General features: G+C 71.0%; 56 protein-coding genes, 1 tRNA gene, 1 pseudogene and 1 riboswitch (2 of these 59 running past the window's edge). Of the genes and pseudogenes, 34 read left to right on the forward strand and 24 right to left on the reverse strand.

Annotation, left to right across the window (positions count from 1 at the left end):
• Nucleotides 1–458 carry the 5' end (the start) of a lipopolysaccharide assembly protein LapB gene (locus tag C3492_RS02905; RefSeq protein ID WP_258055458.1) on the reverse strand. It extends 1,009 nt beyond the left edge of the window, so 458 of the gene's 1,467 nt are visible here — the first part of the coding sequence; it begins with the start codon at nt 456–458; the stop codon falls past the left edge of the window.
• Between the two features lie 92 nt (nt 459–550).
• Between C3492_RS02905 and C3492_RS02910 the strand changes: the two genes are divergently transcribed.
• Nucleotides 551–1,957: an FAD-binding oxidoreductase gene (locus tag C3492_RS02910; RefSeq protein WP_103810122.1), complete on the forward strand. Its 1,407-nt coding sequence runs from the start codon at nt 551–553 to the stop codon at nt 1,955–1,957.
• An 8-nt stretch (nt 1,958–1,965) separates the two neighbouring features.
• Here the strand turns inward: C3492_RS02910 and C3492_RS02915 are convergent, their stop codons facing one another.
• Nucleotides 1,966–2,379, reverse strand: coding sequence for an SsgA family sporulation/cell division regulator (locus tag C3492_RS02915; protein WP_103810123.1), 414 nt, complete (start codon nt 2,377–2,379; stop codon nt 1,966–1,968).
• A gap of 235 nt (nt 2,380–2,614) precedes the next feature.
• Here C3492_RS02915 and C3492_RS02920 point away from each other — a divergent pair, with 235 nt between their 5' ends.
• Both C3492_RS02920 and C3492_RS02925 read left to right on the forward strand, forming a co-directional pair.
• Nucleotides 2,615–4,174 (forward strand): RDD family protein, encoded by a 1,560-nt coding sequence (locus tag C3492_RS02920; RefSeq protein ID WP_103810124.1) that lies wholly within the window; start codon nt 2,615–2,617, stop codon nt 4,172–4,174.
• Nucleotides 4,175–4,238: 64 nt separating this feature from the next.
• Nucleotides 4,239–4,915 (forward strand): annotated as a pseudogene (locus tag C3492_RS02925) (RDD family protein).
• 93 nt (nt 4,916–5,008) lie between these two features.
• Here C3492_RS02925 and C3492_RS02930 read toward each other — a convergent pair.
• A complete protein-coding gene (locus C3492_RS02930; RefSeq protein ID WP_181140169.1) occupies nt 5,009–5,245 on the reverse strand; it encodes a hypothetical protein in 237 nt (78 codons plus the stop codon).
• 360 nt (nt 5,246–5,605) lie between these two features.
• Here C3492_RS02930 and C3492_RS02935 point away from each other — a divergent pair, with 360 nt between their 5' ends.
• Together C3492_RS02935 and C3492_RS02940 are read left to right on the forward strand one after the other, a co-directional pair.
• Nucleotides 5,606–7,963, forward strand: coding sequence for an immune inhibitor A domain-containing protein (locus C3492_RS02935; protein ID WP_103810126.1), 2,358 nt, complete (start codon nt 5,606–5,608; stop codon nt 7,961–7,963).
• A gap of 121 nt (nt 7,964–8,084) precedes the next feature.
• Entirely contained in the window at nt 8,085–8,405 is a 321-nt protein-coding gene (locus tag C3492_RS02940; RefSeq protein WP_103810127.1) for a hypothetical protein, read from the forward strand.
• A gap of 78 nt (nt 8,406–8,483) precedes the next feature.
• On the opposite strand, the gene C3492_RS02945 is transcribed toward C3492_RS02940, so the two are convergent.
• Nucleotides 8,484–9,077 carry an isochorismatase family protein gene (locus C3492_RS02945; RefSeq protein WP_103810128.1) on the reverse strand — a complete coding sequence of 198 codons (594 nt, stop codon included), beginning with the start codon at nt 9,075–9,077 and terminating at the stop codon, nt 8,484–8,486.
• Nucleotides 9,078–9,114: 37 nt separating this feature from the next.
• Entirely contained in the window at nt 9,115–10,518 is a 1,404-nt protein-coding gene (locus C3492_RS02950; protein WP_103810129.1) for a nicotinate phosphoribosyltransferase, read from the reverse strand.
• A gap of 57 nt (nt 10,519–10,575) precedes the next feature.
• Between C3492_RS02950 and clpS the strand changes: the two genes are divergently transcribed.
• The 8 genes from clpS to C3492_RS02990 all read left to right on the forward strand — a co-directional run bounded on the left by clpS (nt 10,576) and on the right by C3492_RS02990 (nt 15,931).
• The gene (gene clpS / locus C3492_RS02955; RefSeq protein ID WP_103810130.1) at nt 10,576–10,893 is read left to right on the forward strand and encodes an ATP-dependent Clp protease adapter ClpS; all 318 of its coding nucleotides are present in this window, start codon (nt 10,576–10,578) and stop codon (nt 10,891–10,893) included.
• Between the two features lie 10 nt (nt 10,894–10,903).
• Nucleotides 10,904–11,509 (forward strand): DUF2017 domain-containing protein, encoded by a 606-nt coding sequence (locus tag C3492_RS02960; protein ID WP_103810131.1) that lies wholly within the window; start codon nt 10,904–10,906, stop codon nt 11,507–11,509.
• Nucleotides 11,510–11,838: 329 nt separating this feature from the next.
• On the forward strand, nt 11,839–13,257 hold the full coding sequence (locus tag C3492_RS02965) for an amino acid permease (RefSeq protein ID WP_103810132.1): 1,419 nt from the start codon (nt 11,839–11,841) through the stop codon (nt 13,255–13,257).
• A gap of 212 nt (nt 13,258–13,469) precedes the next feature.
• Complete coding sequence (locus tag C3492_RS02970; RefSeq protein ID WP_103810133.1) at nt 13,470–13,892, forward strand: Mov34/MPN/PAD-1 family protein; 423 nt, start codon at nt 13,470–13,472, stop codon at nt 13,890–13,892.
• A gap of 79 nt (nt 13,893–13,971) precedes the next feature.
• Entirely contained in the window at nt 13,972–14,067 is a 96-nt protein-coding gene (locus tag C3492_RS46780; RefSeq protein WP_309550412.1) for a putative leader peptide, read from the forward strand.
• A gap of 88 nt (nt 14,068–14,155) precedes the next feature.
• Nucleotides 14,156–14,434: a MoaD/ThiS family protein gene (locus C3492_RS02980; protein ID WP_103810134.1), complete on the forward strand. Its 279-nt coding sequence runs from the start codon at nt 14,156–14,158 to the stop codon at nt 14,432–14,434.
• A 17-nt stretch (nt 14,435–14,451) separates the two neighbouring features.
• Nucleotides 14,452–15,402, forward strand: a complete 951-nt coding sequence (locus C3492_RS02985) for a PLP-dependent cysteine synthase family protein (RefSeq protein WP_103810135.1) — start codon at nt 14,452–14,454, stop codon at nt 15,400–15,402.
• A gap of 67 nt (nt 15,403–15,469) precedes the next feature.
• Nucleotides 15,470–15,931 carry a hypothetical protein gene (locus C3492_RS02990; protein WP_103810136.1) on the forward strand — a complete coding sequence of 154 codons (462 nt, stop codon included), beginning with the start codon at nt 15,470–15,472 and terminating at the stop codon, nt 15,929–15,931.
• A gap of 8 nt (nt 15,932–15,939) precedes the next feature.
• Here the strand turns inward: C3492_RS02990 and C3492_RS02995 are convergent, their stop codons facing one another.
• Nucleotides 15,940–16,398: a type II toxin-antitoxin system PemK/MazF family toxin gene (locus C3492_RS02995; RefSeq protein ID WP_103810137.1), complete on the reverse strand. Its 459-nt coding sequence runs from the start codon at nt 16,396–16,398 to the stop codon at nt 15,940–15,942.
• A 238-nt stretch (nt 16,399–16,636) separates the two neighbouring features.
• Between C3492_RS02995 and C3492_RS03000 the strand changes: the two genes are divergently transcribed.
• Nucleotides 16,637–17,389 carry an MBL fold metallo-hydrolase gene (locus C3492_RS03000; RefSeq protein WP_103810138.1) on the forward strand — a complete coding sequence of 251 codons (753 nt, stop codon included), beginning with the start codon at nt 16,637–16,639 and terminating at the stop codon, nt 17,387–17,389.
• Between the two features lie 64 nt (nt 17,390–17,453).
• Here C3492_RS03000 and C3492_RS03005 read toward each other — a convergent pair whose 3' ends face one another.
• Complete coding sequence (locus C3492_RS03005; RefSeq protein ID WP_103810139.1) at nt 17,454–18,719, reverse strand: PTS transporter subunit EIIC; 1,266 nt, start codon at nt 18,717–18,719, stop codon at nt 17,454–17,456.
• A 155-nt stretch (nt 18,720–18,874) separates the two neighbouring features.
• A complete protein-coding gene (locus C3492_RS03010; RefSeq protein ID WP_103810140.1) occupies nt 18,875–20,161 on the reverse strand; it encodes a PTS transporter subunit EIIC in 1,287 nt (428 codons plus the stop codon).
• Nucleotides 20,162–20,316: 155 nt separating this feature from the next.
• Here C3492_RS03010 and C3492_RS03015 point away from each other — a divergent pair, with 155 nt between their 5' ends.
• The 3 genes from C3492_RS03015 (at nt 20,317) to C3492_RS03025 (ending at nt 21,871) form a co-directional block, all read left to right on the forward strand.
• Nucleotides 20,317–20,550 carry a glucose PTS transporter subunit EIIB gene (locus tag C3492_RS03015; protein WP_014672981.1) on the forward strand — a complete coding sequence of 78 codons (234 nt, stop codon included), beginning with the start codon at nt 20,317–20,319 and terminating at the stop codon, nt 20,548–20,550.
• Nucleotides 20,551–20,628: 78 nt separating this feature from the next.
• Nucleotides 20,629–21,363 (forward strand): ribonuclease PH, encoded by a 735-nt coding sequence (gene rph, locus C3492_RS03020; RefSeq protein WP_103810141.1) that lies wholly within the window; start codon nt 20,629–20,631, stop codon nt 21,361–21,363.
• 115 nt (nt 21,364–21,478) lie between these two features.
• Nucleotides 21,479–21,871 (forward strand): hypothetical protein, encoded by a 393-nt coding sequence (locus tag C3492_RS03025; protein ID WP_014672979.1) that lies wholly within the window; start codon nt 21,479–21,481, stop codon nt 21,869–21,871.
• 63 nt (nt 21,872–21,934) lie between these two features.
• Here the strand turns inward: C3492_RS03025 and C3492_RS03030 are convergent, their stop codons facing one another.
• The 4 genes from C3492_RS03030 to C3492_RS03045 are packed head-to-tail and all read right to left on the reverse strand — an operon-like array spanning nt 21,935 to nt 25,191.
• Entirely contained in the window at nt 21,935–22,585 is a 651-nt protein-coding gene (locus C3492_RS03030; RefSeq protein ID WP_103810142.1) for a DUF1707 domain-containing protein, read from the reverse strand.
• A gap of 9 nt (nt 22,586–22,594) precedes the next feature.
• Complete coding sequence (locus tag C3492_RS03035) at nt 22,595–23,557, reverse strand: ATP-binding cassette domain-containing protein (protein WP_103810143.1); 963 nt, start codon at nt 23,555–23,557, stop codon at nt 22,595–22,597.
• Between the two features lies 1 nt (nt 23,558).
• Nucleotides 23,559–24,398, reverse strand: coding sequence for an ABC transporter permease (locus C3492_RS03040; protein WP_258055460.1), 840 nt, complete (start codon nt 24,396–24,398; stop codon nt 23,559–23,561).
• Entirely contained in the window at nt 24,391–25,191 is an 801-nt protein-coding gene (locus tag C3492_RS03045; protein ID WP_103810144.1) for an ABC-2 family transporter protein, read from the reverse strand. Before C3492_RS03045 ends, C3492_RS03040 begins: the two co-directional genes overlap by 8 nt.
• A gap of 1,421 nt (nt 25,192–26,612) precedes the next feature.
• On the opposite strand from C3492_RS03045, the gene C3492_RS03050 reads away from it, so the two are divergent.
• The gene (locus C3492_RS03050; RefSeq protein ID WP_103810417.1) at nt 26,613–29,405 is read left to right on the forward strand and encodes a transglycosylase domain-containing protein; all 2,793 of its coding nucleotides are present in this window, start codon (nt 26,613–26,615) and stop codon (nt 29,403–29,405) included.
• Between the two features lie 42 nt (nt 29,406–29,447).
• Here the strand turns inward: C3492_RS03050 and C3492_RS03055 are convergent, their stop codons facing one another.
• From C3492_RS03055 to C3492_RS03065, 3 genes are all read right to left on the reverse strand, one after another.
• A complete protein-coding gene (locus tag C3492_RS03055; RefSeq protein WP_103810145.1) occupies nt 29,448–29,768 on the reverse strand; it encodes a multidrug efflux SMR transporter in 321 nt (106 codons plus the stop codon).
• A 44-nt stretch (nt 29,769–29,812) separates the two neighbouring features.
• Nucleotides 29,813–29,883: riboswitch (guanidine-III (ykkC-III) riboswitch) on the reverse strand.
• Between the two features lie 66 nt (nt 29,884–29,949).
• Nucleotides 29,950–30,309: a co-chaperone GroES gene (locus C3492_RS03060; RefSeq protein ID WP_014672972.1), complete on the reverse strand. Its 360-nt coding sequence runs from the start codon at nt 30,307–30,309 to the stop codon at nt 29,950–29,952.
• 22 nt (nt 30,310–30,331) lie between these two features.
• Nucleotides 30,332–30,661, reverse strand: a complete 330-nt coding sequence (locus C3492_RS03065; RefSeq protein ID WP_103810146.1) for a DUF3618 domain-containing protein — start codon at nt 30,659–30,661, stop codon at nt 30,332–30,334.
• A 93-nt stretch (nt 30,662–30,754) separates the two neighbouring features.
• Between C3492_RS03065 and bcp the strand changes: the two genes are divergently transcribed.
• The 4 genes from bcp (at nt 30,755) to C3492_RS03085 (ending at nt 32,776) form a co-directional block, all read left to right on the forward strand.
• Nucleotides 30,755–31,222: a thioredoxin-dependent thiol peroxidase gene (bcp, locus tag C3492_RS03070; protein WP_103810147.1), complete on the forward strand. Its 468-nt coding sequence runs from the start codon at nt 30,755–30,757 to the stop codon at nt 31,220–31,222.
• 137 nt (nt 31,223–31,359) lie between these two features.
• Nucleotides 31,360–32,022, forward strand: a complete 663-nt coding sequence (locus C3492_RS03075) for an HNH endonuclease signature motif containing protein (RefSeq protein WP_103810148.1) — start codon at nt 31,360–31,362, stop codon at nt 32,020–32,022.
• Nucleotides 32,019–32,693, forward strand: a complete 675-nt coding sequence (locus tag C3492_RS03080; protein ID WP_103810149.1) for an HNH endonuclease — start codon at nt 32,019–32,021, stop codon at nt 32,691–32,693. The genes C3492_RS03075 and C3492_RS03080 overlap by 4 nt, the downstream gene beginning before the upstream one ends.
• A tRNA-Leu gene (locus C3492_RS03085) sits at nt 32,693–32,776 on the forward strand. The genes C3492_RS03080 and C3492_RS03085 overlap by 1 nt, the downstream gene beginning before the upstream one ends.
• A gap of 48 nt (nt 32,777–32,824) precedes the next feature.
• Here C3492_RS03085 and rdgB read toward each other — a convergent pair.
• Both rdgB and C3492_RS03095 read right to left on the reverse strand, forming a co-directional pair.
• Nucleotides 32,825–33,427 carry an RdgB/HAM1 family non-canonical purine NTP pyrophosphatase gene (gene rdgB / locus C3492_RS03090; protein WP_103810150.1) on the reverse strand — a complete coding sequence of 201 codons (603 nt, stop codon included), beginning with the start codon at nt 33,425–33,427 and terminating at the stop codon, nt 32,825–32,827.
• Between the two features lie 26 nt (nt 33,428–33,453).
• Nucleotides 33,454–34,788, reverse strand: a complete 1,335-nt coding sequence (locus tag C3492_RS03095) for an SGNH/GDSL hydrolase family protein (protein WP_103810151.1) — start codon at nt 34,786–34,788, stop codon at nt 33,454–33,456.
• A gap of 195 nt (nt 34,789–34,983) precedes the next feature.
• On the opposite strand from C3492_RS03095, the gene C3492_RS03100 reads away from it, so the two are divergent.
• Together C3492_RS03100 and C3492_RS03105 are read left to right on the forward strand one after the other, a co-directional pair.
• Nucleotides 34,984–36,297, forward strand: a complete 1,314-nt coding sequence (locus C3492_RS03100) for a DUF445 domain-containing protein (protein ID WP_258055461.1) — start codon at nt 34,984–34,986, stop codon at nt 36,295–36,297.
• Between the two features lie 63 nt (nt 36,298–36,360).
• Entirely contained in the window at nt 36,361–37,959 is a 1,599-nt protein-coding gene (locus C3492_RS03105; protein ID WP_258055462.1) for an MFS transporter, read from the forward strand.
• A gap of 3 nt (nt 37,960–37,962) precedes the next feature.
• Here the strand turns inward: C3492_RS03105 and C3492_RS03110 are convergent, their stop codons facing one another.
• Nucleotides 37,963–38,439, reverse strand: a complete 477-nt coding sequence (locus tag C3492_RS03110) for a hypothetical protein (protein WP_103810153.1) — start codon at nt 38,437–38,439, stop codon at nt 37,963–37,965.
• Between the two features lie 209 nt (nt 38,440–38,648).
• On the opposite strand from C3492_RS03110, the gene C3492_RS03115 reads away from it, so the two are divergent.
• Nucleotides 38,649–39,599, forward strand: a complete 951-nt coding sequence (locus C3492_RS03115) for a GlxA family transcriptional regulator (protein WP_103810154.1) — start codon at nt 38,649–38,651, stop codon at nt 39,597–39,599.
• A 10-nt stretch (nt 39,600–39,609) separates the two neighbouring features.
• On the opposite strand, the gene C3492_RS03120 is transcribed toward C3492_RS03115, so the two are convergent.
• Nucleotides 39,610–39,915, reverse strand: a complete 306-nt coding sequence (locus tag C3492_RS03120; protein WP_103810155.1) for a hypothetical protein — start codon at nt 39,913–39,915, stop codon at nt 39,610–39,612.
• A 214-nt stretch (nt 39,916–40,129) separates the two neighbouring features.
• On the opposite strand from C3492_RS03120, the gene C3492_RS03125 reads away from it, so the two are divergent.
• Both C3492_RS03125 and C3492_RS03130 read left to right on the forward strand, forming a co-directional pair.
• Nucleotides 40,130–40,555 carry an Hsp20/alpha crystallin family protein gene (locus C3492_RS03125; protein WP_181140170.1) on the forward strand — a complete coding sequence of 142 codons (426 nt, stop codon included), beginning with the start codon at nt 40,130–40,132 and terminating at the stop codon, nt 40,553–40,555.
• Between the two features lie 354 nt (nt 40,556–40,909).
• The gene (locus C3492_RS03130) at nt 40,910–41,389 is read left to right on the forward strand and encodes a DUF2267 domain-containing protein (protein ID WP_103810157.1); all 480 of its coding nucleotides are present in this window, start codon (nt 40,910–40,912) and stop codon (nt 41,387–41,389) included.
• An 80-nt stretch (nt 41,390–41,469) separates the two neighbouring features.
• Here C3492_RS03130 and C3492_RS03135 read toward each other — a convergent pair whose 3' ends face one another.
• Nucleotides 41,470–44,613, reverse strand: coding sequence for a DUF3427 domain-containing protein (locus tag C3492_RS03135; RefSeq protein WP_181140171.1), 3,144 nt, complete (start codon nt 44,611–44,613; stop codon nt 41,470–41,472).
• A gap of 122 nt (nt 44,614–44,735) precedes the next feature.
• Here C3492_RS03135 and C3492_RS03140 point away from each other — a divergent pair, with 122 nt between their 5' ends.
• The gene (locus C3492_RS03140; RefSeq protein ID WP_181140172.1) at nt 44,736–45,773 is read left to right on the forward strand and encodes a YDG/SRA domain-containing protein; all 1,038 of its coding nucleotides are present in this window, start codon (nt 44,736–44,738) and stop codon (nt 45,771–45,773) included.
• On the opposite strand, the gene C3492_RS03145 is transcribed toward C3492_RS03140, so the two are convergent.
• Nucleotides 45,770–46,786, reverse strand: a complete 1,017-nt coding sequence (locus tag C3492_RS03145) for a hypothetical protein (protein ID WP_103810159.1) — start codon at nt 46,784–46,786, stop codon at nt 45,770–45,772. The two genes, C3492_RS03140 and C3492_RS03145, sit on opposite strands and share 4 nt — an antisense overlap.
• Before the next feature lie 124 nt (nt 46,787–46,910).
• Here C3492_RS03145 and C3492_RS03150 point away from each other — a divergent pair, with 124 nt between their 5' ends.
• Together C3492_RS03150 and C3492_RS03155 are read left to right on the forward strand one after the other, a co-directional pair.
• Nucleotides 46,911–47,936 carry a permease gene (locus C3492_RS03150; protein WP_103810160.1) on the forward strand — a complete coding sequence of 342 codons (1,026 nt, stop codon included), beginning with the start codon at nt 46,911–46,913 and terminating at the stop codon, nt 47,934–47,936.
• A gap of 32 nt (nt 47,937–47,968) precedes the next feature.
• A complete protein-coding gene (locus C3492_RS03155; RefSeq protein WP_103810161.1) occupies nt 47,969–48,685 on the forward strand; it encodes a TIGR03943 family putative permease subunit in 717 nt (238 codons plus the stop codon).
• A 207-nt stretch (nt 48,686–48,892) separates the two neighbouring features.
• On the opposite strand, the gene C3492_RS03160 is transcribed toward C3492_RS03155, so the two are convergent.
• Nucleotides 48,893–50,284, reverse strand: coding sequence for an MFS transporter (locus tag C3492_RS03160; protein WP_103810162.1), 1,392 nt, complete (start codon nt 50,282–50,284; stop codon nt 48,893–48,895).
• Nucleotides 50,285–50,415: 131 nt separating this feature from the next.
• On the opposite strand from C3492_RS03160, the gene C3492_RS03165 reads away from it, so the two are divergent.
• The 4 genes from C3492_RS03165 to C3492_RS03180 all read left to right on the forward strand — a co-directional run bounded on the left by C3492_RS03165 (nt 50,416) and on the right by C3492_RS03180 (nt 53,203).
• Nucleotides 50,416–50,955 (forward strand): helix-turn-helix domain-containing protein, encoded by a 540-nt coding sequence (locus tag C3492_RS03165; protein WP_258055463.1) that lies wholly within the window; start codon nt 50,416–50,418, stop codon nt 50,953–50,955.
• 44 nt (nt 50,956–50,999) lie between these two features.
• Entirely contained in the window at nt 51,000–51,323 is a 324-nt protein-coding gene (locus tag C3492_RS03170; protein WP_103810164.1) for a DUF6412 domain-containing protein, read from the forward strand.
• Nucleotides 51,324–51,488: 165 nt separating this feature from the next.
• Nucleotides 51,489–52,199 (forward strand): membrane protein insertase YidC, encoded by a 711-nt coding sequence (gene yidC / locus C3492_RS03175; RefSeq protein WP_103810165.1) that lies wholly within the window; start codon nt 51,489–51,491, stop codon nt 52,197–52,199.
• Nucleotides 52,200–52,345: 146 nt separating this feature from the next.
• Nucleotides 52,346–53,203, forward strand: a complete 858-nt coding sequence (locus C3492_RS03180; RefSeq protein ID WP_103810419.1) for a fumarylacetoacetate hydrolase family protein — start codon at nt 52,346–52,348, stop codon at nt 53,201–53,203.
• Nucleotides 53,204–53,774: 571 nt separating this feature from the next.
• Here C3492_RS03180 and C3492_RS03190 read toward each other — a convergent pair.
• Both C3492_RS03190 and C3492_RS03195 read right to left on the reverse strand, forming a co-directional pair.
• Nucleotides 53,775–54,641 (reverse strand): LLM class F420-dependent oxidoreductase, encoded by an 867-nt coding sequence (locus C3492_RS03190; protein WP_103810167.1) that lies wholly within the window; start codon nt 54,639–54,641, stop codon nt 53,775–53,777.
• A 94-nt stretch (nt 54,642–54,735) separates the two neighbouring features.
• A protein-coding gene (locus C3492_RS03195) for a heme-degrading domain-containing protein (protein WP_103810168.1) crosses the window boundary here: on the reverse strand, nt 54,736–54,966 show its end. It continues 279 nt past the right edge of the window; only the last 231 of its 510 coding nucleotides appear in the window; the start codon falls outside the window, past its right edge; its stop codon occupies nt 54,736–54,738.

Here is a 54,966-nt window from a genome sequence, read left to right on the forward strand (position 1 = left end):
GCGGCCAGGCCGTCCAGCGCCTCGGTGTTCCGGCCGCCCCGCACCTTCAACGACTCCCGCAGTGCCTGCTCGGCCTTCGGGTAGTCCGCAGCGTCACCCGCCCGCCGCCCCCGCTCCACGTAGGCCGACCCCAGCACCGCCCACGCCCGGGCGTCCCGCGGCCGGGCCCGCACCGACTGCTCCTGCCGCCCGATGAGCGCCGTCAGCCCGGGCAGCGCGGCCGGCACGCCGTAGGTCACCGTCGTCAGCGCCGGCACCTGTGTCCGTGGCCGCGCCTGCGGACCGGCGGCGGGCGGCACGGCCGGCCCGTGCCGCCGCTCGTGCGGCAGCAGCATCAGCACCGTGCCCGCCACGACACCGCCCGCCAGCGAGGCGACCAGCACCCGCCGCAGCGCCCGCCGGCGCGGCGCCGGCGGCTCCGGGACCAGGGACGTACCCACGCACTGTCGGTTGTCCATGGCGCTCACTGTGCGTCAATACGACGAGCACATCCGCGTGGCCCCGGAGCGGCACGGGCGGGGTTCACACCGATGGCCGCGAGTGACACGCTGTGATCATGAGCCGTATCGAAGCACCGCGCGACGAGCACACCGGTAACCTCGCCGACCGGCTCCTGGCCGGCCTGCCGCCCGAGGCCGTCCTGACCGACTCCGACGTCACGGCCTCCTACGCCCACGACATGGCGAGCTTCTGCCCGGCGGGCAGTCCCGCCGTCGTCGCCCTCCCCCGCACCGTCGAGCAGGTCCAGCACGTCATGCGCACGGCCACCGAGCTGCGCGTCCCCGTCGTCCCGCAGGGCGCCCGCACCGGCCTGTCCGGCGGCGCCAACGCCACCGAGGGCTGCATCGTGCTGTCCCTCACCAAGATGGACCGCATCCTGGAGATCAGTCCCGTCGACCGGATCGCCGTGGTCGAACCGGGCGTGGTCAACGCGACCCTGTCCCGCGCGGTCGAGGAACACGGCCTGTACTACCCGCCGGACCCGTCCAGCTGGGAGATGTGCACCATCGGCGGCAACATCGGCACGGCCTCCGGCGGCCTGTGCTGCGTCAAGTACGGCGTGACCGCCGAATACGTCCTCGGCCTGGACGTCGTCCTGGCCGACGGCCGTCTGATGTCCACCGGCCGGCGTACGGCGAAGGGCGTCGCGGGTTACGACCTGACCCGGCTGTTCGTCGGCTCCGAGGGATCCCTCGGCATCGTCGTCCGGGCGGTGCTCGGGCTGCGGCCCAAGCCGCCCCGGCAGCTCGTGCTGGCCGCCGAGTTCGCCTCCGCGGCGGCCGCCTGCGACGCCATCTGCCGGATCATGGAGGGCGGTCACGTGCCGTCCCTCCTCGAACTCATGGACCGTACGACGGTCAAGGCGGTCAACGACCTCGCCCACATGGGGCTGCCCGAGACCACCGAGGCACTGCTGCTGGCCGCGTTCGACACCCCGGACCCGGCGGCGGACCTGGCCGCGCTCGGCGCCCTGTGCGAGGCCGCCGGCGCCACCCAGGTCGTCCCGGCCGAGGACGCGGCCGAGTCCGAGCTGCTGTTGCAGGCCCGGCGGCTCTCGCTGACCGCGCTGGAGGCGGTCAAGGGCACGACGATGATCGACGACGTGTGCGTGCCCCGCTCGCGGCTCGGCGCCATGCTGGAGGGCGTGGAGCGGATCGCCGCCGAGTACGACCTCACGATCGGGGTCTGCGCGCACGCCGGCGACGGCAACACGCACCCCACGGTCTGCTTCGACGCCCGCGACCCCGAGGAGTCCCGCCGGGCCCGCGAGTCCTTCGACGAGATCATGGCCCTCGGGCTGGAGCTGGGCGGCACCATCACCGGAGAACACGGCGTCGGCGTCCTGAAGAAGGAGTGGCTGGCCCGGGAGATCGGCCCGGTCGGGGTGGAGATGCAGCGGGCGGTGAAGCAGGTCTTCGACCCGCTGGGCATCCTCAACCCGGGCAAACTCTTCTGACGCCGGGCTCACTGGGCGAGCAGGTGGTCGAGCGCGTCGTCGATGCCGAGCTGCCCGCCCTCCGTGCCCGGCGGCACCGCCCGCAGCGTCCGCTCCAGCCAGGCCGACACCTGCCGGACCGGCGCCTCCAGCAGCGCGTCGCCGTCCGGTGAACTCAGCGCCATCAGCACGGCACTGCGCCCGTCCGTCTTCGTCGGCCACACCCGCACGTCGCCGTGGCCGCACGGCCGGAACACCCCTTCCACCAGCAGGTCGCGGGCGAACGTCCAGTCGACGGGGTGCGCCGAGTCGATGTGGAAGGTGATGTGGACGGCGTAGGGGTCGTCGGAGCGGTATGCGAGCCGGGCGGGCACCGGGACGCTCCGCTCCGGTGACAGGATGAGCCTCAGCTCCAGTTCGCGCTCCACCACGGTGTGCTGCATGACCTGCGTCTCCTCTCGCGTCGGGGCCGCCGGGACGGGCCCGCACCGGGAGAGAGGGGGCAGGGGCCGGACCATTACGCCGGTTCGCAGAAATTCTTTTCGCAAGCCCCGGGGGAGTGGGTCACGGCGTTGCCCGGAAAGGGGTGGGTCCGGCGGGACTGGCGGTGGGGGATGCCCGGGTCTGATAGATGTGGAGGCCCCCATCACACCCCCGAGCAGATACGGGACGACGGACATGAGCGCCCCAACCCCGGCCCCAGGCGACGACCGGCCCCGCGAGGGCTACTACCCGGACCCGTCCATCCCCGGTTACGTCCGGTACTGGAACGGCGCCTCCTGGGTGCCCGGCACGAGCCGCCCGGCGCCGAAGAACGGCGAACCGCTCACCCCGCCCCCCGGCGCCCGCCCGGCGCCCCCGTCCGTGGAGGAAACGGGTCCGCACTTCTTCGACGAGGACCCGCCGGACGGGGAGCAGCAGGGCGGCGCGGGCGAGCGGGACCGGCAGGGCGGTCAGCCCGCGCAGGGCGCGCAGGGCGCGCAGTGGGGCCGGCCGGGCGCGCCGGGGCAGTCGGGTGCGCCGGGGCAGCCTGCTCAGCCAGGCCGGCCGGGTCAGCCCGGTGCACCCTGGGGTGCCGACCCCCGGGTGCCCGCCGAAGCCTCCCCCGACCCCGACGGCCGTGCCACCAGCCGGACCGACGGCACCGCGACGATCCCGCCGACGGAGGACGACCCCCACGACCCCGGCACCTTCATCTTCCGCCGGCCGATCCCCGGCCCGGCGGCGGCCGACCGCACCGACGACGGCACGATGACCTTCCGTCCGGTCCCGTCGGCCCCGTCCGCCCCTTCGGCCCCGCAAGCCCCGTCCGGCCCCGACAGCGGCCCGGCCGGCTTCGGCGCGCAAGGCCCGGTCGGCGCGCCCGCGAACTCGGGCTTCGGCGCCGGGAAGGCCGCCGCGGCCCGCGCCGCCGCAGCACAGACACCCCCGGCGGCCCAGGGACCGCAGTCACCGTCGATCCCGCAGCCGTCACCGGGAGCGCAGGCACCGCAGTCACCGTCGATCCCGCAGCCGGCCCCCGCGCCCCAGCCTTCCCCTGCCGCCCCCGCCCCCGTGGCCCCGTCGGTGCCGCACCAGGCGGGTCCCGGCCAGGCCGGTGCCCCCGTCACCCCGCTGACGAGCGGTCCCGGTGGCGGGCAGGCGTCCTGGGCGCAGCAGGTGCACCAGCTCGCCGGGGGCGGGGACGAGCAGCCCGTGGCGCCGTGGAAGCCGCCGGTGGAGGACCTCTTCCAGGCCGCCGCGCGCCGACAGGCCGCCGCCCGCCCCGCCGGACTCGGCAAGCGGCTCGCCGCGCGGCTGATCGACCTGCTGGTCATCGGCGCCGTGACGGCCGCGGCGGCGGTCCCGCTCGGCATCCGGGCCGTGGACCACGTCCAGGAGAAGATCGACGCGGCCCGGCTCTCGGGCCGCGAGGTCACGGTCTGGCTGCTCGACGGCACGACCGGCACCAGCCTCGGCATCGTCCTCGCCGTCCTGCTCCTGGCCGGTGTCCTGTACGAGGCGCTCCCCACAGCCAAGTGGGGCCGCACCCTCGGCAAGAAGCTGTGCGGTCTTGAGGTCCGGGACATCGAGGCGCACGAGCCCCCCGCGTTCGGCGCGGCACTGCGCCGCTGGCTGGTCCTGAGCGTGCCGGGCCTGCTGGTCGTCGGGATCGTGGGCGTGCTGTGGTGCCTGTTCGACCGGCCCTGGCACCAGTGCTGGCACGACAAGGCGGCCCACACCTTCGTGGCCGGCTGACGCGCGTACTCCGTCCGGCCGTCTGCCGGATGCGGAGCCGGGATCTTCGGGTTCCACTCGGGCCATGAGCAGCGAACCGCCCCCCGGCTCCGGAGAGCAGCCCCCCGAGGACGACCCCTTCAGGAAGCGGCCCCCGTCGGACCAGGGCCCGGGCTCGCCGTACGACGCCCCGTACGGCGGCGCCCAGCCCCCTCCCCCGGCGGTGGCGGCCCTTACGGCGGTGGCCCCTACGGCGGCGGTCCCGGCGGCGGCCCCTACGGCCCCGGCGGCTACCCGGCCGACCCGCTGGCCGGCATGCCCCCGCTCGCCGACAGCGGCAAGCGGACGCTCGCGCGCATCATCGACATGATCCTGGTCGGCATCGTCGTGCTGTTGCTCACCTGGGCGTTCGGGGTGAGCGCGTACACGTTCGACAGCGAGCGCACGGAGGTCGGCAGGTCCCTCGCGCAGTCCTTCATCGCGGCCGTGCTCTACATCGCGTACGACACCTTCATGATGACCAGGTCGGGGCAGACCCTCGGCAAGAAGTGGCTCGGCCTGCGGGTGGCCAACCTGGAGAACGGCGCCACGCCCTCCGTGCAGACCATGCTGATCCGCTCCCTGGTGCTGTGGGTGCCGTTCGCCTTCTGCTGCGCCTGCATCTGGACGGCCGTCTCGGGTGGTTGGAGCTTCTTCGACAAGCCGTACAAACAGGGCCTGCACGACAAGGCGGCCAAGACGGTGGTGGTCAGCACCGGTTGAGCCGCCCGTCAGGGGTGCTCGCACGGCAGTGGCGGTACCGGGACGTCCGGAACCGCCACTGTCGCAGCTCTGCGGCGCTGTGTCCCCGTCCGCTCAGAGGGTCGTGGGGATACGTTCCTCCTCCGCGACGGGCTCGGTGGGCGCCCGCTCCGCGCGCGTCCCGGGGACGGGGACCGTCAGGGCGACCAGCAGGCCCAGCGCGAGTGCCGCGAGGGCGATGATGGCGACCCCGAGGCCCGAACTCGTCTGGGACAGCAGCAGCATGGCGAGCGTCGAGAAGATCACGGTGCAGGAACCGTAGGCGAGCTGTGCGGCGGTCGGACGAGGCATGGCAATCGTGTCCTCGGCAGTCTTCGGAAGTAGGGGGTGCCACTCTGTTGGCCTGCATGCCCGAGCGGGACGCCCGGTAAGCGTGACCTAACCCACGGTACCGGTGCACAGGGGGCGCATGGAGTCACCGTCCCGGCCAAACGGGCGTTCCCCTGCGCCCGTTGGCGGGGTGACACGCGTCCGTAAAGCGAACGTCACCTCCGCATAGTGCACTTGTCCTGCTCAAGTCAAGGTCTGTTTTTTCAGCTAAACCTCTAGTCAAATGTCGTCACTTGACTACACGCGTTGATCGTGCGCGCACGGATTCCTCCAAGACCCGGAACCCTCTGTCCGTGTGCGCGGCGCGGGGGAGGAACTCAAGTGACCAGCAGATCCTGGACGTTCAGAGCGGCCGCCATCGGCGTGACGCTCGCGGCGGCCTCCGCCACGTTCGCCACCTTCGCCGTCGCGGAGGCGGGCACCCAGGCCCAGAACGCGGCGGCCAACCGGCACGACCCGGCGCCGGTGAAGCAGCGCGCGCACGACCTGGACGGCCCCCTGAGCAAGACCCAGGAGGCGCAGCGCAAGGAGGCCCTGAACCAGCTCATATCGGGCAAGGCCACCGCGAAGGAGCGCAACGGCTCCAAGGTCGTCGAGCTCAAGAGCCGCAAGGGCCGGAGCAAGTACGTCGAACTGAGCCGCGAGAAGACCGACAAGATCTTCACGATCCTGGTGGAGTTCGGCGACAAGACCGACCCCAAGTTCGGCGGCACCCCGGGCCCGCTGCACAACAAGATCGCCGCGCCGGACCGCAAGAAGGACAACTCCACGGCCTGGCAGAAGGACTACGACCAGAAGCACTACCAGGACCTCTACTTCGGCACCGGCAAGAAGACCGAGTCGCTGAAGAAGTACTACGAGAAGCAGTCCTCGGGCCGCTACTCGGTCTCCGGTGAGGTCACCGACTGGGTCAAGGTCCCGTACAACGAGGCCCGTTACGGCAACAACGCCTGCGGCGACACCAACTGCCCGAGCGTGTGGAACGTCGTCAGCGACGGCCTGAACGCCTGGGTCGCCCAGCAGAAGAAGGCCGGCCGCACCGACGCCGACATCAAGACGGACCTCGCCAAGTACGACCAGTGGGACCGCTACGACTTCGACGGCGACGGCAACTTCAACGAGCCGGACGGCTACGTCGACCACTTCCAGATCGTGCACGCCGGTGAGGACGAGTCCGCCGGCGGCGGCGCCGAGGGCGAGAACGCGATCTGGGCCCACCGCTGGTACGCCTTCGGCACCGACGCCGGCGCCACCGGCCCCGAGAACAACAAGCTCGGCGGCACGCAGGTCGGCGACACCGGGATCTGGGTGGGCGACTACACCATCCAGCCGGAGAACGGCGGCCTCGGCGTCTTCGCCCACGAGTACGGCCACGACCTCGGCCTGCCGGACGAGTACGACACCGCCGGCGGCGACAACTCCACCGGTTTCTGGACGCTGATGTCCTCCGGCTCCTGGCTCGGCACCGGCAAGGAGTCCATCGGCGACCTGCCGGGCGACATGAACGCCTGGGACAAGCTCCAGCTGGGCTGGCTGAACTACGACACCGCCAAGGCCGGCAAGCAGTCCACGCACAAGCTGGGCGTCGCCGAGTACAACACCTGGGACAAGCAGGCCCTCGTGGTGACCCTGCCGGACAAGGCGGTCAAGACCACCATCACCGAGCCGGCGCAGGGTGCCACCCAGTGGTGGAGCGGCAGCGGCAACAACCTCAAGAACACGCTGACCCGTTCCGTGGACCTGACCGGCAAGTCCTCGGCGAGCCTCACCCTGGACGGCTGGTGGGCCACCGAGGCCGGCTACGACTACGTCTACACCGAGGTCTCGACCGACGGCGGCGCCAACTGGACCGCCCTGGACGGCACGGCCGACGGCCAGGCCCTGCCGAAGGACGCCAGCGGCAAGCCGGCGCTGAGCGGTTTCTCGCAGACGTACAAGAAGCTGGCGTTCCCCCTCGACGCCTACGCGGGCAAGAAGATCGACCTGCGCTTCCGCTACGCCACCGACGGCGGTGTCGCGGAGAACGGCTTCGCGGCCGACGAGATCGCCGTGACCGCCGACGGCACCCCGCTGTTCTCGGACAACGCCGAGACCGCGGACGCTGGTTGGACCGCGGACGGCTTCTCCCGCATCGGCGCGTCCTTCACCAAGGACTACAAGCAGTACTACATCGCCGAGAACCGGCAGTACGTGTCGTACGACAAGACGCTGAAGACCGGCCCGTACAACTTCGGCTTCGCGTCGCGCCCGGACTGGGTGGAGCACTACCCGTACCAGAACGGCCTGCTGATCTGGAAGTGGGACACCTCCCAGGCGGACAACAACACGAACGCCGCGAGCGGCCACCCGGGCACCGGTCTGATCCTGCCGATCGACTCGCACCCGAAGGCGCTGAAGTGGACCGACGGCACGCTGCTGCGCAACCGCATCCAGGCGTACGACTCGCCGTTCAGCCTCTACGCCACGGACGGCATCACGCTGCACAAGGCCGACGTCGCGCTGAAGATCAAGGGCTCGAAGGGTGTCCGGGTCTTCAACGACCACACCAGCACCTACTACGACCCGTCGAACCCGACGGGCGGGGTGAAGGTCACTGACACCAACACCAAGATCACGATCGTCAAGGAGGCCAAGGACGGCTCCACGATCCAGCTCAAGGTCGGTCCCGCGGTGAAGTAGTCCACATCACCGCAGGTCAGAGGCGTATCGGCGGCAACCCCTTGGCGGGTTGCCGCCGGTCGTGTTTAGGTGCGTCCTGTGGACCGCTTATTGACACCGACCGGAACGGGGATGTGACCGCATGGCCGCTGGAGGCTTCTGCAAGCTGCCGAACGGCACGGTGGTGGTGGCGCTGAACCTGCCGTACGGCTCCGCCGGGGTGCGGGTTCTCGTGCACGCCCAGAACCGGGCCCGGGCCCTGACCAGGCTCCGGAACCTGGGCCTGCGGGCGATCTACCTCCGGGGGAACGCCGAGCCTCCGACGCCGGACGAGATCACGGCGGTCCTGCACCACCCCGACGGCCTGATATGGCGCACGGCCCCGGCTGACAACGGTGTCATGGTGAACGAGCTGTGGCACCCGATCCGGGCGCTGCTGCGCGGTCCGGCGGTGGTGCGGTGAGGGGAGCGGCGGTGCGTCACCGGGTGCGGCCGCGTGGTGGCCGGTCGCACAGTTCCCCGCGCGCCTCCGGGCGCTCTCCTAGCCGCTCACCACGGGCTTGCCGGTGAGTTCCACGCCCGCGTCCCGGAGCTCCTCCAGGGCCCGCTCGGTGGTCTCACCCGCCACCCCGGCGGTCAGGTCCAGGAGGACCTGCGTGCGGAAGCCCTCTCTCGCGGCGTCCAGGGCCGTGGCCCGTACGCAGTGGTCCGTGGCGATGCCGACCACGTCCACCTCGGTGATCTCCCGGGCGCGCAGCCAGTCGGCGAGGGGGACGCCGTTCTCGTCGGTGCCCTCGAAGCCGCTGTACGCGGCCGCGTACGCACCCTTGTCGAACACGGCGTCCACCGCGCCGGAGGCGACGGCCGGGGCGAAGTTCGGGTGGAAGCCCACGCCCTCCGTGCCCGCGACGCAGTGCGCGGGCCAGGAGCGGACGTAGTCGGGGTTGTCCGCGAAGTGGCCGCCGGGCGCGATGTGGTGGTCGCGGGTGGCCACCACATGCCGGTACCCGGTGCCCGCCGCCTGGCCGATCAGCTCGGTGATGGCGGCGGCCACGTCGGCACCGCCGGCCACCGCGAGGCTGCCTCCTTCGCAGAAGTCGTTCTGCACGTCTACGACGATCAAGGCGCGGCGCATGGTGGGTGTCCTTCGACTGAGAGTGAAGTATCTGAGCCTAGAGAATTCCGGGCTCCTGCGGGAGGGGGCGTCCAGGGGCGGACGGGGTCCCGCTCTGGCTACCCGAGCGCCCGTGGACGTACTCCGTCGGAATGACGGGTTCCCCCCTGGACAGCTGGACAGCGGAGAGCGGCAGATTCGCGCGGGCCGCGATGTGGCGGTCCCTGGTCACGTCCAGCGGCTCCCGGGCGACCACCTCGCCGCCCTTGACCAGCTGCACCAGGAGCTGCCGGTCGGCCAGCTCCGCCGGGACCGGCCCGGTGCCGACGACCTCGGCCTCCGCGACCCCCTCCGCGTCCAGCCGCCGAGCCGCCCACTTGCGGCCCCCGATGGACGTCTTGCCGCCGCTGGACTTCTTCGCGACCGGCAGCAGCGGGGCCTTCGGGTCGGCGGACTCGGCGCGGGCGACCAGCTTGTAGACCATGGAGGAGGTCGGGTGCCCGGAGCCGGTCACCAGCTGGGTGCCGACGCCGTACGCGTCCACCGGCGCGGCGGCCAGCGAGGCGATGGCGTACTCGTCCAGGTCGGAGGTCACGATGATCTTCGTGCCGGTCGCGCCCAGCTCGTCCAGTTGCTGCCGCACCCGGTGGGCCACCAGCAGCAGGTCGCCGGAGTCGATGCGGACCGCGCCCAGCTCGGGGCCGGCCACCTCCACCGCCGTACGGACGGCCTCGGCGACGTCGTAGGTGTCCACCAGGAGGGTCGTGCCGCGGCCGAGGGTGTCGACCTGGGCCTGGAAGGCGTCGCGCTCGCGGTCGTGGAGCAGCGTGAAGGCGTGGGCGGAGGTGCCGACGGTCGGGATGCCGTAGCGGAAGCCGGCGGCCAGGTCGGAGGTGGTCGCGAAGCCGCCGACGTAGGCGGCGCGGGCGGCGGCCACCGCGGCCAGCTCGTGGGTGCGGCGGGCGCCCATCTCGATCAGCGGGCGGCCACCGGCGGCGGAGGCCATCCGGGAGGCGGCGGCGGCGATGGCGGAGTCGTGGTTGAGGATGGACAGGATCACGGTCTCCAGCAGCACGCACTCGGCGAAGCTGCCCTCGACGCGCATGATCGGTGAGCCGGGGAAGTACACCTCGCCCTCGGGGTAGCCCCAGATGTCCCCGCTGAAGCGGTAGTCGGCGAGCCACCGCAGGGTCTCCTCGTCGACGATGTCCCGCTCGCGCAGGAAGCCGAGGACGCCGGTGTCGAAGCGGAAGTTCTCCACCGCGTCCAGGACGCGGCCGGTGCCGGCCACCACGCCGTAGCGGCGCCCGTTCGGCAGCCGCCGGGTGAAGACCTCGAAGACGCTCCGCCGTTCGGCCGTACCGGCCTTCAGGGCGGCGCGCAGCATCGTCAGCTCGTACTGGTCCGTGAAGAGCGCTGTCGAGGGAACGTCCACCGGCAGCCCAAGGTCCGCTGTGTTCATGACGAGGAATCGTACTCCCTTTTCGTCGGTGTGACGATTTATGGAGGCCGTGGCAGCATGGGCTGTGTGACGTCACCCGCGCCCGTAGAGATCGAACGCACCGAGTCGGCGGAGGAGGTCTTCGCCGTACCCGAGCCCGACGTCCCCTGGGTCACGATCGTCCACAACGACCCGGTCAACCTCATGAGCTATGTGACGTACGTCTTCCAGACGTATTTCGGCTACACCAAGGACAAGGCCACCAAGCTCATGCTCGACGTCCACCACAAGGGCCGGGCGGTCGTCTCCAGCGGGTCCCGCGAGGAGATGGAGCGCGACGTGCAGGCGATGCACGGCTACGGTCTGTGGGCCACCCTCCAGCAGGACCGGAAGTAAACGCACCCAGATGCCCGGACACTTCGAACCGCTCCCCGGCGGCGGCGCGGCCGTCGCTCTCGACGACGTCGAGATCTCCATCATCCGGTCGCTGGCCGTCCAGCTCCTGGAGCTCATCGGTCCCGGACCCGGCGCCGACGCCCCGGACGACCCCCTCGCCGAGCTGTTCGCGGAGGGGCCGAGCGAGCCGCCGGCCGACCCGGTGCTGCGACGGCTCTTCCCGGACGCCTACAGCGACCCGGAGGAGATCCCGGCCTCGTCGGCCGAGGCCGAGGAGCGGCGGGCGCATTCCGCCGAGTTCCGCCGCTTCACGGAGAACGACCTGCGCGCCGGCAAGCGGGAGAGCGCCCTCGGGGTGATCCGCAGCCTGGACGCGCTGGCCCCGGTCGACGAGGGCGGGGCGGTGCTGAAGCTGTCCCCGGAGGAGTCCCGGCAGTGGCTCGGCGCCCTCAACGATCTGCGGCTGGCGATCGGTTCCCGGCTGGAGATCACCGACGAGGACGACACCGACCTGCTCTACCGGCTCCCGGACGAGGACCCGCGCAAGCCGATGGTCATGGCGTACCTGTGGCTCGGCGGGCTCCAGGAGACCCTGGTGACGACCTTGATGCCGTAGTTCGTACGGATTTGCCCCTCGGAAGTGTTCGCTCAGAGGACGCTCAAATCCGGATAACGATCCCGTCACCTTTGTGGCCGGTTTTGCCGCATTCGGGCGCTCTTTGTCCGCTTTTACCTGTGTGATACGCCACATCGCACCCCTGTGATCAATATTGCGGCCGTGATAAATCTTCACGACCGCCCGGCCGACACCACCCACGTACGGCCGGGTGCGCCACCGAGCCGACGACCGTCGGCCAGGCAGACAACTCCATCATCCGGGGGGATCGAGACCCGATCCGAGGCCGACGAAAGGCCCGGGTCGGCATGGAGAAAGGCGCACCACACATGACCTCTGAGAAGGTCACCACCGCCCCTGAGGAGGGGTACGAGCGCGGGCTCGGCAGCCGTCAGGTCCAGATGATCGCCATCGGCGGCGCCATCGGCGTCGGGCTCTTCCTGGGAGCCGGCGCGAACATCGCGAAGGCCGGTCCCAGCCTCATCCTCATGTACGCCCTCGCCGGCGTGATCATCTTCTTCATCATGCGGGCCCTGGGCGAACTGCTGCTCTACCGCCCGGTCTCCGGCTCCTTCGCCGAGTACTCCCGGGAGTTCCTCGGCCCGTTCTTCGGCTACTTCACCGGCTGGACGTACTGGCTGATGTGGGTCGTGACCGGCATGGCCGAGCTGACGGCCGCCGCGATCTACGTCCACTACTGGTTCCCCGGCATCCCGCAGTGGGTGACGGCCCTGGTCTTCCTGGTCGTCCTGTTCGTGGCCAACCTGATCTCGGTGAAGCTGTTCGGCGAGATCGAGTTCTGGTTCTCCATGGTCAAGGTCACCGCCCTGATCGGCATGATCGTGATCGGTCTCGGCGTGCTCACCTTCGGCTTCAGCGCCGCGGGCGACACCGCGCACGTGGCGAACCTCTGGCAGTTCGACGGCTTCTTCCCCAAGGGCATCGGCTCGTCGTTGATGACCCTCCAGGGCGTGATGTTCGCCTACCTCGCGGTCGAACTGGTCGGCGTCACCGCCGGCGAGTCCGAGAACCCGGAGAAGACCCTCCCGAAGGCCATCAACACGCTGCCCTGGCGCATCGCGCTGTTCTACGTCGGTGCCCTCACCGTCATCCTGTGCGTGGTGAAGTGGACCGAGTTCGCGCCGGGCGTCAGCCCCTTCGTGAAGGCCTTCGCGGTCATCGGCATCCCGGCCGGCGCCGGCATCGTCAACTTCGTGGTGCTCACCGCGGCCCTGTCGTCCTGCAACTCGGGCATGTACTCCACCGGCCGCATGCTGCGCACGCTCGCCGACAACGGCGAGGCCCCGCGGGTCTTCTCGAAGCTGTCGGCCACCAAGACCCCCGCGCTCGGCATCACCGTCTCGGTGCTGTTCATGGGCATCGGCGTGGTCCTGAACTACATCGTCCCGGAGAAGGCCTTCGGTTACGTCACCTCCGTCGCCACCGCGGCCGGCATCTGGACCTGGCTGATGATCCTGGTCAGCCACGTCCTCTACCGCCGCGCGGTCGACGCGGGCCGGCTGCCCGCCAGCTCCTTCCCGGCGCCCGGCGGCGCGGTGTGCTCGTACATCGCCATCGCCTTCCTGCTCTTCGTCACCGGCCTGATCGCCTACGACGCCGACTCCCGCGTCTGCCTGTACGTGATGGCGGTCTGGGCGGTCGCCCTGGGCATCGGCTGGCTGGTCCTGAAGTCCCGGACGCCGTCCATCGCGGACCGCCGCGAGCCGGAGTTCGAGAAGGTGGGCTGACCCCAGGAAGGATCCTCGGGGGACTTTCGGGAGACCCCGGAAGACCCCCGGAAGACCCCCCCATAAGACCCCGGAAGACCTCCGGAAAAGGACGTCCGGCCGTCGGGAGCTCTCGTGGCGCCCCCGGCGGCCGCCGCTCAGGACGTCCGCCATGTGGGCCGTCCCGTACCACCCCTCGGTACGGGACGGCCCCTCTGCTTATCCTGACCCCCATGCTGACCATCACCCAGGAGCTCCACGACCAGATCGTCGCCCACGCGCGCGCGGACCACCCCGACGAGGCGTGCGGCGTGGTCGCCGGGCCGGTGGGCTCCGGCCGCCCCGAGCGCTTCATCCCGATGCTCAACGCGGCGCGCTCGCCCACCTTCTACGAGTTCGACTCCCAGGACCTGCTCAAGCTCTACCGCGAACTGGACGACCGCGACGAGGAGCCGGTGATCATCTACCACTCCCACACCGCGACCGAGGCGTACCCCTCCCGGACCGACATCAGCTACGCCAACGAGCCCGGCGCGCACTACGTCCTGGTGTCCACCGCCGACACCGACGGCGCCGGAGAGTTCCAGTTCCGCTCCTTCCGCATCCTCGAAGGGGAGGTCACCGAGGAGGAGGTCAAGGTCGTCGAGGCGTACTGATCCCAGTACTCGGTCGGATTCCGTCCGGGATGTGGAATCACACTCCGGGATCCGGACCGGGAATCGATACGATGAGCCCATGGTTCTGAACGACGTGAGCGAGAAGGCGCCGGGCACGCTGCTCGTGGCGCGGCTGCACGTCGATCTGTGCAGGCTGAACAGCGCCATCTGTTGACGTTCCCCGCCGCCGTACGGCCGTGAGCCGCGGCGTGCCCCGCCGCGCGCCCACACCTTCCGACACTTCCTGACAGGAGCCCGCAACCATGGCCATCGAGGTCCGCATCCCCACCATCCTCCGCCAGTACACCGACGGTCAGAAGGCGGTGGAGGGCAACGGGAGCACCCTCGCCGAGCTGTTCGCCGACCTGGAGTCGCGGCACGCGGGCATCCGGGCCCGCATCGTGGACGGCGACCAGCTGCGCCGCTTCGTCAACGTGTACCTCAACGACGAGGACGTCCGCTTCCTGGACGGCATCGACACCAAGCTGTCCGACGGCGACAACGTCACGATCCTGCCGGCCGTCGCCGGCGGCATGCGCTGATCGGTCGCTGAGCAGCGATGCGCTACGACTCCCCGCTGGCCGCGGTGGGCAACACCCCCCTGGTGTGCCTGCCGCGGCTGTCGCCGGCCCCGGACGTGCGGATCTGGGCCAAGCTGGAGGACCGCAACCCCACCGGCTCGGTCAAGGACCGGCCCGCCCTGCACATGATCGAGCAGGCGGAGAAGGACGGCCGGCTGACCCCGGGCTGCACGATCCTCGAACCCACCTCCGGCAACACCGGCATCTCCCTCGCCATGGCGGCCAAGCTCAAGGGCTACCGGATGGTGTGCGTGATGCCGGAGAACACCTCGCAGGAGCGCCGGGACCTGCTCGGCATGTGGGGCGCCGAGATCATCTCCTCGCCGGCCGCCGGCGGCTCCAACACCGCCGTGCGCGTGGCCAAGGAACTGGCCGCCGAGCACCCCGACTGGGTGATGCTCTACCAGTACGGCAACCCGGACAACGCGGGCGCCCACTACGCCACGACCGGCCCCGAGATCCTCGCCGACCTGCCCTCGGTCACCCACTTCGTGGCGGGCCTCGGCACCACCGGCACCCTCATGGGCGTCGGCCGCTATCTGCGCGAGCACAAGCCGGGCGTCCAGATCGTCGCCGCCGAACCGCGCTACGACGACCTGGTCTACGGCCTGCGCAACCTCGACGAGGGCTTCGTCCCCGAGCTGTACGACGCGTCCGTCCTGACCACCCGGTTCTCCGTCGGCTCGGCCGACGCGGTCACCCGCACCCGTGAACTCCTCCAGCAGGAGGGCATCTTCGCGGGCGTCTCCACCGGCGCCGCCCTGCACGCGGCGATCGGCGTCGGCCGCAAGGCCGTCAAGGCGGGCGAGAGCGCCGACATCGTCTTCATCGTGGCCGACGGCGGCTGGAAGTACCTCTCCACCGGCGTCTACACGGCGGCCACCACGGAAGAGGCCATCGCGACACTCCAGGGCCAGCTCTGGGCCTAGCCGTGGATCCGCGCGCGCCGGTGGTACGTCACATCCGTACCAGGACTCCGGCAGAAAGGCGGACCCCATGCGCCGTACGACGCTCCTCGCCCCCGCGGCGGCAGCGCTGCTCCTCGCGGGCTGCGGCTCCCAGCAGGACACCGGGAGCAGCGACAAGGTGTCGGCGCCGGCCCGCACGGGCACGCCGGCGCCCACCCGGTCCGCCGGCGACTGCACCGGTCACGTGGAGCTGACGGCCGCCGATCACGGCCGTACCGTCTGCGTGACCGAGGGCGGCGAGGTCCGGCTGACCCTGGACGGGACCAGGGCCCGCCCCTGGCAGCCGGTCGCCGCGACCGGTACGGCACTGACGGCCGTCAACGCGGGCTTCGTACTCCAGCCGGGTGACGCCACGGCCGCGTACCGGGCGGTGGCCGCCGGCACGGTGAAGCTCACGTCGTCCCGCCCGCTGTGCGCCGAGCCGACCGCACCGGGCCAGGTCTCCTGCAAGGGCATCGAGGACTGGACGGTCACCGTGCGCGTGAGCTGAGGCGTTCCCTAACCCGCCAGGTGCCGTACCTGGTCCCACAGGACCGGGTCGACCACGCCCACCCGGCGGCGGAAGCCGTCCACCGGGACCTCGCGCAGCTCGTCGGTCTCCAGGAAACTGGGCCGCCCCTGGGTGTCGCCGACCGCGCCGGGCGGCAGCGGGATCACCCCGCAGCGCTCGTCGTGGTACTTGCTGGTGATCTTCGCGACGGTGGCCCGGTTGCCGCGCACGGCCAGCACCAGACAGGGCCGGTCCTTGGTCCCGGCCCGGTCCTCGTAGGGGACCTCCGCCCACCAGATGTCCCCCGGTGAGGGCCGTACCGCGTGTGCCGTCCGCGGGCCCGGCCGGCCGGGGGGCCGCAGCCGTCGGCCGCCGGGCCGGTGACCGCGGCCCCAGCCGTCGACGAGCGTGGCGACGAGCGCGAGCAGTACCACCGCCGCGAGCGCCAGCCACCAGGACGTGTCCATACGACGACGTTACCGGCGCGCGCCGGACCTCGCGCGCCCTCTTCAGATCCTTGTGCGCCCTGCGTCCAGCCGAACCGGTGACAGCACAGGTGAGTTCGCCCACAACGGCCCCTGGCGGAGGAGCGACCCGCGCTTTCGCGCCTTACGCTCGACGGACCGCACGACCCCCGACAGCCCCCGCCCCGCAAGGGGTTTACGTCCTGCCCACCGGTTACCCGCCAACGGAGGTTTCTGTTTCATGAAGCTCACCGTCGTCGGCTGCTCGGGGTCGTTCCCGTCCGCGGAATCGGCCTGTTCGAGCTACCTCGTCGAGGCCGACGGCTTCCGGCTGCTCCTCGACATGGGCAACGGCGCCCTCGGCGAGCTGCAGCGCCACTGCGGTCTCTACGACCTCGACGCGATCTTCCTCAGCCATCTGCACGCCGATCACTGCATCGACATGCTCGGGTACTTCGTGGCGCGCTACTACCGCCACGACGGTGGCCGCTGCGACCCCATCCCGGTCTACGGCCCCGAAGGCACCGAGCACCGCCTGACCACGGCCTACGCGGACACCCCCTCCGCCTCCTCGATGAGCGAGGTCTTCGACTTCCACACGGTCAAGCCGTCCACGTTCGAGGTCGGCCCGTTCACCGTGCACACCGAGCGGGTCCGCCACCCCGTGGAGGCGTACGGCATCCGGATCGAGCACGGCGGGAAGTCCCTGACGTACTCCGGCGACACCGGCGTCACCGCGGCGCTGGACGAGCTGGCCCGGGACACCGATCTGTTCCTGTGCGAGGCCGCGTTCACGCACGGCAAGGAGAGCATTCCCGACCTGCACCTCAACGGCCGCGAGGCGGGGGAGACGGCGGCCCGCGCGGGCGTACGGCGGCTCGTCCTCACCCACATCCCGCCGTGGACCGACCCCGAGGTGAACCTGCGGGACGCGCGTGAGGTGTTCACCGGTCCGGTGCACCTGGCGGCGCCGCGACAGACGTACGAGATCTGAGGGCGCCGCGCGCAGACGAAAGGCCCCGGAACCGGAGAGGTTCCGGGGCCTTCGCGCCGTCTGGTTACTTGGCCTCCGCCTTCTGCAGTTCCGCGAGTTCCTCGTCGGACTCGCGGCCCGGGGTCGGCAGGTCGAACTTGGTGATCGCGAAGCGGAAGATCACGTAGTAGACCACCGCGAAGCACAGGCCGACCAGGACCAGGCCCCACGGGTTGCTCGCGATGCCCAGGTTGAGGCCGAAGTCGACCGCGCCCGCCGAGAAGCCGAAGCCGTCCTTCATGCCCAGCGCCCAGGTCAGCGCCATCGAGACACCGGTGAGGACAGCGTGGATCGCGTACAGGACCGGCGCGATGAACATGAAGGTGAACTCGATGGGCTCGGTGACGCCGGTGACGAAGGACGTCAGGGCCAGCGAGAACATCATGCCGCCGACGACCTTGCGGCGCTCGGGCCGGGCGCAGTGGACGATCGCCAGGCACGCGGCCGGCAGGGCGAACATCATGATCGGGAAGAAGCCGGTCATGAACTGGCCCGCGTGCGGGTCGCCGGCCAGGAAGCGCGCGATGTCACCGCTCTTGCCGTGGTACTCGCCCGCCTGGAACCACGGGAACGAGTTGAGCAGGTGGTGCATGCCGATCGGGATCAGCGCACGGTTGGCGACACCGAAGATGCCCGCGCCGACCGCACCCGACTTCACCAGCCACTCGCCGAAGTTGTGCAGGCCCGTGCCGAGGACAGGCCAGATGTAGCCGAAGACGATGCCGATGACGAGGCCCGCGAAGGCCGACAGGATCGGGACGAGCCGGCGGCCGCCGAAGAAGCCCGCCCAGTCGGGCAGCTTGGTGCGGTAGAAGCGCTGGTACAGCAGGGCCACGACGATGCCCATCACCACACCGCCGAGGACCTTGGCGTCCACCGGGGCGTTCTGCATGACGACCTTGCCGTCGACGACGGCCGCCACCTTCGGCAGGTTCTTGTCGGTGAACGTGGCGAGCACGTTCTTGAAGACCAGGTAGCCGACGACGGCGGCGAGGGCCGTGGAGCCGTCCGACTTCTTCGCGAAGCCGATCGCGATGCCGACGGCGAACAGCAGCGCCATGTTGTCGAGGATGGCGTTGCCGCCGGCCGCCATGAACGACGCTATCTTGGTCAGGAAGTCCGGGAAGGACGAGCGGCCCAGCATGTCGTTGTTGCCGAGGCGCACCAGGAGGGCGGCGGCGGGCAGCACGGCGACCGGCAGCATCAGGCTGCGGCCGATGCGCTGGAGCACAGCCATCGCTCCGGCGCCCTTCTTCTTCTCGGCCGCGGGTGCGGCGCTGGCCGTGGTCACAAGCTCCTCCATCGGGCAAGGCGCCGCCCGGGAACCATGGAAGGGGACGGCAGCGTCTCTGGTCTACACCACCTGTGGTGTAGACCTGTTGTAGCACGATGAAGGCGGCATAAGGAACCCGCGAATCCGCCACCACGGCGCTACGCACGGTGCCCTCAGACCTTGGTGACGTCCTCCACGTCCTCCGCCGGTTCCCGCCCCGGCGTCCTCAGGTCGAAGCGCGTGATCGCGACGCGGAACACCAGGTAGTACACGGCCGCGAAGCACAGGCCGATCGGGATGATCGCCCACGGTCTCGTCGCCAGGTTCCAGTTGATCACGTAGTCGATCAGGCCCGCCGAGAAGCTGAAGCCGTCGTGCACGCCCAGCGCCCAGGTCACCGCCATCGACGCACCGGTCAGCACCGCGTGGACGGCGTACAGGCCGGGCGCGATGAAGAGGAACGAGTACTCCAGCGGCTCGGTGATGCCGGTCACGAACGAGGTCAGAGCGACCGAGAGCATCAGGCCGCCCACCTCCTTGCGGCGCTCCGGGCGGGCGCAGTGCGTGATGGCCAGCGCCGCGGCCGGCAGCGCGAACATCATGATCGGGAAGAAGCCCGAGGTGAACTGGCCGGCGTCCGGGTCCCCCTGGAGGAACATGTTGATGTCGCCGTGCACCACCGTGCCGTCGGGCTTGGTGTAGCTGCCGAACTGGAACCAGATGGGCACGTTCAGGAACTGGTGCAGGCCCACCACCAGCAGCGCCCGGTTCGCCACCCCGAAGACGCCCGCGCCCCAGGACCCGGCGTCCCGCAGCCACTCGCTGAAGCTCTCCAGTGCGTCGCCGACCGGCGGCCAGACGAACAGGCACACCACGGCGAACAGGATGGCGACGAAGGCCATGATGATCGGCACCAGCCGGCGCCCGTTGAAGAAGCCCAGCCAGTCCACCAGCCTCGTACGGTGGTAGCGGGCCCAGAAGAAGGCGGCCAGCAGGCCCATGACGATGCCGCCGAAGACGCCCGGGTTCTGGTAGGTGTACGCGGACACCGTGCCGTTCGCCGCCTGGCAGCCCGTGGCGACCACCTTCGCGCCCGCCGGGCAGGTCTCCGGGAACTGCCGCAGGACGCCGTAGTAGACGAGGAAGCCCGCCACCGCGGCGAGCGCCGTCGAACCGTCGGCCTTCTTCGCCATGCCGATCGCGACGCCCACGCAGAACAGCAGCGGCAGCCCCAGCTGGCCGTCCAGCAGCGCGCCGCCCGCCCCGCTCATCACCTTGGAGACGTCGGTCCAGCCCAGGCCGTCCGCGCCGAACACGTCCGGCTGCCCCAGCCGGTTCAGGATGCCCGCCGCCGGCAGCACCGCGATGGGCAACTGGAGACTGCGGCCCATCTTCTGCATGCTCTGGAACACACGGTTCCAGCGGGCCCCGGCGCTGCTCGCCGTGCTCTCTGCACTCATGGGTTTGGCGACCTTCCCCACGGTGGTGTAGACCAGTCGGCGGACGGTTCCGCTGTCGTGATCGCCATCATTCGGCACGGACGGCAAGACCGCTCGCGAAGATGGGCCAACTGTGGGTTACTGCGACAAAGCGGTTCGGAGCAGGGAGAAGGAACATGGCCAGCAAGGCTGAGAAGATCGTCGCCGGGCTCGGTGGCATCGACAACATCGAGGAGATCGAGGGCTGCATCACCCGGCTGCGCACCGAGGTGTCCGACCCCGCTCTGGTCGACGAGGCCGCCCTGAAGGCCGCCGGCGCCCACGGCGTCGTCAAGATGGGCACGGCCATCCAGGTCGTCATCGGCACCGACGCCGACCCGATCGCCGCGGAGATCGAAGACATGATGTGAGCCGTACCGGTTCACCCCGAAGGGGCTCTTCCCAACGCCGGAGGAGCCCCTTCCCCGTGTGCGGCTAGGCTCATCGCCATGTCTCGCATCGACGGCCGTACCCCCGAACAGCTCCGCCCGGTCACCATCGAACGCGGATGGAGCAAGCACGCCGAGGGCTCCGTCCTCGTCTCCTTCGGCGACACCAAGGTCTTCTGCACCGCCTCCGTCACCGAGGGGGTCCCGCGCTGGCGCAAGGGCAGCGGCGAGGGCTGGGTCACCGCGGAGTACGCCATGCTGCCCCGCGCCACCAACACCCGCGGCGACCGCGAGTCCGTCAAGGGCAAGATCGGCGGCCGCACCCATGAGATCTCCCGGCTCATCGGCCGCTCCCTGCGCGCCGTCATCGACTACAAGGCGCTCGGCGAGAACACCATCGTCCTCGACTGCGACGTCCTCCAGGCCGACGGCGGCACGCGTACGGCGGCCATCACCGGCGCGTACGTCGCGCTCGCCGACGCCGTCGCCTGGGCCCAGGGCAAGAAGCTGATCAAGGCCGGCCGGCAGCCGCTCACCGGCACCGTGAGCGCCGTCTCCGTGGGCATCGTCGGCGGGGTCCCGCTGCTCGACCTCTGCTACGAGGAGGACGTGCGCGCCGACACCGACATGAACGTCGTCTGCACCGGCGACGGCCGCTTCGTCGAGGTCCAGGGCACCGCCGAGGCCGCCCCGTTCGCCCGCGAGGAACTCGACGCCCTGCTCGACCTCGCCGTCACCGGCTGCCGGGAACTGGCCGTGACCCAGCAGGCGGCACTCGCGGCCACGCGCGCGTAAAGAAGTCCCCAAGGCCGCGGGGCAACCCGGCGGACCCCAGCGGCGTCCCAGTGGATACGGGCGCACGACTCACCAGCGTGCGCCCGGCCAGCCGTACCAGGGGAGGGACACCACCATGGCCGCCAGCCGACGCCGACTCACCGTTGTCGCCGCCGTAGCGACCGCCGCGCTCGCCGCCGGCCTCACGACCGGCTGCGACGCCGTGGACAAGGCGCTGGACTGCGTGCAGACCGCCGACGCCATCGCCGACAACGTCACCGACCTCCAGCAGGCCGTGGAGAACGCGGCGAACGACCCCTCCCAGGCCGACGAGTCGCTCGACTCCATCGAGAAGAGCCTGCGCAAGATCGGCGACAAGACGGACAACACCGATGTCAACAAGGCCGTGGACGACCTGGAGAAGGCCGTCGGCAACGTGCGCACGGCCATCAGGAACGGGGACGAGACACCGGACGTCAGCCCGGTGACGGACGCGGCAGGGGAGCTGACCAAGGTCTGCACGTCGTAGGGGCGCCGACGGGCCACGGGCCGTGGCCGGCCGCGCAGGTCCCCGCGCCCCTTGAGGGCGCGCTCAGCGCGGCTTCTTCAGGCGCTTCCGTGCCCCACGCGGGAGTCTGCGCTCCACGCCCACCCCGCCCCAGAACGCGAGGCCGCCGATGACCACACGAGGGGCGCCCGGCTCGGGCGGGCCGTCGTCCCTCGGGTGTTCGAAAGCGCCCATCACACCGACGCCGCGTACGACGACCTCGACGCCGGGCGGCACGATCACCTGCACCCCGCCCATGATCACCACGCAGTGGATCTCCACCTCACCGGCGGCGAAGTCCGCCTCGCGCAGGTCGAGCTCGCCGCCGCCCATGAAGGTGAAGCAGGAGAACCGCCTCGGCACCGTCCAGCGGCCCCTGCGCTCGAACCCCGACAGGATCGCCACCGCGCCCGTCGAGGAGCCCTCGGTGCCGGTGATCCGGCCCGCCCAACCGCCCTCCACCGCCGGGGCCTTGACGAAGGAGACGGGAAGGGCCGGCGCGACACCGGGCACCGGCAGGTCGCGGGTCAGCGGCGCCAGCTCGCCGTACGTCCGCGCCCGGTAGGCCGCCCCCAGCCGCTCGTCGAACTCCTCCATGTCCAGCCGGCCCTCGGCCAGGGCGTCCCGCAGGATCTCGGCGACCCGGTCACGGTCGGCGTCGGACGCACGGAGGTCCGGGACTGCGTCGTCGCTCATGCCGGCAGCCTACGAGACCGCCTTCTCGGCGTACATCCTGGCGATGACGGCCTCGATGTCCGGCTCCCGCACCGACAGGTCCACCAGCGGGTACCGGGCCGCCAGATGCGCCACGACCGGCGCCGCCGACTGCCCCGCCGGGAACGCCAGCCACTGCCGGGGGCCCTCCACCCGCACCACCCGGGCCGACGGCACCTCGACCGGCGGCAGCTCCCGCTCCAGGTCCACCACCAGCGTCCGCTCGCTCTCGCCGGCCTCGTGCAGCCCCGCGAGCGGGCCGTCATACACCAGCCGCCCGTGGTCGATCACCATCACCCGGGAGCACAACTGCTCGATGTCCTGCAGATCGTGCGTGGTGAGCAGCACCGTCGTACCGCGCTCGGCGTTCACCTCCCGCAGGAACTCCCGCACCCTGGCCTTCGACACGACGTCCAGACCGATCGTCGGCTCGTCCAGGTACAGCACGTCCGGGTCGTGCAGCAGCGCCGCCGCGATGTCCCCGCGCATCCGCTGGCCCAGGGACAGCTGCCGCACCGGTACGTCCAACAGGGCGCCCAGGTCCAGCAGTTCCACCAGCCGGTCCAGGTTCTCGCGGTAACGGGCGTCCGGGATGCGGTACATGCGGTGCGCCAGCCGGTAGGAGTCGATCAGCGGCAGGTCCCACCAGAGCGTGGTCCGCTGACCGAACACCACACCGATCCGGTGCGCGAGCCGCGACCGCTCCCGCGCCGGATCGATGCCCGCCACCCGCAGCCGCCCGGCACTCGGCGTCAGGATCCCGGTCAGCATCTTGATCGTCGTCGACTTCCCGGCACCGTTCGGCCCGATGTACCCGACCATCTCGCCGCGCGCCACGGTGAACGAGAGCGCGTCCACCGCCCGCACCTCGCGCCGCTCCCGCCGCAGGAACCCGGTCTTCCGGCGCACCTCGAAGACCTTCTCCACCTTCTCCAGTGCGATGAAGTCACTCACGTCAGCTCCCTGTGCTGCGGTACGAACGAAGTCCGGCCCGCCAGGCCAGCCCCGCGAGCGCGCCACAGGCGACCGCCACCAGCGGCGGCGTGAACGCGGTCCACTCCGGCAGGCCCAGCGGATACGGCCGCCCCAGCACATGGGTCGCGGGCAGCCAGTTGACGAAGGCCAGCGGCAGCACGAAGGTCACCCCGCGCACCAACTCCTTCGCGAACACGGTCGGCGGGTACTGGAGCAGCGTCGTACCGCCGTAGGTGAAGGCGTTCTGCACCTCCGAGGCGTCCTGCGCCACGAACTGGAACGCCGCGCCCGCCACGAACACCGCGCAGAAGATGCCGCAGCCGCTCACCACCATCACCGGCATCAGCAGCAGCCTGTCCGCCGTCCAGTCGATGTCCACCCGGGTCAGCGACCAGCCCAGCACCAGCGCCCCCTGCGTCACCCGGCCCAGCCGCCTGAGCGCGAACCGGTCGGCCGCCACCTGCGCCAGCACCGGCGCCGGCCGCACCAGCAGGGTGTCCAGCGTGCCGTCCCGGACCCGCCGGCCCAGCCGGTCCATCGACCCGATCACCAGGTCCGCCAGCCCGAAGGAGGTCGCGGACAGGCCGTACAGGAACGCCACTTCGGGCAGCGGATAGCCGCCCAGGGCGTCCACCCGGGAGAACATCAGCATGATCGCGACGAAGTCGAGGAAGGTCGCCGCGAAGTTCCCGAACGTGGTCATGGCGAAGGACGCCCGGTAGGCCATCGTGGAGCGCACCCACATCCCCGCGATCAGCCGGTACGCCCGCACCCCCTCGGCCAGCCGGTGGCCCGGGCCGGGGACCTGGCTCTCAGCCACCCTGCACCACCACCCGGCGCGTCGCCGCCGACTGCACCAGCCGCCCGGCCCCCAGCAGCGCCGCCGCCCACGCGGCCTGGAAGAGATAGGTGGGCAGCGGATCCGCGTGCCCCAGCAGGATGTCCGCCGGGGCCTGCAGCAGGGACGACCAGGGCAGGACCCGTACGACGTCACCGAGCGCGCCCGGGAACACGTTCAGCGGCAGCAGCATGCCCGAGCAGAAGAAGCCCAGCAGCCACGCCATCTGCGCCACACCGGCGCCGTCCAGCAGCCAGAACGCGCTCAGCGCCACCAGGTAGCGGATGCCGAAGCCGACCAGCATGGCGAGGACGACGGCGACGAGGAACGCCGCCCAGGTGCCGGCGTCGGCCGGCAGGTACACCGGGAAGCACAGCGCGCCGAACACGAACGGCACCAGTCCCCGGCCCAGCAGCTGGAAGAACGCCCGGCCCAGGTCCGCCGCCAGCCACCACAGCTGGAGATCGGCGGGCCGGTACAGGTCGATCGCCACGTCCCCCGTACGGATGCGTTCCATCAACTCGTCCTCCACGCCGCCGCCCCCGATGGCGAGAGTCGACAGGAACGCCTGCCCCAGCCAGACGTACGTCACGGCCTGCGCCTGGTCGTACCCGCCGAGATGCGGCCTCTCGTCCCACAAGGCGCGGTACGTGTAGACGAGGATGAGTCCGAAGACGGTGTTCGTGAACACCCCTGCCGCAGTGGCGGCCCGGTAGGTCGCGTACCGTCTGAATCCCCCTGTCGCCACGGCCGCGTACAACCGTCCCGCGCCCACGTGAGTCGACCTCCTCGGACCGCTCGACACCGAAGCGCAGGAGCCTAGTCCGGAGGCCCGGCGGCCGGCCACGCGATTTCCGGTCGAAGCGTGCCGGAATCCGGGAACGGAACGCCAGGTGCGAGAGTCTTCAAACAGGGGGAGCGCAGAAGCGTACGAGGCGTACGGGAACGTACGACGCGAAACAGGAGTCCGTGCACGACATGAGCGACGAGCCGCAGCCGCAGCAGCGGAACGAAGGCGTGGCACCGAAAAAGCCGCTGCCGGCTGAAGGGCCCGGAAACCCGGGACGCCGCGAACCGAGCAGCACACCACCGGATCCCACAGGGGGCACCACGAGCGACACCAGCGCACATGCGGGGGCCGTGGGCAGCCGCGACGGCGGCGAGCGCGCCGGGCGGCTCGGTCGGGGCGAGGGTGGTCAGCGTGCCGACGGTGACTCGCGTGCCGGGGGCACCGGGAGCCGGGACGGTGAGCGCGCCGGGAGTGGCGGCAGCGGTGTGCGTGCCGGGGGTGCCACCAGCGGTGGCGGCATGCGTGCCGAGGGTGCCATGAGCGGCGAGGGCGCTTCGAGGGGCCCCGGGGGCGACGGCGCTGCCGGGCGGGCCGACGGTGTCGAGGGCGGCGCGAGGTCTCCGCGCGCCGGCCGGCCCGGGAGCGCGGCGAATCCGCAGAGCGGCGAGCGGGGGGCCGACGGCACCCGTGGCGCCGGCGCGGGTGACCCGGAGGCTGAGCGTGGCGCGGGCCGGACGGCCGGCAACGGCCCGACGGGCTCCCCGTCCCGGGCAGGCTCCGGTACGCCCGGATCGGCGCCCGGGAACCGCTCCGGTATGACGGGTGCGTCCCCCCAGGACGGTTCCCGCCCCGCGGACTCAGCCGAGCAGGACCAGGACCGGACGACCTCCATCGCCCGCGCCCGCCGGGCGGCCCGCGCCCGCACGGAACAGACGGGTGCCGCGGGGGCCGGCGGAAGCGCGGCCTCCGGCGCCGCTCAGGCGCCCGGCCGTGTCCCGGTGTCCGGGAGCGCCCCGGCAACCGGTCGTGCTCCGGAGTCCGGTCGTGCGCCGGGGGCCGGCAGTGGCCCGGCAGCTGATCGCGGCCCGGGGCCCGGCGACGGCTCGGGGTTCGGTCGCGGGCCGGTGTCCGGGAGTGCCCCGGCCGTTGACCGTGGTTCGCAGTCCGAGCGTCAGGGCTCCGGAGGCGGTTCGCAGCCCGGCCGTGGCCCGGTGTCCGGTCGGCGTGCGGAGTCCGGCGACGGGTCGGTGTCCGGCGGGGCTGCGCCGGCCGGCGTGGACTCGGCTGCCGGTGCCTCCGGCGCCGGTCGTGGCTCGCGTTCCGGTGCGGCCGGTGGCGGTGGGAAGTCGGGGGCGCCCGAGGCCCCGCTCGGTTCCGGGCAGGAGCCGCCGGCCGAGAGCACCCAGGTGCTCCGCCGTGTCACCCCGCCCCGAGAGCCGCGGTCCAGTGCCCGGCAGGAGGCCGACGCCGCCCCGGCGCCCGAGACCACGCAGGTGCTCCGGCGGGTCAACGCGCCCCGCTCCGGTGAGCCCGGCGGTGAGTCGGACCCCACCCGCCGTACCCCTCGTCCCACCGTTCCCCGCCCCGCCGGCGAGACCCGCGCTGCCCAGACAGCCTCCGGCGCCGACCCGGCCGGTGCCTCCGCCCCCTCCTCCCCGGCCGCCGCACGGGCCGCCCGCGCCGCCCGCGCGGCCGGCGCCGCCGCGACGGGAGCCGGTGCCGGTACGGGAACCGGTGCTCAGGCCGCCAAGGGCGCCGCCGCGTCAGCAACCGGCGCCGCAGCAGGTGCCGCCTCGATCGCCGCCACCACCACCCTCCCCGCCACCGACGGTCAGACCGCGGACGGCAAGGGCAAGGGCAAGAAGGGCAAGCGGCCCAAGCGGACCGGCTGGCGGCGGATCATCCCGACCTGGCGCATGGTGCTCGGCACCTTCTTCGTCGGCGTGCTGCTGCTCGTCGGGCTGTTCTTCGTCGGGTACTCCCTGGTGAAGATCCCCCCGGCCAACGCGTTCGCGACCAAGCAGAGCAACGTCTTCCTGTACGCCGACGGCTCACAGCTCGCCCGCGACGGCGAGGTCAACCGCGAGAACGTCACCCTCGCCCAGGTCTCCAAGGACGCCCAGCACGCCGTACTGGCCGCCGAGGACCGGGACTTCTACACCGAGTCCGCCGTCGACCCCAAGGCGATGCTCCGCGCCGGCTGGAACACCGCGACCGGCAAGGGCAAGCAGTCCGGCTCGACGATCACCCAGCAGTACGTGAAGAACTACTACCTGGCCCAGGAACAGACGGTCACCCGCAAGGCCAAGGAGTTCTTCATCGCGATCAAGCTCGACCAGAACAAGTCCAAGGACGAGATCCTGGAGGGCTACCTCAACACCAGCTACTTCGGCCGCAACGCCTACGGCATCCAGGCCGCCTCCCAGGCCTACTACGGCCGCGACGCCGCCGACCTCGACCCGGCCCGCGCCGCCTACCTCGCCGCGCTCGTCAACGCGCCCAGCGAGTACGACGTCGTCGCCCACCCGGAGAACCGCAAAGCGGCCGTCGCCCGCTGGAACTACGTCCTGGACGGCATGGTCACCAAGGGCTGGCTCAGCGAGTCCAAGCGCGCCGGCATGAAGTTCCCGATGCCGAAGGAGCAGACGATCTCCACCGGCATGTCCGGCCAGCGCGGCTACCTCGTGGAGGCGGTCAAGCAGTACCTCACCGCGAACAACATCATCGACTCCGACCACCTCACGGCCGGCGGCTACCGCATCACCACCACCATCCAGAAGGACCGGCAGGACGCCTTCGTCAAGGCGGTCGACGATCAGCTCATGTCCAAGCTGGACAAGAAGAACCGCAAGGCCGACACCTTCGTCCGGGCCGGCGGAGCCTCCGTCGACCCCAGGACCGGCAAGGTCGTCGCGATGTACGGCGGCATCGACTACGTGAAGCAGTACACCAACGGCGCCACCCGCGGTGACTTCCAGGTCGGCTCGACGTTCAAGCCGTTCGTCTTCACCTCCGCCGTGGAGAACGGTTCCACCACCCAGGACGGCCGCGCCATCACCCCGAACACGGTCTACGACGGCACCAACCAGCGCCCGGTCCAGGGCTGGAACGGCGGCGCCTACGCCCCCGAGAACGAGGACCAGAAGTCGTACGGCCCGATCACCGTCCGCAAGGCCACCGACCTGTCGGTGAACTCGGTGTACGCACAGATGGCCGTCGACGTCGGCCCCGCCAAGGTCAAGCAGACCGCGGTCGACCTGGGCATCCCCTCCGACACGCCGGACCTCCAGCCGTACCCGTCCATCGCCCTCGGCACCGCCACCGCCAGCGTCCTGGACATGGCCGAGGCCTACGCCACGCTCGCCAACCACGGCAAGCACGGCACGTATACCCTCGTCGAGAAGATCACCAAGGACGGCACCGACGAGGTCAAGCTGCCCGAGCAGCCCGTCAAGCAGGCCGTCAGCCGCGAGGCCGCCGACACCACGACCTCGGTCCTGCAGAGCGTGGTCGAGAACGGCACCGCCACCGCCGCCCAGGCCGCGGGACGTCCGGCGGCCGGCAAGACCGGTACCGCCGAAAGGGACACCGCCGCCTGGTTCGCCGGCTACACCCCGGACCTGGCCACGGTGGTCTCCGTCATGGGCCAGGACCCGGTGACGGCCAAGCACCAGCCGCTGTACGGGGCGCTCGGCCAGCCGCGCATGAACGGTGGCGGCCCGCCCACCCAGATCTGGGCGCAGTACACGCGCGACGCGTTGCAGGGCAAGCCGGCGAGCAAGTTCGACCTGGAGCTCCAGCAGGGCGCCGACCAGGTCCAGGAGCCGCCCGCCACCAGCACCGCCCAGCCCGGCACCGACGGCGGCCAGAACGACGGCGGCGCCACCGCCGCGCCCACCACCGGCGGCGCGACCGCCACCCCGACGGCCGGCGGCACCACGGACGGGGGCACCCCGACCGACGGCGGCACCGGCACCACGGGCGGCACCCCCACCGACGGCGGCACCACCACGGACGGGGGCGCCACCACCGGCGGGGACGCGACCGGCGGAGGGGCGACCACCGGCGGCGGGACCACGGACGGCGGCGGCACGACCGACGGGGGGACGACCACCGGCGGCGGGACCACCGGCGGCGGCACACCGGGCGGCGGCACCACCGGCTCGGACACGGGACCGGGAGGCTTCCCCGGTACATGACAGCGCACCTGACGCCCCCGCTGACGCCGCACTCCTGACGCCTCAGTGACCGCTGGTCGCCTTCAGCCCCACCACGGCGACCAGCAGCAGGCACACGAAGAAGATCCGGGCGGCGGTGACCGGCTCACCCAGCACCACCATGCCGAGCACCGCCGCACCGGCCGCGCCGATGCCCACCCACACGCCGTAGGCCGTACCGATGGGCAGGGACTTCGCGGCGTACGACAGCAGAACCATGCTGGCGACGATGCCGGCGCCGGTGAACAGACTGGGGACGGGCCGGGTGAACCCCTCGCTGTACTTCATCCCGATCGACCAGCCCACTTCCAGCAGACCGGCGACGACCAGCAGAACCCAGGCCATGACAGCACCTCCGAGACACGGCGACTCTTCTTCGGGTCACTTCGGGTGCGTCGTCTTTGCCTTCGACCCGGTACGGCGCGTCTCGTCGGGCTCCTTCCGAACATAGCAAAAACACGGCAAAGAGGGCCGGTGACCATGGTCACCGGCCCTCTCGCTCTGTGTTCTCCAGGTACGGCCGGGGCTACAGATACAGCCCCGTGGAGTCCTCCGACCCCTCGAACCGGTCCGCGGCGACGGCGTGCAGGTCACGCTCGCGCATGAGGACGTACGCCACGCCCCGCACCTCGACCTCCGCCCGGTCCTCCGGGTCGAACAGGACACGGTCCCCGGGCTCCACCGTCCGTACGTTCTGCCCGACGGCGACGACCTCGGCCCAGGCCAGCCGCCGGCCGACCGCCGCGGTGGCGGGAATCAGAATGCCGCCCCCCGACCGCCGCTCGCCCTCACCGGTCTCCTGCCGCACGAGAACCCGGTCGTGCAGCATCCGGATGGGCAGCTTGTCGTGGTGGGGAGTGCTGTGCTCGTTTCTGTTGGCGCTCACGGCTCGAACCTACCTGTCCCGGTCAGTCCCTGCGCCGCCGGGCCCCGAGGGCGAGCAGCCCCACGACCCCCACGACGACGAGCGCGACGGGCACCACCCGCTCCAGGCGCGGCGCCCCCTGATCGTTCACGAACTGTGCCCGAACCTCGCTCACGGCACGGTTGACCTGCACGTACGCCCGTCCGACCGTATGGTCGACATTGGCGATGACCTTGGCCTTCGCATCGCCGACGATGGTCTTCGGATGCACCCGCACCCCGATCTCGTCGAGCGTCTCGGCCAGCACTTCACGGCGGCGCTTGATGTCCGCCTCGATCTGCGCCGGGGTTCTGGTGTCCGACGTGTCCGCCACCGTACGGCCTCCGAAATCTGCTGATGCTGTTCCGAACAGTTTGTCAGCTCTGCGCCGCGCCGCACCGCAAGGCCCCCCGGTTAGGCTGGCCCGATGAGCGAGCGACTCCAGCCGGGGGACGTGGCCCCCGCCTTCACCCTCCCCGACGCCGACGGCACCGAGGTGTCCCTCTCGGACCACAAGGGCCGCAAGGTCATCGTCTACTTCTACCCGGCCGCCCTGACCCCAGGCTGCACCAAGCAGGCCTGCGACTTCACGGACAACCTGGAGCTGCTGGCCGGCGCCGGCTACGACGTCATCGGCATCTCCCCCGACAGCCCGGAGAAGCTGGCGAAGTTCCGCGAGAAGGAGTCCCTGAAGATCACCCTCCTCGCCGACCCGGACAAGAAGGTCACCGAGGCCTACGGCGCCTATGGCGAGAAGAAGAACTACGGCAAGACGTACCTGGGCGTCATCCGCTCCACGATCGTCGTGGACGAGGAGGGCAAGGTCGAACGGGCCCTCTACAACGTCCGCGCCACCGGCCACGTCGCGAAGATCATCAAAGACCTGGGCATCTGACCCGCCCACCGCACGAACGGCCCGCACCGGGAGCCCCCGGCGCGGGCCGTTTTCGTCGATACGGAGCGTGACTCTCCGACAACCGTTTCGTTACTCCGTACGGGCAACGAACGCACGCCCGGATCGGAGGGGGCTCGATGGGGGCCGGCGCATACACCAGGGAGCGGCTGCAACAGGCGGCCCGGGGGGCACGGACATTGTCGGAGGCGTTGGAGAGGCTGGGGGTGGATCCGGGGAGTTCGAGGCGTGACTACATCAGGCGGCGGATGAAGAAGCTCGGCGTCGACACGTCGCACTTCGAGCCGGAGGGGGTGAAGTGGACGCGCGAGATCCTTGAGCCGGTCGTCGCAGCGTCCGCGAGCGTCAACGAGGTCGTGCGCCGGCTCGGGCTCGACTCCGTCGGCGGCCACCAGGCCAACATCGCCCGGCGGATCAAGGCGTACGGCATCGACACCTCGCACTTCACGTCCGTGGTCCGCACCGAACGGATGCGGTACAACCAGCGCCGTCGGACCCCCGAGGAGATCCTCGTCGAGGACAGGTCGGCACATGCTCCGCGCATTCCGAGTCAGCGGCTCAAGAGGGCCATGAACGAGCTGGGTGTCCAGGAGTGTTGCGCCCTGTGCGGTATCGAGCCGGTCTGGCGTGGTGAACCACTTCCGCTGGAGGTCGATCACATGGACGGCAACTGGCGGAACAACCGCATCGACAACCTGCGGTTCCTCTGTCCCAACTGCCATGCGACGACCGACACCTACCGAGGACGCGGGAAGGGTCGTGCGAGGGCAGGCGCCGTATGAGCGGCGGAGTGCAGTACAGCCGCGAGCGGTTGGCCCAGGCAGCCACGCAGTGTTCGGACCTTGACGAGGTCATCGCCTTCTTCGGCACCCGGCCGTACGGCCGACTACGCGCATACCTCGTGGAGCGGTTCGCCCACTTCGACATCGACATCTCGCACTTCTCACCCACGGGCAGGCAGGCGCGGCCCGCGCCGGACGTCCTGCGGGCGGTGGTCCACGACTCGGCGTCCATCGCGGAGGTGCTGCGCCGCCTCGGTCGTCCGAACAGCGGCGGCCAACGCGCGATGCTGCGCAAGTGGATCGCCGAGGACGGCCTCCATACCGCCCACTTCCTCGGCCAGGCGCATCAGCGAGGCAAGCCGGGTACGAATGCCAAGCGGCCGGAAGCCGTCCTGGTGCGGCATGAAGGCGAGCACCGCGTCGCGACCGAACGTCTTCGGCGTGCGCTCCGTGAAGTGGGCGTTCCTGAACAGTGCGCCGGGTGCGGGGTCGGTCCGGAGTGGCACGGCAAGCCGATGACGCTGGAGATCGACCACATCAACGGGGACCGGCGCGACAACCGGCAGCAGAACCTGCGGCTGCTGTGCCCCAACTGCCATGCGATCACGAGCACCTGGTGCAGGGGCGGCGGAAGGCGGCGAGCAACTCCCGGTACGATGGCAGGCGGCTAGCGGCGGTGGCGCAATGGCGACGCAGCAGACTTAGGATCTGTGGCCCTTGACCGGGCTTGAGGGTTCGAATCCCTTCCGCCGCACGTAAACGGCCTGCGAGTCGAAAGCTGACTCGCAGGCCGTTTCTGTGCTCAGCCCAACAGCTCCCGCACCACCGGCACCAGCGCCCGGAACGCCTTCCCCCGGTGGCTGATCGCGTTCTTCTCGTCGGGGGTCAGCTCGGCGCACGTCCGCGTCTCGCCGTCCGGCTGGAGGACCGGGTCGTAGCCGAAGCCGTTGGTGCCGGCGGGGGCGTGCCGCAGGGTGCCGCGCAGCTGTCCCTCCACCACCCGTTCCGTGCCGTCCGGCAGCGCGAGGGCCGCCGCGCAGGCGAAGTGGGCGCCGCGGTGTTCGTCGGCGATGTCCGAGAGCTGGGCCAGCAGCAGATCGAGGTTGGCCTTGTCGTCGCCGTGGCGGCCGGCCCAGCGGGCGGAGAAGATGCCGGGGGCGCCGCCCAGGACGTCGACGCACAGGCCGGAGTCGTCGGCGACGGCGGGCAGGCCGGTGGCCTGGGCGAGGGCGTGCGCCTTGAGCAGGGCGTTCTCGGCGAAGGTGACGCCGGTCTCCTTGACGTCGGGAACGTCGGGGAAGGCGTCGGCGCCGATGAGTTCGTGGGGGAGTCCGGCTTCAGCGAGGATGGCCCTCAGCTCGGTGATCTTTCCGGCGTTGCGGGTGGCGAGGATCAAGCGGGTCATGTCCGCCAGTATTCCTCGCTGCCCGGTCACAGCTCCGTCTGGCCCGCGCTCTTCAGGGTGCGCAGGTCGAAGACCCCGGCCATGGTGCGGTAGCCCAGGTCGCTGGGGTGGAGGTGGTCGCCGGAGTCGTATTCGGGGCGCAGTCGGCGCGGGTCGTAGGGGTCCCGGAGGGCCTTGTCGAAGTCGACGACCGCGTCGTACACGCCACCGGCCCGGATCCGTGCGTTGATCTGCCGGCGTACGGCTTCGCGGGCGGGGGTGTATCCGTGGTGGCCCTGGAACGGCATGAGGGTGGCGCCGACGACTTCCAGGCCGCGGGCGTGGGCCTGGCGGACGAGGGTGCGCAGGCCGGTGAGGATGCGGTCGGGGTCGGCGAGCCGGGGGTTGCGCAGGATGTCGTTGATGCCGAGGTCGATGACGACGACCTTGACGTTGGGGCGGTCGAGCGCGTCGCGGGCGAAGCGGCCGAGGCCGCTCTGGTTCTCGGCGGGCCGGCCGAGGCCGTCGGCGAGGACCTGGTTGCCGCTGATGCCCTCGTTGACGACGCTGTAGCGGGGCAGTTGCCGTCCGCTGCGCAGGGCGTCGCGGAGGCGGCCGTCGAGGATGTCGGGCCAGCGGTGGTTGGCGCCGGTGGTGGAGGTGACGCCGTCGGTGAGGGAGTCGCCGAAGGCGACGACGGTGCCGGTGGCCTCGTTGCTGAGCACGTCGAGGGCGGTCACGTACCGCCAGTAGGGGGTCTGTCCGGTGTAGGGGGTGCCGGTGGTGTCCTCGGTGCGGTCGCCGGTGGCGAGGTACGAGATCTGCCGGGCGCGCGGGTGGTAGGTGACGGGCCCGGAGGGGGTGGGGGAGTAGGTGGTGATCAGGACGTCGGCGCCGTGGGGGAGGGTGAGGTGCACGGGGTCGCTGACGGCCTGTGCGCCGGCGGGGATGACGACGCCGGGGGCGCCGTCGAAGGCGAGGCGCCGCATCGTTTCCGCGTCGGCGGCCGGGCTGCCGTCGCCCAGGGAGAGGGCGAGGGAGGCGTGGCTGATGGTGAGGTCGGACTGGCCGTACAGGTTGGACAGCGTGACGCGGGCACTCGTACCGCCGGCGCTGGTGTGGACGACGTTGCGGACGGAGCGGCCCGCGAGGCCGGCGGTCTCGGTGCCGGGTTCGCCGCCGACGGGGGCGGTGGCCCAGGCGCCGACCCAGGTGCCGGTGGAGGCGGGGGCGGCGTGGGAGTCGTGGCGTGGGCGGTTGTCGGTGAGGGCGCCGCGCGGGGTGCCGTCGTCGGCGGCGACGGTGACGTATATGGCGGCGGACAGGGCCACCACCAGCGCGACGAGCGCGCTCAGGACGGCATAACCATGACGCTTGGTCACGCTTGTGTTGTTCTCCTCGACAGATGGGAGCGCGTGGCTCCGATCTTGCTCGCCCATGATGGGTCATGGGCCGGGGTGGCGTGACAGGACCCTGCCACTACGACCCTTCAGACAGACGCCGGGAACTCCTGTTTCGTTCCGGGAGTCGGTCAGGAAGGGACAATTGTGTGCGGGATCACCGAACGGGTGGAGCTGATGGAACCTACCGAGACGGGAACACCGGGGCGGGTCGCGTCGTACAAGACGATGACGGCGTTCACTCCGGCCGACGAGGAGCGCCGGCGCGGGGTGCGCCGGATGAAGGCGACGGCGACGGGCATGCTGCTGTTCGTCGCGGTGGTCTATGTGCTGGCGAAGACGGCCGGGAACGCGGGCGCCGGGGCGTGGACGGACTATGTGGCGGCGGCGGCCGAGGCGGGGATGGTCGGCGCGCTCGCCGACTGGTTCGCGGTCACGGCTCTCTTCCGGCACCCGCTGGGGCTGCCCATTCCGCACACCGCGATCATTCCCACGAAGAAGGATCAGCTGGGTGTCTCGCTGGGTGAGTTCGTCGGTGAGAACTTCCTCTCCGAGGAGGTGGTGCGGCAGCGGTTGCACGCGGTCGGCATCGGCAGCCGGCTCGGGGCCTGGCTGGCCGAGCCGGAGCACGCGGACCGGGTGACGGCGGAGCTGGCGACGGCGCTGCGGGGGGCGCTGACGGTGCTGCGGGACTCGGATGTGCAGGCGGTCGTCGGTGAGGCGATCACCCGGCGGGCCAACGCGCAGGAGATCGCGCCGGGCATCGGCAAGACGCTGGAGAGGATCGTCGCCGACGGTGGGCACCGCCGGGTGGTGGATCTGGTGGTGGCCCGGGCGCACGACTGGCTGGTGCTGCACCGGGACGATGTGATGGTGGCGGTGGAGGGGGGTGCGCCGGGGTGGACCCCGCGGTTCGTGGACCGGAAGGTGGGCGAGCGGGTCTACAAGGAGCTGCTGCGGTTCGTGACCGAGATGCGGGACATGCCCTCGCACCCGGCGCGTGGCGCGCTGGACCGTTTCCTCACCGACTTCGCCTCCGATCTGCAGTCGGACACGGACACCCGGGCGCGGGTGGAGCGGCTCAAGGGTGAGGTGCTGGGCCGGGGTGAGGTGCAGGACCTGATCGCGTCCGTGTGGACGGCCGTGCGGTCGATGATCGTGGCGGCGGCGGAGGACGAGCGCAGTGAGCTGCGGACGCGGGTGCGGGCGGCGCTGCTGTCGCTGGGCGCGCGGATGGCGACCGAGCAGAAGGTGCAGGACAAGGTCGACAGCTGGGTGGAGGGCGCCGCGGTGCACGTCGTGACGACGTACCGCACGGAGATCACCTCGCTGATCACGGACACGGTGGCGGGCTGGGACCCGGAGCACACCACCCGCAAGATCGAGGCGCACATCGGCCGGGACCTCCAGTTCATCCGCATCAACGGCACGGTGGTGGGCTCCCTGGCCGGGCTGGTGATCTACAGCCTCTCGCGCTGGCTGGGGGCCTGACCGGAGTGTTCCGCCGCGGCCAGGGCACCCGGTATCCCGTCCTTCGACGCGGAGGTAGCGCCCATGAGCACAGCCGAGGCCGGCACCGGCCGGACCCTCACCACCGACATCCCGGCCAGACTCGACCGCCTGCCCTGGTCCCGTTGGCACTGGACGATCGTCATCGGCCTGGGAACCGTGTGGATCCTGGACGGCCTGGAGGTCACGGTCGTCGGCAACATCGCCAGCCGGTTGTCGGAGCCCGGCAGCGGCCTGGCGATCAGTTCCGGTCAGGTCACCGGCGTCGCCGCCGCGTTGTATGTGGCGGGTGCCTGCGCGGGCGCCCTGTTCTGGGGCCGGCTGACGGACCGGTTCGGCCGCAAGAACCTCTTCATGATCACCCTGGCGGTGTACCTCGCGGCGACGGCGCTGACGGCCGTGTCCTGGGAGGCCTGGTGGTTCTTCCTCTTCCGCTTCCTGACGGGCTTCGGCATCGGCGGTGAGTACGCGGCCATCAACTCAGCGATCGACGAGCTGATCCCGGCGGACTACCGCGGCCGGGTGGACCTGATCATCAACGGCAGCTTCTGGCTGGGCGCGGTCGGCGGTTCCCTGCTGTCGATCGTCGCGCTCGACACCGGCCTGCTGGCGAAGGACGTCGGCTGGCGCCTGACGTTCGCGCTCGGCACGGTCCTCGCGCTGGTCATCCTGCTCGTACGACGGCACGTCCCGGAGAGTCCGCGGTGGCTGCTGATCCACGGCAGGGACCGGGAGGCGGAGGAGATCGTCTCCGGCATCGAGCGCCGGGTGGAGGAGGAGCGGGGCGAGCCGCTCCCCGCGGCCGAGGGCGAGCTGGAGATCCACCAGCGCAAGAGCGTGTCGTTCATGGAGATCGCCCGTACGGTGTTCGGCCGCTACCGCAGGCGGGCGGTGCTCGGCTTCTCCCTCTTCATCGGCCAGGCGTTCCTGTACAACGCGATCACCTTCGGCTTCGGCGCGATCCTGACCAAGTTCTTCGACGTGCCCTCCGGCCACACCGGCTACTACTTCGCGGTGATCGCGGTCGGCAACTTCTGCGGCCCGCTGCTGCTGGGCAAGCTGTTCGACACGGTCGGCCGTCGCGTGATGATCTCCTCGACGTACCTGTTGTCGGGTCTGCTGCTGTTCGGCACGGCGTGGCTGTTCGACCGGGGTTCGCTGAGCGCGGGCACGCTGACCGCCTGCTGGTGCGCGGTGCTGTTCTTCGCCTCGGCGGGTGCCTCCAGCGCGTACCTCACGGTGTCGGAGATCTTCCCGATGGAGACGCGGGCGATGTCCATCGCGTTCTTCTACGCCCTCGGCACCGCGGCCGGCGGTATCAGCGGTCCGCTGCTGTTCGCCGACCTGACGGGTACGGGCCGGGTCGGTGACACCGTCCTCGCCTTCTGCATCGGCGCGGCGCTGATGTGCGCGGCCGGGCTGGTCGCCGCCTTCCTGGCGGTACGGGCCGAGCGCCGCTCCCTGGAGGACATCGCCCGCCCGCTGACGGCGGTGGCCGGCCGGGCCAGGGCGGCGGCCCGGGGCGCCCGGCCGTCCGGGGGGACGCCGGGTTCGCAGGGCCGGGGTGGTCCTTCGGCGCCGTCGGCGGGGGGTTCGCAGGGCCGGGGTGGTCCCTCGGCGCCGCCGGCGGCGAGCAGGCCGTGACCGTCAGGCGCCGGTCGTGGAGCCCGGCCGGACGATCATCAGGACGGTCACGGCGGCCCACAGCAGGTTGAACAGCCCGGTGACCATGCCGAGCCGCGCGGCCCGTCCGGCCTCCGCCCTTCCTTCGATCAGCGCGGACTGGGCGGGCAGCACCAGCGCCGCGAGGACGAGGGCCGCGAGGGCGGTGAGCACGATCGACACGATCAGCCATGCGCTGCCGAGCACGCCCATTTCGCTCGCGGTGGCGAACCCGAAGACGGGGACGACGACGCCGACGACGGCGTAGACGCGGCAGATGCGGTGCAGCAGGTGGAGGGTGCCGGTGGCGTCGGGGCCGTCGTCGCCGTGGCTGTCGTCGGCGCCGGGCCGGGTGCTCAGGGCCCGGCGGGCGGCGGGCGGGAACATGCTGGCGGCGACGGCGACGGGACCGATGGCGAGGATCGCGGCGATGACGTGGACGGAGAGCAGGAACTTGGTCACGGGGGGACGGTAGGGGGCGCCGGGATCACGCAGAAGTGGCGTGATTGCCAGTGCTCAACGGATTCCCGCCAGTACCTGGTCCCGTGGGCCGACGGCGCCCTCCTCCCCTGCTGATCCCTGGTCGGCACGGGGTGGGCCGGTTGGCGGGAACCGGTCGGCACGGGTGCGGGCCGGTTGGCGGGAACCCGTCGTACGGCTACCTTCTTGCCATGCATACGGTGGCCGTACTGGCGCTGGACGGCGTCATCCCGTTCGATCTCTCCGCCCCCATCGACACCTTCGGCTGGGCGCGGCTGCCCGACGGCCGGGAGCCGTACCGGGTGCGGGTCTGCTCGGTGCGGGAGGAGGTGAGCGCGGGTGCCTTCACGGTCCGGGCGCCGTACGGCCTGGAGGCGCTGGCGGAGGCCGACACGATCATCCTGCCCGGGGTGGCGCAGCCCCCGGAGGCGCTGCCGCCCGGGGTCGCCGAGGCCCTGCGCGCCGCGGCGGCGAACGGGACCCGGATCGCGTCGATCTGCGTGGGCGCGTTCCTGTTCGCGGCGACGGGCCTGCTGGACGGCCTGCGCGCGACGACCCACTGGGTCGCGGCCCCGGACCTGGCCCGGCGACACCCGGCGGTGACGGTCGACCCGAACGTCCTGTACGTCGACAACGGCCAGTTCCTGACGTCGGCGGGCGCGGCGGCCGCCCTGGACATGTGTCTGCACATGATCCGCAAGGACTTCGGCTCGGCGGTCGCCGCGCACGCGGCGCGGATGTCGGTGATGCCACTGGAACGGGAGGGCGGACAGGCCCAGTTCATCGTCCACGACCTGCCCCCGGCCCCGGCCGGCACCACCCTGGAGCCCCTGCTGGCCTGGCTGGAGGACCACTGCGACCAGGATCTGACGCTGGCCGAGATCGCGGCGAAGGCCGGTATGAGCACCCGTACCCTCAACCGCCGCTTCCGGGAGCAGACCGGTACGACACCCCTCCAGTGGCTGCACCGGGCGCGGGTGCGCAGGGCCCAGTACCTGCTGGAGACCACTGCGTACCCGGTGGAGCGCATCGCCGTCCAGACGGGCTTCGGCTCACCGACGGCGTTCCGGGAACGGTTCCGGAGGGTGGCGGGGACGAGCCCGCAGGCGTACCGGAGGGCGTTCCGGGCGGGGGTGTCCTGAAAGAGGGAGCTCAGGCGGGCTTGCGGTCGGCGACGGCCCAGGAGGCGAGGGCGACGGCGCCGGCGACGCCGAGGACGGACGGCCAGGCGCCGACCTTCTTGGCCAGCGGGTGGGAGCCGGCGAACGCGGCGACGTAGGCGGCGGTCAGCGCGCCCGCGGCCTTCCCGCCGGCCCGGGCGCGCCACTGCTGGGCCGCCGCGGCACCGGCGACGGCCAGGACGGCCCCGCCGAGCTGTCGCTTCTTGGTCCAGCGGGCGACGCCGTAACCGCCGACGAGCCCGGTGGCGGCGACGACCGCGCTGGGAACTCGGGCCATGGTGGCCTCCTCGTGTCCGTTTCACTGCCGTTGGATCTGGCCCGAGGCTAACGCCGGCCTGAGACGGACGCGCAGGTGGGTGGGCGAATGGAGCCCGAGTCGAACCCGGACACGAGCCGAACCTGAGTCTAGGCTTGTCAAGTTTTCGGCGGAGAGTTATATAAGAAGCCGTAGGGCATCGCACCCCAGCCCCTGATGGAAGGAGTGACCCGTGATGCTCATGCGTACGGACCCGTTCCGGGACTTCGACCGGCTCACGCAGCAGCTCTTCGGCGCGACCCCCCGTCCGTCCGCGATGCCGATGGACGCCTACCGTTCCGGCGAAGAGTTCCTGGTCCACTTCGACCTTCCCGGCATCGACCCGGAGACGATCGAACTCGACGTCGAGCGCAACGTCCTCAACGTCCGCGCGGAGCGCCGCAGCCCCGCTCCCGAGGACGCGGAGATGCTGGTCGCCGAACGGCCCACGGGTACGTTCACCCGCCAGCTCTTCCTGGGCGAGACGCTCGACACGGACCGCATCGACGCCTCGTACGAGGCCGGCGTCCTGACCCTGCGCATCCCGGTGGCCGAACAGGCCAAGCCGCGCCGCATCCAGATCACCGGCGGGGGCGGCGACCGCAAGGAGATCAGCGGCTGAGGCCGCCGCACAGGCCGTGTGACGGACATGGGCCCGGAGCCGCTCGCGACGCGCGACAACCACGTGCCCCGCATGCCAGGCCGGCAGGCGGGGCACGAAAACGCACGGCACGCGGTACGCACGTGCAGTCCAGGCAACCCGTGCAGTCGAAGCAGCCCGAGCGGCACCGGCGGCCCACCGGCCCAAGCGCCCCCATGCAGACGATGCGGCCCAAGCGGCCCAAGCAACCCCACGCAGCCAATGCAGCCCAATCGGCCCATGCCGCACATTGGCCGAACTCCCGCCCATGTCCGCTGCATTACGGGGTACCGGGCTTCCGGTGCCCCGAAGCGTCCCGGAGGAGGAGCCAGCACGATGACCGTGACGACCCCGCAGCCCAGAACCACCATCCCGACCCCGTCCCTGCGCCCCCTCGCCAAGGACCGGACGGAGGACGCCGACTGGCTGGAGCTGACAGAGGCGGTGCGTGACGCGGGCCAGTACCCGACGAGGGCGGAGGCGGAAAGCGTCACCCGCATCGTCCTGTCGGCCCTCGGCGGCCACGTCACCGGCGACGAACGCGTGGCCCTGGCCCAGGCCCTCCCCCGGGAGGCAGGCCGCGTCATCGCCTCCCAGATCCCCGCGACCCACCCGCTGACGGCCCGCGAGTTCGTCGAGTCGGTGGCCACCCGCATAGAGGGCTCGACCCCGGCGACGGCCCGCTGGGACGTCAGCTCGGTCCTGAGCGTCCTGTCGACCCACGTCGGCGAGTCGCTGACCACCCGCGTCCTGGCGCAACTCCCGCCGGGGTACGCCTTGCTGTTCGGGCGGGCGGATCTGGCACCTATGGTCTAGACGGGATGAGGACCCCGGGCGCCGCCACCACACGCGGCGCCCGCCGCCCCTTACAACCTCTTCCGCGACGAGCTGAGTGGCTATCCCGCGGCGATCGAGGAGTAAGTCCACACGTCTGCTGGCAGCTCATGATGGAGATCCCACATGATCGCCATCGGCTTGCTTCCCGAATGCCCCGCATAGGACGCGGGTCCCAGAAACATCCAAGGCGCAGCCTTCCTGATGCTGGTCTCCTTGTAGCGGCGCAGGAACAGCAGGACGTGGCTTCCTCTTTCAGCGTGTTGTTGGTAGCGCTGTCCTGTCGCTGAGCTCTCCGATGTGCTGTTCTGCGATTCCCAGTGGAAGCGCGTGGGGCTGATCGCGTAATCTTTGTAGCGCACATTGGGTGAGAAGTCTCGTTCGTTCTTCTCCAGGGTGATGAGGAGTGCATCCGTGGCAATGTTCTCGACCCAGGTGACACCTTGACTGAAGACGCCCGGCATTTGGCCACCCAGACGCGCAACGCCGAGAGCTGCCAAGGCTTCGGAGCGGTTGTACGCGCTGTGGATTTTCAGCGGAAGGTGGCTGAGGGGGCCCTCCAAGGTGATGGGGTAATGGTCCGTCCGGTCGATGACGTACGACAGGACCTCGCGCAGTTCGCTGCGAAATGCATGCTGGTCACGGAGGGATTGCAGGCCATCCTGGTAACTGGAAAATCCACCTGCCTTGTCCCAAAGGTTGAAGAACAGCATGCGGGCGTACATCTGGTCGGCGGGGGACAGTGAGTCGTAGTCAGGGGCGTCATCCCGCAGTAGGCGGTGGTAGGCCCTGGCGCGGTCGGGGTCGTCGACGTGGAGGAAGGCGTGGACGCGCTTAAGGAGATCTTCTTCTCCGGGCGGAGCTGACTCGGTGTTCTGTCCTGCCCTGCGGAGCACCTTGGTCCAGGAGCTATCACTCTTGTACAGCTCGTGGATCTCCCGCCGACTCTCACGCAAGTACTCTGCCAACGTGGGTGTGCTGTAGTCCCGGACCTCCTTGGCCAAAGTGGTGACCGTGGCCTTGAGTTGGGTGCGAATGTTGTCGAGAACGAGATCCTTCGACTTGCCTTCGAGGATGATTTGGCACCCCGAAGGCAGCTGGGGAAAATCTCGCTCGATGTTGTCGACAAGGCGGTTGCGAGAGAGGTTTGTCAGGGCGCGGAATTGCTCTTCGAAGCGGAATTCCGCCCGGTGCTGCCCGATGAAGTCGAGTACGGTGAGCACGGGCTTGTGCGGGGTGCGACGTAGGCCGCGTCCAAGCTGTTGAAGGAAGACGGTTGCGCTGCCGGTCGGGCGAAGCAGGAGCAGCGTGTCGACATCGGGGATGTCCAGACCTTCGTTGAACAGGTCCACGGAGAAAATGACTTGGGTGCGGCCGGCCCTCAGGTCCTCCAAGGTACGCTCGCGGGCGTCCGGAGCCGACTCACTGTCGAGATGCGCCGCTTGAAACCCCGCTTGGCGGAAGCACTCGGCCATAAAGCGTGCATGGGCCTTGGTCACACAGAAGCCGAGGGCGCGCATCGCAGCCGGGTTGGAGATCTTGTCCTGGACCTGCTTGATGACGATGCGTGCCCGCGCGTGATCACCCGTGTAAAGACTGCCCAGTTGCTCTCGCTCGTAGCTGCCTGATCGCCAGCTCACCGTCGTCAGATCGGTGCCGTCGGGTAGCCCAAAGTAGTGGAACGGGCACAGCAGGTCATTTTCGAGGGCCTCCCAGAGCCGCAGCTCTGCCGCGATACGTCCGCCGAAGAACTCGTCTTGCACATTGCGGCCATCCATGCGCTCAGGAGTGGCCGTCAAACCCAGAAGCTCGGCGGGTTGGAAGTGATCGAGCACCCGCCGGTAGGTGTCCGCAGTTGCATGGTGGAACTCGTCGATGACAATGATGTCGAAGTGGTCGGGTGCAAGCTGCTCCAACCGGCGGAGATTAAGGGACTGGACGCTGGCGAACACGTGCGTCCAGTCGCGGGGCTCTTGGCCGTTGAACAGCAACTCGCCAAAGGAGGCATCGTTCAGTACCTCGCGGTACGTCCGCAGGGACTGTTTCAGGATCTCCTTGCGATGGGCGACGAAGAGCAGCCGCGGGAGTCTCCCATCAACGGCATTGCGCAGGTTACGGTAGTCCAGGGCTGCCATGACCGTCTTGCCCGTACCTGTCGCCGCGACCAGGAGGTTGCGGTGGTGGTCTCGAAGGTCCCGCTCTACGCGAAGCCGCTCCAGCATGTCCTTTTGATGGGGGAGCGGGTGCACTTCAAGACCGGACAGGCTGATCTTAAGCTCGCCGGGTTTACCCGTGCCACCTGCGTGGGCCAGTGCTTCAGTGAGTCGTTCGCCATCACGGTCGGGGTCGTACGTCTCGAAGGCAGCGTCGGCCCAGTAGGCATCAAAGGTCGCTTCGAACTTCTCCAGCACTTTGGGAGTAGCAACGGATGCCAACCGTACGTTCCACTCCAGGCCGTCGAGTAGCGCGCTCTTCGAGAGATTCGAGCTGCCGACGTACGCCGTATCAAAGCCGGTCTTGCGGCGGAACAGCCACGCCTTGGCGTGCAGTCGAGTGGACCGGATTTCGTAATTGACCTTGACTTCGGCGCCGAACTCGCGGACCAGGCGGTCGAGGGCAAACCGGTCAGTGGCGCCCATGTATGTGGTGGTGATCACCCGGATAGGCACATGGCGCTCCTTCGCCGCATGAAGCGAGTCTTCAAGGACCCTGATGCCGTACCACTTCACGAAGGCGCAGAGCAGGTCGATGCGGTCTGCCGTGGCCAACTCCGCCCTAAGTTCGGTCCCGAGGCTTGGATCATTCGGAGCGTTGGTGATCAGTGCTGTCTCGGACAGGGGGGTCAGCGGTCGCATGGCGTAGACACCGGGCGCTTCCTGCTCGGCCAGCGCGAGTAGTTGCCGAGGGCCATCAGCGATCGCGTCGACCACCTCGCCCACGTCGGGGTCAGGAGTGTGGGAGATCAACGAGCGCAGGATCGCGTTGGCTGCGTTGACCTGCTTGTCATGCGGGAGTTGGCTCAGCCGAATGCGTACCGCTTCGCCGATGTGGCGGGCGAGCACGTGGGGAGTGGACTCTTCGCTGACCTCCGCATCCACCGCCCTCCAGCCGGCTGCTCCCAACTGCTGCAAGTGGTCTTGCAGTCGACGGGTGACCAGCTCCTCGTACACCCCTGCCACCGGCTGCGCCTGCTCTGACTGTGTCACGCCCGCCCCCTCGGTTCCTCGCGGTATGACCAGTTGTAACAGGGCACACTGACAGCCCGTGTCTTCGTCAGATTGCGAATCTGGAGTGACACAAGTGATCGATTTCGTTCAGTATGGCGCCCGTGGGAGAACAAAGGATCGGTCACATTGAGGGCATCGCTCCAGGCGCGGAGTTCCACCGACGGCGGCAGGTGAAGCGCAACAACCTGCACAGCGACACGGTCAGGGGCATCTCAACACTCGTAGACAAGGACGGCACTCGGGTCGCGGACGCCATCGTCCTGCACGGGGGATATGAGGACGATCACGATGACTGGGACAGCATCCGCTACACGGGAGCCTCACCGGACGTGGACAAGTACAAGGTCAAGGGAGTGCCAAGGCTCCGGCGTAGCCAGTCCTGGGACTATGCGGACAATGCAGCCTTGAAGCGAAGTTACGAACGCGGCCATCCCGTGCGGGTCATCCGTGGTTGGAGGGGGGATAAGCGGTACTCGCCGATCGACTGTTACAGGTATGACGGCCTGTACCTGGTCACGGACATCCGTACCGCCATCGCACGGTCGCCGGCGCCCGACGGTACGCCTGTCGAGATCTGTCAGTTCGATCTGAAGCGTCTTCCTGAACATAGTCAAGATCCGACCTCCCTGGAGCGGCAGATCGCCGACTTGCTGGAACGGCAGGAGCAGGTGGCCGAGGAAGACGGGGACGACGGAGGTTCCGAGGAGGAGGTCGAGGACGCCGAGGAGGAGCCGCCCTCCGGCGAGAAGTTCCCTGAGGCGCGGGCTGCCCACGTGCAGCGCCTGGTTCGGGACGATGCAGTGATACGGAACGTGAAAAGGCTGCATGACGGAGAGTGCCAAATGTGCGGCCTTCGCCTGCTGGGCCCGGACGGCAAGTCGTACAGCGAAGGCGCCCACATCCGACCTCTGGGCAAGCCGCATAGGGGCCCTGACGTCGAACCGAACGTCCTTTGCCTCTGCCCGAACTGTCACGTCCGACTAGACATAGGCGCCATCGTCATAGAGGACGACTGGTCGATTGTCGTACGGGCAGGCGCTTTCGGCGTGGACGTTCGGCCGAAGCTCAAGCGGCACCGGAAGCACAAGATCCACCCGGATTATGTCCGCTACCACCGCGAGTGGTGGTTGAGCCGCTAGTCCACTCCGTGACACTCCTGGTACGCCCCACCCGACCCACACCAGCAGAAAGCCCCCCGCCCCGGCGGCCAAGCCACCGCCCGCCCCCGTGCGGCCAGCGTCGTCGCGTACTGGGGCAGTAGCGTGGCGTCAGCCGGGGACGACCCCTCCGACGCCGCGAACGCCTCGTACGACGGGACCGTGCCCGTGACGATGCCGAGGTTGGCCGTGCCCGAGGCGGACAGTTCGCGCAGCGAGGACTCTATGGTCGACAAGTGGTCGGTGTGGGAGGGGTACTCGGAGGAGAGGGTCGGGTACGCCGAGAGGAGTTCGGAGAGTTCCGGGGCCGGCCAGTGGAGGACCGCGACCGGGAACGGGCGGGAGAGGGCCTCGCGGTAGGCGCCCAGTTCGGCGCGGAGGCGGGAGATCTCCGCCGTCAGTTCCGCCGGGTTGTCCGAGCCCAGGGACCACACGCGTTTGGGGTCGTGGAGTTCGTCCAGGGAGACCGGGGACGTGTGCAGGGTGTCCGCGAGGGTGTCCCGGTCGTCGTGCGGCAGGCCCAGCATGCGGCGGACGCGGTGGCGGCCGTAGAGCAGGGGGTGGGTGGCGGGAGGGGGTTCCTCCGACGCGTCCGGCAGCAGGAGGTCGGTGGCCTCGGTGAACGTCTTCGCCGCCGCCTCCAGTTCGTCGTGGGACTCCAGGGCCTCCGCCACGATCACCCATGGGGCCGGGTCGCGGGGCGCCGTCGTGCGGATGCCCTCGATGATCGCCCTCGCCTCGGCCTCGTGGCCGTACTCCCACAGGTTCGACGCCTTCAGGGCGCGGACCAGGGCGGGGTTGTCCAGCCCGTCGGCGGACGACAGCAGGCGGTCGTAGAGCGTGGTCGCCGCGGGGCGGTCGCCGGACAGCTCCAGGTGGGCCGCCGCCCGCAGGAGGAGGGTCTCGGCGTCCTCGGGGTACAGGCCGGCGGTCCGCTCCAGGCGTGCCGCTTCGGCGGTGTGGTCGACGTTCTCGGCAGGCGTGTCGGGGCGCATGGGGGACACCGTACTGCCGGGGCGTGACAAAAGTGAGGCGCGGAGGGCCGCCGGGGAGGGGGGCTGTCCCACCGGTACGCAGATCTGGATATCTTCTGTCCCGACATCTACCCGCGGAGTCGGCATGCAGAAGGCTGGTGTGCTGGTCGAGGACGATCGTCCGGCCGGCGTCGGGGAGGAGGCGGACGCCCCCGCGCCGCCCCGGTACTGGCCGGTCCTGCTCGTCGGTGCCGCCGTCGTGCCCGGCAGCGCGCTCTTCCTGCTCGGACGCTGGGGCGACGCCCCGGCCGTGCAGGCCTGGCGGACCGTGTGCCTGGCCGTCACCGTGCAGGCCCTGCCCTTCCTGCTGCTCGGCACGGCCCTGTCCGGCGCCATCAACGCCTTCGTGCCGGAGGGCGTGTTCAACAGGATCCTGCCCCGGCGGCCCGCGCTCGCCGTGCCCGTGGCCGGGGTCGCGGGGGTGGTCCTGCCGGGGTGCGAGTGCGCCTCCGTGCCCGTGGCCAACAGCCTCATCAGCCGCGGGGTCACCCCGGCCGCCGCCTTCGCGTTCCTGCTCTCCGCGCCCGCCGTCAACCCCGTCGTGCTCACCGCCACCGCCATCGCGTTCCCCGGGAACCCCGCCATGGTGCTCGCCCGGTTGCTCGCCTCCCTCGCCACCGCCGTCGTCATGGGGTGGCTGTGGCTCCGCTTCGGGCGGGCCGAGTGGCTGCGGCCCGTCGTACGGCACACCGGGCACCAGCACGGGCACAGCCGGTGGGACGAGTTCCGGCGCGGGTTCCAGCACGACTTCCTGCACGCCGGCGGGTTCCTGGTGCTCGGCGCCATGGCCGCGGCCACCTTCAACGTGGCCGTCCCGCGCTCCGTGCTCGACACCTTCGCCGCCGCGCCCTGGCTCTCCGTGCTCTTCCTGGCCGGGCTCGCCGTGCTGCTCGCGGTGTGCTCCGAGGCCGACGCCTTCCTGGCCGCCTCGCTGAGCGGGTTCCCGCCGGTCGCGCGGCTGGCGTTCATGGTGGTGGGGCCCATGGTCGACCTGAAGCTCATCGCCCTCCAGGCGGGGACCTTCGGGCGGGCCTTCGCGGTACGGTTCTCCGCCGCGACCGTCGTCGTCGCCGTCCTGTGCAGCGCGCTGATCGGAGGGGTGCTGCTGTGAGCCGGTCGGCGAGAGGGGCCGGTGGAGGGTCTGTGAAGCGGTCGCTCCAGGCGGGGCTGCTCGTCCTCTGCGGGCTCGGGCTGCTGCACGTCTCCCTCTTCACCGACCTCTGCCTGCGGTACGTCAAGGAGGGCATGCGGCTCCCGCTCATCGCCTCCGGCGCCGTACTGCTCCTGCTCGGCATCGCGAGCGCCGTCCTCGACAGGGGAGCGGAGAGGGGGGAGCACCACGGCCACTCCGGCGTTCCCCGCGTCTCCTGGCTGCTCCTCCTCCCCGCGCTCAGCCTGCTCTTCTACGCCCCGCCCGCCCTCGGCGCCTACACCGCCGCCCGGCAGCCGGCGAAGGCCGTCGTCCACGACAGCGACTTCGATCCGTTGCCGCGCACCTCGCCGCTGCCCATGACGCTCTCCGACTTCACCGGCCGGGTGCGGCAGGATCGGGGGCAGGCCATCAAGGGGCGCACCGTCCTGATGACCGGGTTCGTCACCCCGGGGGACGGCGGAAGCTGGGAGCTGACCCGGATCATCCTCAACTGCTGCGCCGCGGACGCCCAGTCGGTGAAGGTACGGGTCTACGGCGGGCCCGCCATGCCCGCCGACACGTGGGTGACGGTCACCGGGACCTGGCACCCGGGCGGAACCCTGGGCACCGGCTCCGCGGCGGTCGCGCTGGACGCCCGTACGGTCACGAAGGTCCCCCGGCCGTCGAACGGCTACCAGGACGCCCTGCCCCTGGAATCCCTGGAATGACGATCGCCTGCTCCGGTGGATCCCGTCACACGGTGACACGGGTCTGCGCGGCGACGATCACCCGGTGTCGATGAGGCCGAGTGAGCCGGGCGCGCCCGAGCGCACCCTCCACGGCGGTTGACGCCGGTTACGCCGGGCCACGCCTCCTCAGGCCCGACTCACGTCGGTTACGCCGGGCCACGCCCCTCACGCCCGGCTCGCGCCGATTCACGCCCGCTCCCGCAGCGCCAGCACGCTCACCGCGCCCGCCACCGCCAGCCCCGCCGACACCAGCAGGGCGATGTTCGTGCCCCGGGCCAGGCTGCCGCCCGACGTGGCGATGGCGATGGTCAGGGCCACACCGGCGCAGGAGCCGATGTAGCGGAAGGTCTGCTGGGCGCCGGAGCCCATCGCGGCCCGCTGCGGCGGCACCGAGTCGACGGCGAGCAGCGGCAGCGCGCCGTTGAGCAGGCCGCTGCCGACGCCGCCGACGATCAGGCCGGGCAGCAGCCGGGTCCAGGAGCCGGAGCCGACGGCGCCGAGCATCGTGACCATGGCGATCGTGTGCAGGCCGAAGCCCAGGGCGAGCTGGGTGCGGGCGGCGACGCGGCCGGCCAGGTGCTTGACCTGGAGGGCGACGACGAAGCTCAGGCCGGACCAGAGCAGGAACAGTCCGGCCGTGGCCAGGGGGGAGAGCCCGAGCGACTGCTGGAGCAGCGCCGGCAGGAAGCTGAACAGGCCGATCACGGCCAGCCCGGTGAACAGACCGCCCGCCGACGAGGCCAGGAAAGGGGCGTGCCGCAGCAGTCCGAGGTCGATCATCGGGGTACGGGTCCGGCGCTCCACCGCGACGAACACGGCGACCAGGGCGACGGCCGCCGCGAACAGCAGCCCGACCGGTGCGCGCAGCCAGCCGTCGCGGCCCAGCGTCAGGGCCGCGACCAGGGACACCAGCGCCAGACCGAAGGTGAGCGCGCCGAGGGCGTCCGGCCGGCCGCCGCGCGGGGCGCGTGACTCGGCCAGTGCCCGGGTGCCGAGCGCGGCCACGACGAGGGCGGCGGCGCCCAGCACGCCGTAGGCCACCCGCCAGGTCGGCAGCGCGCCCGCGAGCAGCGGGCCCGCGGCGATGCCGCCGCTGACGAAGGCGCCCCACACCCCGGTGGCGTGCAGCCGGCCGCGCGGGCTGGGGAAGGCGTGCACGATCAGGCCGAGGGCGCTGGCCAGCAGGGCCGCGCTGGCCGCGCCCTGGGCGACGCGGGCCAGGGTGAACTGCCAGGTCGACGTGGTGAAGGCGCCGAGGGCGGTGGTGAGGCCGAGGGCCAGGGTGCCGGCGAGGAAGATCCGGCGGCGGCCGTAGTCGTCGGCGAGGCTGCCGGCCACCAGGAGGAGGGCGGCGAGGCCGAGGGGGGCGCCGTTGAGCAGCCAGGCCTGGGCGGACAGCGGGGTGTGCAGGGCGGCCGCGGTGTCCGGCAGCGTGACCATCGGGGCCGTGTACGTCATGAGGGCGACGGCGGTGGCCGCGCTGGTCAGGGCGAGCGTGGCGCGGGGGCGTGCGGGGGTGTCCCGGGGACTGGTCCGGCGCAGGGAGGCGGGGGAGGTGGCGGAGTCGAGCCGGGGCATGGCCTGTCCTGTCATGAGGTCGTCGGGTCCGGTCGTCAGGTTCGGTCGTTGAACCGACCCCGTGTGCGCCACCGTAGCACTGTAGGTTCGTTCAATGAACCCACTCCCGGCCGGTGGTTACAGTGGAGGGCATGGCACTGGGCAAGGACTACGTGACGCAGGAGTGCTCGATCGCCCGCGCGCTGGAGGTCGTGGGCGAGCGGTGGACGCTGCTCGTCGTCCGCGACGCGATCTACGGCGTCCGGCGCTACAACGACTTCCTCGTCCACCTCGGCATCCCGCGCGCCGTCCTCTCGGCCCGGCTCCGCACGCTCACCGAGGAGGGGATCCTCGCCAAGCGCCGGTACCAGGAGAGCCCGCCCCGGGACGAGTACGTCGTCACCGAGCGTGGAGCCGCCCTGTGGCCCGTGCTGCGCGCCCTCAGCCACTGGGGGCGCGAGCACGTCGACGCGCACCGGCTGCGCTCCTTCGTGCACGCGGACTGCGGCGGGGAGGTCGAGCCGTACGGAAAGTGCGCGGCGTGCGGAACTCTCGTGCCGGTCGCGGACGTTGTCATGGTGCCGGGGCCGGAACTCGACTCCGCGCCGGCGGACCCGGTCAGCAGGGCGCTGCTGCGGCCCAAGCGGCTGCTGGAGCCCCTGGAGACCGAGTCGCCGCAACCGGCGCACTGACGAGCGGTGCCCGGAAGACGAGTGGTGCGAAGGGGGGAGTGCTGATGTCCGGCCGTGTCGCCGCCGCGCGTCCCCTCGCCCTCCTGCTGCTCCTCGCCCAACTGCTGCTGCTCCAGGCCGCGCTGCTCGGCACCGGCGGCCTCACCACCGCCGTCGCCCTCGCCGCGACCGCCACCGCGGCCGCCACGCTCGCCGCCTGCGCCCTGCTGGCCGCGCGCAGCGTGCCCGCCGTACCGCCCACGCGCGTCCGCACGGCGATACGCGACCGGGCCCGCCGTACGGCCTTCCTGTCCCAGCGCGATCCCGACGCGCCCGGCCGGCGGCGGCCCAGAGCTCCCGGACACACCCGTCCGGCGACCGCCGCGTAGGGCACGTCCGCACACACGTCAGCGCGTGACCCCGCGCGGGTCGTCCTGCCGATCTCCCCACCGGACCGGCTGTCTCCGGTCCCTCATGACCCGTAGCTCCCGGTCCCTCATGGCCGGCTGCTCCCGGTCGCTCCCGGCACGACGAGACCCCCGGAGGGCTCACCCATGTCCGTTTTCGCGCGCCTGGTCGAGCACCTGGCCGATCTGCTGGCCCCGCTCTTCCACGCCTCCGCGGCAGCCGCCGCGATCGTCCTGTTCACCGCGCTCGTACGGCTCCTCGTCCACCCGCTGTCCCGGGCCGCCGCCCGCGGCCGGCGCGCCCGCGCCGCGCTCCAGCCGAGAATCGCCGCACTGCGCGAGAAGCACGCCAAGGACCCGGAGCGACTCCAGCGGGCGATCCTCGACCTGCACGCCGAGGAGAAGGTCTCACCGCTCTCAGGCTGCCTGCCCGGCCTGCTCCAACTGCCCGCGTTCTTCCTCCTCTACCACCTCTTCTCCAGCACCACGATCGGCGGCGAGACCAACGGCCTGCTCGGCCACCGGCTGTTCACGGCCCCGCTCGGCGGGCACTGGACCGACGCCCTGGCGAACGGCGGGGCGTTCGGCGCGGCCGGACTGGTCTACCTCGGCCTCTTCGCCGTCGTCGCGGCCGTCGCCACCGTCAACTACCGGCGTGCCAGACGGACGATGGCCGAGCAGCCGGTACCGGCCGGCGCCGGAGGCGAACTGCCCGGGCTCGGCGCGGTCAACCGGGCCGTACCGTTCCTGTCCTTCTTCACGCTCGTCACCGTGGCGGTCGTCCCGCTCGCCGCCGCGCTGTACGTCGTCACCAGTACGGCCTGGAGCGCGGCGGAACAGTCCCTGTTGTCCCGCTGAGCGGTCGGGGTTGCCCCTGTGTCCCTGGTTACGGTCCAGTACGTGAACAGGGTCTTGTGGACTGGACGTCGTAATTGGAGGATCGGCCAGTCCTCCGATGGCTGCACACATCGGCCGGGCGCCGCCGATCGAGGGAGATGGTGACCATGAAGCTGCTGCGAGTCGGTACGGCAGGGGCGGAGCGACCCGCACTGCTCGACACCGGCGGAACCCTGCGGGACCTGTCGGGCCTCGTGGACGACATCGACGGCGCGCTCCTCGCCGACGACGCCGCGCTCGGCCGGATCCGGGCCGCGGCCGGGTCCGGTGAGCTGCCCGCGCTGGACGCCACCGGCCTGCGGGTCGGGCCCCCGCTCGGCCGCATCGGCAAGATCGTGTGCATCGGGCTCAACTACCACGACCACGCCCGCGAGACGGGCGCCGAGCCGCCCTCCGAGCCGGTGGTCTTCATGAAGGCGCCGGACACGGTTGTCGGGCCGAACGACACCGTGCTGGTGCCGCGGGGCTCGACGAAGACCGACTGGGAGGTCGAACTCGCGGTCGTCATCGGCCGTACGGCCCGCTACCTGGACTCGGCCGAGGAGGCGCTCGCGCACGTCGCCGGGTACGCGGTCGCGCACGACGTCTCCGAGCGGGAGTTCCAGATCGAGCGGGGCGGGACCTGGGACAAGGGCAAGAACTGCGAGACCTTCAACCCGCTCGGGCCGTGGCTGGTGACGGCCGACGAGGTCCCGGACCCGCAGCGCCTGTCGCTGAAGCTGTGGGTGAACGGGGAGCTGAAGCAGGACGGTACGACGGCCGAGCAGATCTTCCCCGTCGGGGAGGTCGTGCGGTACCTCAGCCGGTTCATGACGCTGTACCCCGGCGACGTCATCAACACGGGGACGCCGGCGGGAGTGGCCATGGGCCGTCCAGAGCCCAAGCCGTATCTGCGGGGCGGGGACGTGGTGGAGCTGGAGATCGCGGGACTCGGGCGGCAGCGCCAGGAACTGAAGAACGCGTAGACGCTCCGCTTGGGGCTTGGGGCTTGGGGCTTGGGGCTTGGGGCTGGGGGCTGGGGAGCTCCGGGTCGGGGAGTCGGGGGCCCGGGGTGCCCGGGTCCCGCAGTTCGTGCCGGACAGCGGCGGCCTGGGCGGGGTGGCGAAGCGTGCCGGGGTCATGCCGGCGTGCCGGGGGTGACCGTGCGGGCGGGGCCGTCGAGGCATCCCGGACCGTGCGCGTGTGTGGATCGCCGCACGCTCCGCAGGCCTGTACGGCGCGTGTCGGCCACGCCGGCGGGGTGGCCCTGCGGCGGCGGGGGGCCGTGGGTCCCTCGCCGGGCGTGCGGTCGTTCGAGTCGTGCGGGTTGTTCGGTCGTTCGGGGCCGTCGCGTCGGCGCGGCGGGGCCGTCGGGTTGGGGCGGCGGGGCCGTCGGGTTGGGGCGGCGGGGCCGTCGGGTTGGGGCCGTATGCCGGTCACGGCCTCGTGCCCCTGACGCCGGCGGTCGCGCCGGCGCGGCGGGGCCACGGGGCCGTACGCCGGTCGCGGCCCCGTGTCCCTGACGTCGGCCGGCTCATGCCGTGGCGGGCGGTCGGCTCACGACAGCAGTGAGGCGAGGGTGCGCCATTCCTTCCTCGGGAGGGAGTCGCCCGCGTCCGCCCGGACCACCTGGAGGGCCACGTGGTCCGCGCCCGCCTCGTGGAAGGCGGCGACGCGCTCGCGGATGCGGGCCCCGTCGCCCCAGGCGAAGACCGCGTCGATGAGACGGTCACTGCCGCCGTCCGCGATGTCGTCCTCGGTGAAGCCCAGGCGGAGGAAGTTGCCGGTGTAGTTGGGGAGCCGTAGGTAGCGGGCCAGGTAGGCGCGGGCCGTCTCCCGGGCGCGGGCCGGGTCGGTCTCCAGGACCACCTTCAACTCCGGTGCCAGCAGCGGCCCGTCGCCCAGGATCTCCCGGGCCTGCGCGGTGTGCTCGGGCGTGACCAGGTAGGGGACCGCGCCGGCCGAGCGGTCCCGGGACAGCCCCAGCATCTTCGGGCCCAGCGCGGCGAGCACACGGCGGTCGGCGGGTACGCCCGCCGCGTCCAGCTCGTCGAGGTAGCCGACCATGGCCGCGTACGGGCGGCGGTAGTTCTTCGCCAGCGCACTGTGGCTCACACCGAGGCCCAGCGCGAAGCGGCCCGGATGCGCCGCCTCCACCTCGGTGAACCCGGCCGCCGTCGTCGCGGCGTCCTGCTGCCACACGCTCTGGATGCTGGTGCCGACGACGACCCGTCGTGTGGCGCCGATGAGCGGGGCCGCGTGGTCGACGGTGCTGCTGCCGCCCAGCCAGATGGCGCCGTACCCGAGTTCCTCCAGCTCGGCGGCGGCCTCGTCCAGTTCCCCGCGCCGGGCCGGGTCCTCCGAGCGCAGCTCGACGCTCCAGACGCCGTGGCGGCCGACGGTCTCCTTCAGTGAAGCGGTCATCGGATGTGAGCCCTCCGGTGGTGGTCCGCGCCGTGATCCCACGGCCTCTCCCCTGCCAACCGGAGGGCGTCCCGGCCGGATTCCCGCCGTTCGCTCAGTCGGCCGAACGGCCCAGGAACTCCTCCAGCGCCTCCACGACGAACCGGTGGTCCTGGAGCTGGGGCAGTCCGGAGACGGTCACCGCGCCGATCACGCCCACACCCTCGACCGTGATCGGGAAGGAGCCGCCGTGGGCCGCGTACACGTCCGGGTCGAGACGGGAGGAGTCCTCGAACGTCGTGCCCTTGGCCCGGAAGCGGGCGCCGACCAGGTAGGAGGCGGCGCC

The sequence above is a fragment of the Streptomyces sp. Ru62 genome, from assembly GCF_002920615.1.
GTDB lineage: Bacteria > Actinomycetota > Actinomycetes > Streptomycetales > Streptomycetaceae > Streptomyces.

What these genes read in the sequence shown, in the direction of transcription:
- C3492_RS02915 (WP_103810123.1), bottom strand. Translation starts at nt 2,379, where the DNA reads ATGCAGCACACCGTGGTGGAGCGCGAACTGGAGCTGAGGCTCATCCTG.
- C3492_RS02920 (WP_103810124.1), top strand. Translation starts at nt 2,615, where the DNA reads ATGAGCGCCCCAACCCCGGCCCCAGGCGACGACCGGCCCCGCGAGGGC.
- C3492_RS02930 (WP_181140169.1), bottom strand. Translation starts at nt 5,245, where the DNA reads ATGCCTCGTCCGACCGCCGCACAGCTCGCCTACGGTTCCTGCACCGTG.
- C3492_RS02940 (WP_103810127.1), top strand. Translation starts at nt 8,085, where the DNA reads ATGGCCGCTGGAGGCTTCTGCAAGCTGCCGAACGGCACGGTGGTGGTG.
- C3492_RS02945 (WP_103810128.1), bottom strand. Translation starts at nt 9,077, where the DNA reads ATGCGCCGCGCCTTGATCGTCGTAGACGTGCAGAACGACTTCTGCGAA.
- C3492_RS02950 (WP_103810129.1), bottom strand. Translation starts at nt 10,518, where the DNA reads ATGAACACAGCGGACCTTGGGCTGCCGGTGGACGTTCCCTCGACAGCG.
- clpS (WP_103810130.1), top strand. Translation starts at nt 10,576, where the DNA reads ATGGGCTGTGTGACGTCACCCGCGCCCGTAGAGATCGAACGCACCGAG.
- C3492_RS02960 (WP_103810131.1), top strand. Translation starts at nt 10,904, where the DNA reads ATGCCCGGACACTTCGAACCGCTCCCCGGCGGCGGCGCGGCCGTCGCT.
- C3492_RS02965 (WP_103810132.1), top strand. Translation starts at nt 11,839, where the DNA reads ATGACCTCTGAGAAGGTCACCACCGCCCCTGAGGAGGGGTACGAGCGC.
- C3492_RS02970 (WP_103810133.1), top strand. Translation starts at nt 13,470, where the DNA reads ATGCTGACCATCACCCAGGAGCTCCACGACCAGATCGTCGCCCACGCG.
- C3492_RS46780 (WP_309550412.1), top strand. Translation starts at nt 13,972, where the DNA reads ATGGTTCTGAACGACGTGAGCGAGAAGGCGCCGGGCACGCTGCTCGTG.
- C3492_RS02980 (WP_103810134.1), top strand. Translation starts at nt 14,156, where the DNA reads ATGGCCATCGAGGTCCGCATCCCCACCATCCTCCGCCAGTACACCGAC.
- C3492_RS02985 (WP_103810135.1), top strand. Translation starts at nt 14,452, where the DNA reads ATGCGCTACGACTCCCCGCTGGCCGCGGTGGGCAACACCCCCCTGGTG.
- C3492_RS02990 (WP_103810136.1), top strand. Translation starts at nt 15,470, where the DNA reads ATGCGCCGTACGACGCTCCTCGCCCCCGCGGCGGCAGCGCTGCTCCTC.
- C3492_RS02995 (WP_103810137.1), bottom strand. Translation starts at nt 16,398, where the DNA reads ATGGACACGTCCTGGTGGCTGGCGCTCGCGGCGGTGGTACTGCTCGCG.
- C3492_RS03000 (WP_103810138.1), top strand. Translation starts at nt 16,637, where the DNA reads ATGAAGCTCACCGTCGTCGGCTGCTCGGGGTCGTTCCCGTCCGCGGAA.
- C3492_RS03010 (WP_103810140.1), bottom strand. Translation starts at nt 20,161, where the DNA reads ATGAGTGCAGAGAGCACGGCGAGCAGCGCCGGGGCCCGCTGGAACCGT.
- C3492_RS03015 (WP_014672981.1), top strand. Translation starts at nt 20,317, where the DNA reads ATGGCCAGCAAGGCTGAGAAGATCGTCGCCGGGCTCGGTGGCATCGAC.
- rph (WP_103810141.1), top strand. Translation starts at nt 20,629, where the DNA reads ATGTCTCGCATCGACGGCCGTACCCCCGAACAGCTCCGCCCGGTCACC.
- C3492_RS03025 (WP_014672979.1), top strand. Translation starts at nt 21,479, where the DNA reads ATGGCCGCCAGCCGACGCCGACTCACCGTTGTCGCCGCCGTAGCGACC.
- C3492_RS03030 (WP_103810142.1), bottom strand. Translation starts at nt 22,585, where the DNA reads ATGAGCGACGACGCAGTCCCGGACCTCCGTGCGTCCGACGCCGACCGT.
- C3492_RS03055 (WP_103810145.1), bottom strand. Translation starts at nt 29,768, where the DNA reads ATGGCCTGGGTTCTGCTGGTCGTCGCCGGTCTGCTGGAAGTGGGCTGG.
- bcp (WP_103810147.1), top strand. Translation starts at nt 30,755, where the DNA reads ATGAGCGAGCGACTCCAGCCGGGGGACGTGGCCCCCGCCTTCACCCTC.
- C3492_RS03075 (WP_103810148.1), top strand. Translation starts at nt 31,360, where the DNA reads ATGGGGGCCGGCGCATACACCAGGGAGCGGCTGCAACAGGCGGCCCGG.
- C3492_RS03080 (WP_103810149.1), top strand. Translation starts at nt 32,019, where the DNA reads ATGAGCGGCGGAGTGCAGTACAGCCGCGAGCGGTTGGCCCAGGCAGCC.
- rdgB (WP_103810150.1), bottom strand. Translation starts at nt 33,427, where the DNA reads ATGACCCGCTTGATCCTCGCCACCCGCAACGCCGGAAAGATCACCGAG.
- C3492_RS03100 (WP_258055461.1), top strand. Translation starts at nt 34,984, where the DNA reads ATGGAACCTACCGAGACGGGAACACCGGGGCGGGTCGCGTCGTACAAG.
- C3492_RS03105 (WP_258055462.1), top strand. Translation starts at nt 36,361, where the DNA reads ATGAGCACAGCCGAGGCCGGCACCGGCCGGACCCTCACCACCGACATC.
- C3492_RS03115 (WP_103810154.1), top strand. Translation starts at nt 38,649, where the DNA reads ATGCATACGGTGGCCGTACTGGCGCTGGACGGCGTCATCCCGTTCGAT.
- C3492_RS03120 (WP_103810155.1), bottom strand. Translation starts at nt 39,915, where the DNA reads ATGGCCCGAGTTCCCAGCGCGGTCGTCGCCGCCACCGGGCTCGTCGGC.
- C3492_RS03125 (WP_181140170.1), top strand. Translation starts at nt 40,130, where the DNA reads ATGCTCATGCGTACGGACCCGTTCCGGGACTTCGACCGGCTCACGCAG.
- C3492_RS03130 (WP_103810157.1), top strand. Translation starts at nt 40,910, where the DNA reads ATGACCGTGACGACCCCGCAGCCCAGAACCACCATCCCGACCCCGTCC.
- C3492_RS03145 (WP_103810159.1), bottom strand. Translation starts at nt 46,786, where the DNA reads ATGCGCCCCGACACGCCTGCCGAGAACGTCGACCACACCGCCGAAGCG.
- C3492_RS03150 (WP_103810160.1), top strand. Translation starts at nt 46,911, where the DNA reads ATGCAGAAGGCTGGTGTGCTGGTCGAGGACGATCGTCCGGCCGGCGTC.
- C3492_RS03160 (WP_103810162.1), bottom strand. Translation starts at nt 50,284, where the DNA reads ATGCCCCGGCTCGACTCCGCCACCTCCCCCGCCTCCCTGCGCCGGACC.
- C3492_RS03165 (WP_258055463.1), top strand. Translation starts at nt 50,416, where the DNA reads ATGGCACTGGGCAAGGACTACGTGACGCAGGAGTGCTCGATCGCCCGC.
- C3492_RS03170 (WP_103810164.1), top strand. Translation starts at nt 51,000, where the DNA reads ATGTCCGGCCGTGTCGCCGCCGCGCGTCCCCTCGCCCTCCTGCTGCTC.
- yidC (WP_103810165.1), top strand. Translation starts at nt 51,489, where the DNA reads ATGTCCGTTTTCGCGCGCCTGGTCGAGCACCTGGCCGATCTGCTGGCC.
- C3492_RS03180 (WP_103810419.1), top strand. Translation starts at nt 52,346, where the DNA reads ATGAAGCTGCTGCGAGTCGGTACGGCAGGGGCGGAGCGACCCGCACTG.
- C3492_RS03190 (WP_103810167.1), bottom strand. Translation starts at nt 54,641, where the DNA reads ATGACCGCTTCACTGAAGGAGACCGTCGGCCGCCACGGCGTCTGGAGC.